This is a genomic window from Dasania marina DSM 21967 (assembly GCF_000373485.1).
Taxonomy (GTDB): domain Bacteria; phylum Pseudomonadota; class Gammaproteobacteria; order Pseudomonadales; family Dasaniaceae; genus Dasania; species Dasania marina.
Genome location: NZ_KB891589.1, coordinates 1907 through 59577, shown reverse-complemented (window position 1 = coordinate 59577; position 57671 = coordinate 1907). Strand labels below are relative to the sequence as shown.

Sequence of the window (57671 nt, the reverse complement as noted above, 5' to 3'; positions counted from 1 at the left end):
AAGGAGTATCACTCATCGCCTTTTAATGAGTCGTCCTCTTTACTTTCTGCTTCTTCATATTTAGCAATTAATGCCTCGGCTGCCGCAAGCGCAGGCTTTCGCCATTGCTGCTCAATACTCGATATTTCAAACTGCCGTTCATCTTTTGCACCAGACCAATTTTTTCTATCTTCTTCCTTGGGCACGGCATCGCTGGCGTCTTTAATCGCTATAAACACCATAAAGTCTGTATCACTCTCGGCACGCAGCCAAAACACCAGTTTGACCATTTCTTGTGCGCAAGCGATAACACTCAGCTTGCCAGCTATTAAATCGTTGCCACGAGCAACCACTCTTCGGCAATGTTTTTTCCAATTCGACTCATTGGTAACCCAGTCGGGACGAATCATAATATATTCACTCTAGCGATGACTCAGAAGCGAGCCACAAAAATGTAAGATGGAAACTAGGCCGTAAGCCATAAGCCATAAGCCATAAGCCATAAGCCCATGAATTATAGCGACCTTGTCCCTACTTCGGCTAGCACAGTCGCGGTTGTTAGCGCTTCTTGTATTGAAAGCAGTGCTGGGTCGCCCATAAATCAATAACAAGGAAATGGGATTAAGGGATTAAAGGATTAAAGTTTAACCAACCACATAAACAGGGATCAGATTAGACTTTAAACCTTTATTTAAAAGTCTTATCTGACCCCACTAAATGTATCTCCCGCTCAACCTCACGCTTACCTTCTGCACGAACTATCCGGATTTTCCGGATAGTTGCCCCCTCAGTAAGCTCTTGTTCTTTATAGATATTTCTTAAATGTTCATTAATGGTACGTACATCCCTGCCGAAGAGCTCAGCCATCTGTTTCTGCGTTAGCCACAGGGTTTCATGAGCACCATCCAATTGCACTTCAATGGCGTTGTTGTCATTTTCATAAATCAGTATTTGATTATTCATAGCACGTTCCTTGTTGCTGATCGAATATGTATAGCGGTGAGATCCGCCATATAACCCACCTTATTTAAACCCACTAGCAAGGAGTAATTGGGCATAGTTTTTCCCATTTCTAACACACAACCAGCCAAAACAACCCTGCCATAAGCGGGGTCAGATAAGACTTTAAACCTTTATTTAAAAAGTCTTATCTGATCTGACCCCACCAAATGCACTTCGGCTAGCACTGTCGCGGCTTGGGAAGTGGCGTCAGGAGAAAGGAGGAGAAAGCAGCGTCAGGTTTTGCCTTTTGCATCACCTACAATTCTACAATTCTACAACTACAGCTCATCAGCTTCAAAACCCTCAACTTGCTCACGTTCAAGCCTGACCTTGTTCTTTTTTTCGATAACGCTGAAATGATGATAATCTTCATGGTCGATAAGCGATATGGCTAAGCCCACTTCACCGGCACGGCCACTTCTACCAATACGGTGCATGTAATCTGCTGGGCTTCTAGGTAAGTCAAAATTAATCACCACAGGCAGTTTTTCAATGTCTATACCACGGGCAGCAATATCCGTTGCAATTAATACTTCAACCTCACCTGACTTAAAGTTATTAAGCACGCGGGTACGTGCACCTTGGCTTTGATCGCCATGAAACACTTTTGCGGTAATGCCACGTTTAGCGAGTTTTTCAGCTATGTGCACACAACGGTATTTGGCGTTAACGAATACCAGCGCTTGTTGCCATTGGTTTTGCTTTATTAAATGCGCTAATACGGCGGTTTTTTCACCCTTGTTAACGGTAAAAACACGTTGTACTAAGGTGCTAGTGTCGGCACTTTGTACTTGTATTTCGATGGGGTTGTTAAGCAATTGCTGGGTTAAAGCCTGTACCTTGTCAGGAAAGGTCGCTGAAAATAACAAAATCTGTTTTTGCTTTTTCCCAGGCCTATTAGGCATAAGCGCCAACAGCTCAGCGAGCTCGTCAGCAAATCCTAGGCTTAACATGCGGTCGGCTTCATCAAGCACTAGGGTTTTTACCCTATCAAGCTTAATGGCATTACTTGCAATCAAATCGAGTAAGCGGCCAGGGGTAGCCACTAAAATGTCGGTGCCGCCGCGTAATGCCAGCATTTGCGTATTGGCTGATACACCACCAAACACGGCAACGGTTTTAACCTCGCCGTTAAGGTGCGCCGCATAAGAGCGAATACTGTCAGCAACTTGCTTGGCCAGCTCACGGGTGGGCACCAAAATAAGCCCAGTCACAAAATTACCCTGCTTACTGCCGCGAGTTGAGGGCAATTCAAGGCTTAATTGTTGTAATAGTGGCAGCGCAAAGGTAGCTGTTTTACCCGAACCGGTATTGGCCCCTGCTATTAGGTCACGGCCTGCTAATACACTAGGGATGGCTTGCGCTTGAATGGGCGTAGGTTGCGTATATTCCAGCTCAGTTAATCGAGCCAGCAAGGGTGCTATAAGGCCAAGCTCTTTAAAGCTGGTTGCTGTTGTAACAGTAGTCATTGATATAAAGGGCTCGGGCTAAGGTAATGGCTAGTGATTTTAGCCTATTTACGGCCCATTAAGTTAGTGGAAGCTATGATTAGCAGGCGTAAGGCCCGAACACAGTCACTAGCCTAGCTAGAGCGAATAAGGGCTCTGGCCCACCGATTGATTTAGCGACTCTCCCCCGTTAAATTAATCAATAGGATTTAAGGACTCTAAACCCATAAATCTCACACGACTTTAAGACCAACCTCTTCTAGATATCGATAGGTATCATCGTAATAACTCCGAGGCCTGGTTAAATCGTTATCATCACCTTCCGGTACAACCACAACCATGCCTTGTCGTGCCCGGGTTAACAAAACGCGGTAGGCGTTCTTTTGGTATATCTGGCGTTCTTCTTTTTTTATACGTTGCCACTTATTGCCTCTGAATGAAAAGTTGTTCCACCCTTCTGGCGTATATCTGAAATCCGCATCCCAAACCAAGCACGCCCAATCCAACTCCAAACCCTGAACATGAAATTCAGTCGCCACATCCTCTAAATAATAAGACGAACGCACATGATCTTTGCCATCCAAAAACCAATTAACAGGATTAACAGGCGCTTTAACGTGCACACCCAATGGTCGCAGACGCTCAGCTTGGGAAGAAACAACTATGCCATAGCGCTCAGACCCCCTTGCCTGCTCACGCAACCACTCCCGCCCAGTCTCTAGATTACGTGTTAAAACGATGGGGTAGTTTTCGGATATTTCTTTAAAAGTATCTTGAGCCTGCGACAACTCCAGATCAAGAAGCTGTTTGACGAAAAGTGAAACATTCTCGCTTCGAAATGAACGCATAGACGACTTTAAATGCAATTGAGGAATGAACGTTGACCCTTTAATAGAACGTAAATCTTCAATAGTAGTTTCGCCACCATACTCACTATCAGATAACTGATCAGACGCATAAATTTTCCAGTCAGGAAAAGACTCTTTAACCGCTTGCGACCAACCAAAGATACCAGCTTCTCCCTTATTGATCTCCTGACCACCACCCACCAAACAAACTACAACAGCCCAATCCCTATGCCTATCCATGCAGGAAATTAAAAACTCAGGCTCCGACTGGTTGAAGTTGGGTTGCCCTTTTTTCATCCTCATAAAGTCGACAGTCTGCTTTTTATCCCAAGCCCGCTGAGCCTCATCAAACAGTGCAACATGTTCTATTGGTGCTTGTTCAAGATTAGCCAAACCATCATCCCGAAAGTGATGCACATTTTGGATAAAGGCTTTGACTTCGCTCCTCGCTTCTCCAATTCGTATCTTTTCACCCTTATCTTTGCTACGTTCGACTTTATCTCTAGCTAGCGCTTCTTGAAGAATAGATACCAAGGGGCCATTACCCGATAAAAACACACTGTACAACTCATCATCTTTGTCGATGTGCGCGGTAGCCACGTTTAAACCCACCAATGTTTTTCCCGCGCCCGGAACCCCGGTGACAAAAATAATCGCCTTCTCATTATTTGCACGTGAATATTTAATAATTTTTGCAACTGACTCAGAGGTTTTACTTAAGTTGATTGCACCAGCATCACTACGGGATATATCCACCACTGAATGCCCATTGTATAGCGCTAGTGTCGCCTCAATGATCGTGGGTGTAGGCTTATAGCCACTAGATTCCCAGTAAGCCGTATCAAGAGATGTACCAGTGATTAAGGCTAAAACACGAGAAATAACCTGCTCTAATTTAGCCCCATTACAGCAGATGGGTGAAAACAACTTATCTCTCGGTTGAGTGAGATCAGTACCAGGGTCACCTTTAAAATCAGTAGAGACTAATATAGGTGCAATGTATGCGTCATGACTACCTTCATGGAAATTACGTAAATCGAGAGCATAGTCAGTGACTTGATCAAGATCAGCCCCTAAAAAAGAAGAAGCCCCAACCTTAAATTCAACCACAAAGATAACACCACCGATAATTAATAAAACATCGATGCGCTTACCCATCCTCGGAATTGAATATTCGAAATAGATATGACCAGAAAACGTACTCAGTATTGATTGCAGCAATAAAATCTGTTCAACCCAGGCATCGCGTTGAGTGCCTAGTAGCGCAAAATGATGTTCAACCACCATCTTACCCATAATATGATCTTGGTCATCCGTACAGAAACTAGCAATAGTATTTTTATAGTAAGCTCTATTCATTAGCTTATGTTTTCTCTATTAGGGATTTAGTCATAATTACATACTTTTTTACCAAGGGAATATCGGCCGGCGCCCACTGAACGCTACTCATTTCATCCAAAGCCAGCCAACGCATTTCATCGTGATCAATCAATTCAAAGTCACCAGCCAAGTACTCAACCTGATAAGCCATTAAACGTACAACCTTAGTGCCATAGTCATAAATGCTTTCACCGACAAAGGCACCAACGTGGGTAGTGATATTAAGTTCTTCTTTTAACTCATGGGCTAAGCAGCCCTCAGGGGTTTCGCCTTCTTCTAATCTGCCACCGGGAATTCCCAATAGCCCGCCAGATGAATTCCAACCTTACGGCAGGCAGCGAAGACTTTATTGTTTTTGACTATTATCGCCGCAGTGACATCGAGTTGTTTTTTCATAATATCATTATTTTTTATATTCAATTATCAGTGAACGGCCTTGTAATCACACATTTATTTTAGTCTCTGCAAAATGTAAGAACTGGCCCAATCTTTTGAAATTATTATTACTTTATTATTACGAAATAATATCTTTTATTTCCTGCTTACATAGGGCGGGCATATTTATCGCATCTACGTTCATTGTTTGCATTTTCTCAAGATATGCCTCTGCTTCAACATCGCTAGGAAGATCAAATCTATTTTCTAAATGTAACGCTGTAAATCTCGATATTCCAAGAGCCATAAGGTTTAGCGCGTGCCGATTACATGATCCAAATTCTAAGTAGATATGATATGGCTCGACACTTTCCATCTCATCTTCAACTCCGTTTTCTGTAGCTACGTGTTTTAATATTTCAATATATGCAGAGAAGTATTTAACTAACCTGAAGCGAATCGCTTCTTCCAAAACGCCGAGACAGCCTCGAATAACCGAAGAAACACTAATATTGGGATCCTTCTCTTTTTTATACGCAACACGATCAGACAAAATTCTTCCAATGGACTCACCCCATACCCACTTATATGCTAAAAAACTAACCCATGACATGTAGGTATCACTAACGTTCCATTCAAAGCAACTTGCTAAAACTACAAATATTTCCTCCATTCTTCCTTTTGCCCCCTCCGTATATGGAGACATGGGCATCGCATCAGCTATGTTTGTATCATTTTTTAAATATTCATATAGGTCTTGAAGGTGATCGGGTCTCAAAGACTGGTTATTTTCGAGTATAGTTAGAGGGAGTGATACTTTTACCCCTTGTAATGCATTAATGGTTTTATCAAGAGCATCTGAGTTGTATTCATTGCGATAGTTTTCAATAAAATTTAGCTCTGGATCGACTAAATAATCATGATATAGCTTACCAAAAGCTGCTTCGGCTTCGGAGTCGTCCACATCATTTTTTGCCGTGACTGTATCGTCTAGCAGTCCTTGCACTGATAACCCTCCGTCTGCCATTACATTGCTAATGGCGGAGGATATCTCTTGTAGCCGTTCACCGCTATAACAATCGCTATTCCATTCACTTGGTCTAATGCACCAGATATTGCCATGAAACTCATGTAGCAAGCGACCAGCCCTTCCTGCCAGATTTAAAAAATCTGCCCTAGTCATGGGAGAGTCGCCAGACATCGGATTTTCAATAATAATGTGTTTAGCTGGAAGGTTTACGCCTTGAAGAAGTGTGCTTGTGCAACAAATAATTTTAATGTGGCCATTTTTAAATAAACTTTCCACGCCGGATCTAACGAGGGATGGCATGTTACCGTAATGAAAGGCAACGCCGCTCATTATGCACTTAGCCAACGGGTACTCTTCATGAACTTCACGTTTCAGGAAGTCAACAAATGCTATTATTTCTTCGGATGGCTGAAAATCAGGTGATAGATCGGAGACGTCGCAGGCAACATTTTCGGCTTGCGCGGGTCCATTAGAGAATGATATTACGGATTCTTTTTTCGAGCTAATGGCAAGTGCCAAATTTGCCCGCTGCATAGACTTTTTGTTTCTGAACTTAAATTTTATATCGACTTGGCCAACAGGTATTATTTCATTTCTGCTTAATAGAGATATCTCAAGTTTTTTAGGCTTTAGCTTAACCTCATAAACTAAAATTAGGTTTTGTGAAACTGGAGATACCTGTTCGACAAAATACTTCCCGTTAGAAACCCTCCCGAATAGGGATAAAAAATATGCGGGGTTTTTAATCAGCGGGCTTGCGAACAGTATTTTTACTGAGTTAAATCGAGAGAGTGCAATGTCGATAGCATTTTGTAGAATAATCCCTCTTTTTCCATTTTGTATTTCATGCGCCTCATCAACAATTAACGATGAAATAAATGGCTTGCCATCTTGAGAGTTGAGGAAGCTCATTAAACGCTCTTGAGTTAAAACATAGACAACAGCTTTTTTAATTTTTTCCTTGGCCACCGGGAACGGAGCCGTTCTGACAATGACATCACCCAGCCCCTCATTTCTGAGGGTTGTTCGGATCCTGTATGAAACTTCCGATATTAACGCTCTAGTAGGAACCACATAGACAATGCTTTGTCCAGAATCAGCTTTTATTTTTCTAACGAGATCTAAATTAAGAACAAATGACTTTCCTGCAGAGGTTGGAGCAGAAACGCTAAGCGATTCCTCATTATCAAGAGATCTAAGAAATTTATACTGAAAATCAGTTAACAAAGTGCTTCTTTCTTCATCCATGTAAATAGTATTTTCTGCTTCCCTGGCGATAGATTCTAGCTTTAATGCAGGCGACATCGCCCCTGAATTTGAACTTACATGTCTGTCTCGAAGTAATGACCGGCTAGGGAAATTACCTATTCGTGAAAGAATAAGGTCGGCAGCGGAAATTACCTTACTGCATTCCCCGTTGGTATATTCAATTAACCTTGTAATTATTTCATAAGACAAGGAGATTTCATTTGGGTTATCTGAAAGGGACAGAATGGATGAGTAGCCGGCTAAGCTATTGATCTCTCTATCATCGAAAGTAATTTTTTTATCTGATTGTAAGTCGGCTGGAAACTGCTTACAAATACTTGCAATTTCTAGATTTCGTATTAGTGCGTCTATATTTTCAGTTACAGAAGTGTTCACAGATCAACCTTAATCAAGCGCCGCGTTAAATGCATTTCTAAATTCTACTACAGAAGGGAAAGGCAGGAAAAAAACATCAAATTTAATATGCTTGTTGTCAAATTCATTAAATCTTTTCTGGATTAATTTGGTTAGCCTGCTTCCATCTTTTAAGAAGGCATCAAGAAATTCTTTGAGAACTTCATCAGGTGCTCCCTTGTTTGTCAGGCTGTCAAACCCTTTAAAGTCATAGCCAATTAAACAGGCATGGTTAATACAAACATCGGGGCCAGGCTCTCCGTGAATAATTAAGTCAGAAATCGCACCCCGTATTTTCTCATCCGCATATTTAAAATGCTTAGTTACCATTGTGAATTCGTGTTGATACATCTCAATATCGTGAAATTGATCAATACTTTTTATAGCATCAGCTATTGCTGAAGATGACTCCTTATAAATTTTTGATTCACCAAAGAAAAAATCGACTAACCCTGTGTCTTGATTGAAACGAGCATGAATTCCGTCGGAGCCTTTTACTTCATCCTTATGATTGGTTTTTAGCTCCATTTTTGATACTACCTGTGGAGCATTCAATACCGCCTCTATTAAGAAATAGAGAAGTAGCTCACCAGCCTCACCAGTTTTGTCGGGAGATTCATCGGTAATATCTGGGTGCCGAAAAAGGTCTCTAGCTTGCTTTATTAACTTAGCTGATTGTTGGGCGGTAAGGAGTTCCGGCCTATTTCTGGCGGCAATACAGTAGTCGATAATATAGGTGTAAAGCATCTTTGCCAGCGCTTTAACCATGGGGCGACCATTTCCATCGAGCTTAATATAATGCATTCTAATTTGTGCGCTTAAGCCGTCAACAGTGTGCTCGTGCTCTAATACACCCAAACAGTTATTGTAATCATCCAAATTAACAGATGTGTATTTGTTGATATCCTCTTGTGAACTCATTTATTCTTTTCCTAGCGCATACCTGAAAATATATTAGATCAGACTTGCAGTATCATAAATAATATTATCAATGGTTAGAATTGTGTTTTTTACCACTGAAATCAGTCTTAAGATGGGCTTAACTTAGTGCAATTCTGGCCAGAGTAATATAAGCCAAAGGGCCAGTGACTTTTTATTCAAATACAATCTACTTCGCATCACAAAACCGCCACAAACTCACCAACCACCCCAAAACTCTCAACCTGCTCACCCACCAACACAACATCTCCAAACACACCCACACTACTCATCGGCGACAACACAATCTTACTGTGCTCCCACCCTCCTGCATCATTGCTCACTTTCTCACTGTGATAACTTTTTACCGTATAACTACTGCCAGTCTCCGTATCCTGAATATGCGAAGATTCCACCAATACAATCTTGCCATTGCGCGAACCACCTTGATCCGGCTTAAACAAACACCAAGCACCATTAGGTATACGCCGGTTCATGGATTCACCCACCACCTGCGCTACAAAATAACCGGGCTTATGTTCAAAGGGCTCTGGCAAACGCACCCAGTCACACACCTCAAGGTGTTGCTCCATACTAAAACCACCGGCAGCAGCTTTAATATTAAGCAAGGGTATTGCGGTGACGTAACGCTCTTCATCTGGGACATCAACCACTTCTAACTGCAAACCGGCATATTTTTCAGTTGGTATTAAGGGCCTTGCCAGTGAGACTGCCTCAGCACGCTCTTTAAAGTAGGCATTGGTTTCGGGGTCAACACTAAAAAAGTAGCAGCCTTTTTGGCCTCGGGTCATCAATGTGCGGTAGGTATTTTTAATAATCGTATCGGCTTTTTCTTTTGCCGCATCGGGATTTTCTTTTAACAATTTTTTAAAACCGCGAATGGAGGCGTCCATATTTGAGCGTTTGTGGGCATCGGTTATTACTTCGCCATCACGCACGATAAGGTCTTCGCCCACGATCACACCGATATAATCCAATTCCAAGCCTTGGCAGGTATGGATACATCCCACTTCATTGACCGAGTTACCCGCCATAATCCATAAGCTGCCATCGTTGGCTAGGTTCCATTGCGCTTCAAACCCGTATTGGGGAATGACGATATCCATCGCCGCTGCGTCATTGGCTTGCTTGCGGGAATCACTCACCCAATCCCAGCAATACCCCGCCACCATTCTGGCTTTATTCGCTTCTAGGTTTTTATCGCGGATCGCCTGCCTTAATGCGCAAGGGTCATCAAAGACTTTGAATTCATAATCGATACCTTCAAGCGTTGGGTTTGCCGTACCCCGTAACTGTACCGCGTCATCCACCCAAGCTAGATAGCCGTCGGAGCCATTACAGCGAAACTGGGATTGCAATTGCATCTCCTGCACATCAGCGCCCAGTTCGGCGGCCCATTGATGAATTTCAGCTTTGGTGCCGATATCACTCCAGGTCACCATTTGTGCTTCATCGATAAAGAACACAGCCAGTTTTGAGGCTGCGATCAACTCCTTCACCTGGTTTTCGCTATCTTTGTTGTAGCGGTTCTTGGCGATAAGACGATGTGCCTCATCAATAATCAACGCATCGAAGAAACCGGATTCAACACCTGTATAGGAAGCGGAACCTTTAAATAGATTATCAATACGCCCTTTAGTGATAGACCCTTTTAGGCGGGCGCTATACACCATCCTCGGCGCCTGATTTTTGGAGACGTACTGAGTAACCTTTTCACGCTTAGTCATTTCAACCAGCAGGTTAATGGCCACTACCGATTTACCTGTACCCGGCCCACCCTCAACAATCAATACCTGCTTTTTATCAGCAGTCTTATTGACCGCTAAATCAATTGCCGTTTCATATACCAGCTTTTGATCATCGATCATTAAAAACTCGGTATTACCCTGAATCATAGACACTAAGCTATCAGCAAGATTTTTGGAGGGTTTAATCTTGCCATGCTCGATACGGTACATAATGTCTGTCGTATCGCCGTGTTTAACAAATTGCTTTAGAAAGGCATTGAGCTTTTTGACATCTTTTGAAATAAATACCGGGGCTTTGTTGATATGCTCTTGATAGCAAGGGTCATTAATCGCCTCTGCGGAATCAAGATTATGTAAATAGGCACAGGGCCTAAGCGCTATGGATTCCAGCCGTACAGTTTCGTTGTAATCTTCTATTAACGCCGCATAGGACCAGGCTTGGTAAGAAGGGTGATTTGTTTCACGCACACCACCGCCCAGCGCGGTTCTTACAATGGCGTCTTTGCTTGTAGTCTCAACTTTTGACCATTGCTTTAATTCAACAATCACCGCCGTATCAACGTTATTATGATCTTTACCCGTCAGGATAAAATCAACGCGGTTATTGGTTAGCGGAATATTGTATTCAATCGATACCCCCGCATCCGCAGGGATCTCGGGGTCATTCACAACAGACTCCATAAACTGCATAGAGTTACGCCAAGACGCTATTTCATTCTCGGCTACCGTGCGACCAAGACTGCGCTTAAATTCCAACAGGATTTTTTCATGAATGATATTGCCACGCACATCATCTACAAACTGCTGCTTATTCTCCGAATAGACAATCATTAGTTATTAATATCGCCGTCTTTATATTCAGTATATTTTTTCGAGCTCCCCCGTACTTTATCTGCAGGGTATTTAGTGTCGTTCTTTTCAATTTTATTATCTACAGCCTTGAGGATATCTACCCCTAGCTTATCGGCTAACCTGATAAGGTAAAGCTGAACATCTGCAATCTCATCAGCCACTTCATCAAGCGTATCATTGGATAGATTTTTAGAGCCCTCCTCTGACATCCATTGAAAAGGCTCAACCAACTCCGCCACCTCTACACTGAGTGCCATAACTAGGTTTTTAGGCGAATGGAACTGATCCCAGTCTCTATCGCTGGCAAAGTCTCGCAACTTGTTTTTTATTTGTTCAAAATCACTCATATAGACGCCTATTATTCATTACTGACGGCCAAACCATCAAATCCCACCCACAGCAAAAAACTCATAGCAGCAGGCCGCTATAAGCATGATAGAAAGAGAGAGAATTATTTTTTAACGACAAACTCGCAACCACTAACAACTCCTATCTGTTAAGCGAGCTTCCTAATCACACATCCTGTGCTGTTGCTTTAATCCATTCCCTGAGGCCACGCTTACTCCTACGTTGGCACTCAGTTATTCAGGAAACTGATTTTTATTTTTCAGGCGGGTAGTAAAGCATAGATGTGCTACAGGGCCAAGGGATAAGACAAGAGTTCCTAGTTTGTAGTCTCTAGTTCCTAGTAAAAGATTGTGGGCACTGGCTTGGGGGGCGGTGTGACGGGATAAGAGAGGAGCTCTTAGTTTGTAGGCGCTAGTTTCTAGTAAAAGATTATGGACACCGGGTCGGGGCCCGGTGTGACGGGATAAGGAGGGTCGCTGGTTTCTAGTGAAAGATTGTAGGCGCCGGGTCGTGGGGCGGTGTGACGGGATAAGAGAAGAGCTCCTAGTTTGTGGTCGCTGGTTTCTAGTGAAGGTTGTGGGCACCGGGTTGGGGCCCTGTGTGATGGGATTAGTAACGCTGCATGCGGGTTCTATTACTGGGATTCGCTGCCTTTGATGCTATGATAACTGACTAATGGTTACGGCCATCTATGTAATCAAAACAACAATGTAGGTTTCGTTATGGCAAATACACCCGATAATGGCAAGGCTAATAACAGCCCATCTAATTATGAGAAGGTGCGTGCCGAGCAGCTGGAGTACAACTCAAAGCGGGCCAAGGGCTACCGCGAGCAAGCACTAAAGCTATTCCCTTGGATTTGTGGCCGCTGTACCCGCGAGTTCGATCGCCCGGGGCTCTCGGAGTTGACGGTACATCACGTCGATCACAACCACGATAACAACCCCACCGATGGCAGTAACTGGGAGTTGCTGTGTATTTACTGCCACGACGAGGAGCATAGTAAACACGAAAACCTAGTTCGCTATGGTAGCACCACCGAACGCAAGCGCGCCCCTGCTACCCACAACCCTTTTGCCAATTTAAAAGACATGATGAAATAGTTAACGCTGCTCAAAGCTGCCTAGCCTTTTAGATGTATAAGCACAGCATCGCTATTAGGTAATAACTACAGCTCAAAAATTAAACAGCACAAACAAAAAAGCCCGTATCAATTGATGCGGACTTTTTTGTAATCTTGGTGGTGCCTAGCGGGATCGCAGCGCTGGCCTCAACACGGTCAAAGTCACTTATTGCGACTTATGACAACTACATTTGTTTATTGATCAATATGTAACCTGCCACGTTACTGTACACATATTGACCGCGCACTGGCTTTACGCATTAGTCGTAGAGTTTCGCGCAGCACCTCACAACAATTACTTGAGTAGCGCACCTTGCACCAGTTGCTTAGATATTTATTGCAACGGCCTCTTAATCTTAAAGCTATTTGTGCTCAAAATTGCAGGGGCATCGCGGGTCTGCCGGACTCTAGTATCACATTTGAACCGCGATAATAATCATTCAATCCCATAGTACATATCCTTCACCTCGCTATGATCTTTCTTTGGCTATTTGAATTTCTCTTTCTTTTTCTCTCTCTCTTTCTCTAGCCGTTATACCAAAGACAAAAGCCACTGTTATTCCAATAGAACACTTTAAGCTTGTCGCGGCGACGATTACAAAATACAAACAGCGCTGTATCAATGCCAGATTTGCGTCTGCAGGCTGAGCTACTATAGCTAAACGCTAAATAACACGGCTTCGCGTGAACTCTAAGCCATGGACTTAGTGTTAAAGCCCTATAATTTTCCTAGAAATAATTCGCTCAAATTCATATAGTGACCTCATACACTTGAAGCATCTTAATTAAATTTGCCAAACGAGGTTAGCCGCTAGCATGACTGTTGAAATTATGGAAAAAGCACATATTGCCAAAAACAAACCCTTTTACACCGAGCTAAAGAAAGGCAAACGATATTTATGGTGTAGCTGCGGCTTGAGTAAGACACAGCCCTTTTGTGACCAGTCTCATGTTGGAACTTCATTCAAGCCTGTACTTACCGTTGGCCAATATGATGGCGAAGAAGTTTTATTTTGTGGTTGCAAGCAAACCAAAAATGCTCCCTTTTGCGACGGTGCACATAATAATATCGATGATGAATACAGTTCAGATTACCCGAATAGTAGTGAAAATAAAAATGTACTTGAGGTTCTTGCTGATGAAAATGGCTTAGCAATGTTGGACGGCGGTTGCTATGTGTCAATAGTTGCCAGTGTTGCCCGTGAAGAGCACGAAAATATCAGCGTAGGCACTTTAATTTCAGAAAAACAAGGCGCTCAATATCAATCTCAATTTTATCTAGAGTCTTCGCAGGGGCAGTCTTCCGTTCTCAGCTTTTCGGATAGCCATGTAGTTATTTTGGTTACTGAAGGTAAGGGCGTGATCAACATTTCCGGCAAGAATTTCTTTATTGCGCCTGAAATGGGTATTTATGTTCGTCCGAATGAAGCTTTCTGTATTAAAAACACTGAAACTGAAAATATTAAACTCTTTGCCTCCGTCTGCCCAAGCGCTGAGGCACCCAAAATTTTAGATTCTATGCCGAGTAATTTTGCAGAAGACTATCCTGATAGAACTATTAAGGCCAACAGTGACAGTCGCAACCGAATGGCAGACAGATATTGGGAAGTGCTTGTCGACAAGCAAGTTGGCTGTACCATGGCAACTCAGTTTATTGGCGAAATTCCTGAATCTAAGGCCTTACCCCACCGGCACCTTTATGAAGAATCACTGGTGATTCTGAAAGGAAGTGGTTATATGTGGACTGAAGGTCGCAAAGCCAAGGTTACTGCGGGCGACATTATTTTTCTTCCTCGTAAACAGGTTCATTCGCTACAAGCCACGGACCCCGAAGGCTTATATTTGGTTGGCGTTATTTATCCAGGCGACAACCCCTCTATTAATTACTAGCCCAGTTATTCAGGGTTGCGGGTTACTAAAGGTTTGTGTGATTCGCCCCTGACTAACAAGTCGACCCAGAAAAGGTAAGCACACTACTGGTGAGTGCCATTGAGGCTTCGAAATTCACCGAAATTATATATTCTTAGGCAGGGCCTATGTTATTGGTCTGGTTTGGAGAGTAGCTCAAAAGAATCGTCGACCTTGCGTCTGGCGTCGTCTGTTAAGTAGGGCCTAAGTGATTGAACCATGAGCTCGTAACCTTCCTTAATCGTATTCCTGTCGATATTTTTCTCTTCAACATCGATATAACTAAGCCAATAGTCACTGATTATCCAGCCAATAGTAATCAACGCAGAAAAATTGTCCGACTCGTCAAGGCCTACCAGAAATCCCTCGGCGATCAGTGATTTAAAAAATTTTTCTACTTCGACAATACGCCGCTTCCTCAACTCACCGAAGCTTTTTTTCAAACATGGATCATTCTGCAGTAAAGGGGTTAATTCTCGATAGAAAAACCGGTAATTCCATATCATCATCAATTGCCGATAGAACATTTCTGCCATGTGTTCTGCGGTAGGCTGAAGGTAGTCGTCACCCCAATCTGTTTCAATTTCTCTAGCCATACGGTCAAAAATTGATTGGATCAGTGATTCTTTGTTTTTAAAGTGATAGTGGAGGTTACCCCTGCTGAGATTACAGGCCTCTGCAATACGGTTTGTTGAAACATGGCGGGCACCACGTTCATTAAAGAGTTTAATACCTGTATTAACAATCAACGCTTGTGTGTTTTTAGTGCTCATATAAATCGCTAGCAGTTCACTTTTTGGGTTAAATGACCGGCTACAATTACCATATAACTAGCCTTGCGTAAACTCCCTCGCGCAATTTTCTTGAAAATCCAACGTGTAGAACCTTAGCATACCGGGCAAGCACGCCCAAAAAAAGGGCAATCATTGAATGACTGCCCTATGGGCTGAGCGCTATTACTTGAAAGCTATGCCAATAGATTTTTGTGCTTCGTTAGTGCTTGCAACAGCTGCTCAATGTCTGCCTGGTTGTTATAGATGTGCATGGACACACGCAGGTTTCCATCTCGACATGAAGTAACAATCCCTTCCTCTGCTAGTGTGGCAACCAATTTATACATATCGGTAGATTTGATTGCAATCATAGGGCCGTGATAGCGGCCATCAGGATGTGTTGCCAGTTTAAAACCTCGCTGCTTCACCCCTGCCTTCAATGCTTCCGTCAATTCTGCAATGTGCTTTTCAATGTTGTCCACACCAATGGACTGTATCAACTTGACGCCGGCAATAACCGCATAGAGGTTCGGTACATTCGGGGTGCCCCCCTCGAAACGACGCGCCGTCATAGATGGTTGATTGGCGTAGATGTCCATTGCATTAATGTTTTCTTGGCAAAACCAACCGCTGGTAGTGGGTTGCAATTTCTGTATTATCTCGTTGCGCACATACATAAAACCAACACCGGAGGAACCCAACAGATATTTTTGGGCACCACCCAACAATACATCCACTCCCAGCTCAACGACATCAATCGGGATGGTTCCCAATGCTTGGTAACTGTCTAGCACCACCAGCGCCCCTCGACTGCGAGCGAGCTCCACAATGGGCTTAATGTCTAGCTTGGCACCGTTTCGGTAGCAGACGTGGGGGATAGATACCACCGCTGTACGCTCATCGATCATCGCCTCAAAATTCTCAAACGGTATGGTGGTACCGTCCTCAGAGGCTTTTACGTAAACCACCTCGGCACCACGTGCCTCATGCGCTCGCCAAATTTGCCCCGTCGTTGGGAAATCAAAATCTGTACAAACAATTTTATTGCGCTCACCGGTAAAGTCTATGCCACTGGCCAAAGAGCTAACCGCATTGCTAACAGACGGCGTAACGGCCAACTCATCGGGCTGACAACCAATCAGCTCAGCTAAAGTGCTACGAGCCGTTTCAAGTTGCTCTACCCAGAAATCCCAGCGGGCGCCATAGCGGTCGCGGTCATTCAGATAACTTTCGTACGCTTGCCTTACTTGAATAGACAGTGCCCCGTGGGAACAACTGCCCAAATAATTTGTGTGCTGGAAAATCGGAAACTGCTCACGAATAGACATAAATCACCTAATAGAATAAAACCAAAAATAAATTACAAATCACTAAATCATTTGACTGACCACTAGCCGCCATTGACCATGTCATAAACATAGCCAATCAGAACTAAGATCAGTGCAGCGGGAATAACCCACTGAAGCCAGAAAAAGAAAAAGCGGGGCACTATGCCATCGTCCCTGCCAAAAATTTGCATAAGGGTCTTTTTACGCCCCAAACCCCAAGTCAGTGCCAGTAGAGCCATACAACTGCCAAGCACCTGTAGCCCAGACCCGAAAAAAAGATCAAGCGTTGCAATGAGTTCCGGCTTGAAGGCTGTCGGTATCATTAATAACAACTCGATGCAGCCAAACAGTACGACGACCCGATTTCGGGTTAGTTTATGTTTGTCAAAGTCATCACTAACACCACCCACAATCACCTCGATGGCACCAATCGCCGACAGATAAGCCACTAGGCTGAATGCCAACAAAAAGAAACTGCCAACGATTTGCCCAAAGGGCATCTGATTAAATAAATGCGGCAAGGTAACGAATATCAACTGAGGCCCGCTCGCTAGATCCAAACCGAAGACCAAAATTGTCGGGATCACAAATAGAGCCGCCAACAGGGCCGCGCTGGTGTCACTAACACCGGTAAAGATTGCACCTTTCACCAGGGAAGCCTCACTTCTCATATAACTGCCATAAATGAGAATATAGGTACCCCCCAAACCCACAGAGAAAAACGCCTGCCCCATAGCCGCAAAAATACTCTTGAAGGTAAGCCGAGTAAAATCAGGTTTTAAAAATTCAGCCGCGTGTGCCATAGCGCCATCAATGGAGAATACCGCCGAAATCAAGGAGACCATGATGACAAAAAAGAATGGCACAAATATTTTGCTGACTTTTTCTATGCCTTTGTTTAGGCCTCGGTACACAACAAATAGTGCGAGCAATAATAAACTCGCCGCAATTGAATACTGCGTTGCACCATCTGAAAGTAACTCTTTATACGCCGGAATTGTCTCATCACTAAATCCGTATACTACAGAAAAGAAACTAGAGAACACCACATTGGCGATTACAATGAGGTAATAGGAATTGGCAACAAGAACACCAAATATTAGTAAATAACCAATAATCCGTCCCCAGATAGGGCCTACCGCTTTTGCAAAAGAGCCTACCGCACCACTGCGGGTTTCCCGGCCCAGTGCCCACTCACCGGTAATGGCAGGCACGGCGAAGATAAGCATAAAAATTAGGAATACAAATAGAAACGCGCTCCCGCCGTAGGATCCCATCATATAGGGAAAGCGCCACACATTGCCCAAGCCAATGGCCGCTCCAGCCATAGTTAGAAGCGTTGCCGTGTTGGATGAAAATATCTGTCTTCTCGCCATTAAACTTTTACTCGAAAATAAACCATGCGTGAAAAAAAACGCCTGCACTGTGTGCAAGCGTTACAGTTCTGAATAAGATCAGAAGAAAGTGTAGCTGGTTCTCACGCCAAACGTTCTTGGAGTAACGGGAACATAAGACAAGGCATTGTCGAGATTTTCATTGACGTCCACAGGACCCTCTTCATCGGTAGCATTGTTGACAAACAACGTTACTTTCCAATTTTCTGCCATCAGCGTGGCACTAAGATTCGCAGTCATATAGCTGTCAATCTCATGATAGTAAGGATTATCTTGGTTAAGCTCCGTTTGCGTGCTGCCGCGATAGCTAGTCGATGCGTAATAGAAGGTCTCTAAGCCGTTAGACAGCTGCTGAGTGTACTGAGCAAAGGCATAGCCGGTGAATTCTGGCACCATCGGCAATTCATCTCCCGTAAGACCTCGGCCAATGCCTACACTGACTGGCTCATCATCTTGCAACTCAGTATCGACAAAAGCACCACCAAGCCCCAATTCTAAGTTGCCACCCGCTTTCCATGTCAAATCAAATTCCAAACCGTCAATATTAGTTTCACCAATATTATCGGTAAAGCTGAACCCGGAAAGGGAGTCTTCTACTTGCATGTTATCCCAAACGGTACGGTATATTGCACCATTGAGTATCAAGCTCTCGTCTAGCCATGTCGTTTTAAACCCTAGCTCAATATTTGTTAATTCATCCGAATCAAAGCCGTCCGGCAATACCACAGAAGGATCTAGTACAATCGTGGAATTCACACCGCCCTGTCTAAAGCCTTGGCTCCAGGCAAGATAAAACAGCTCGCTTTCTGTTGGTGCCCAAGAAACATTAAACTTGCCGGTAAACTTGGAATCATCAACGCTACGCTTTTGAAACACTCGATCGCGACCTTGGAAACCCACAAAAGGATGTATCTCACGAGAATCTGTGGAGGCTTCACTATCAAACCAGCGCCCACCGATGTCCAACCCCCACTGACTATTTAGATCCACATGCACTTCACCAAACGCGGCGCTGCTAACACTGTCTTCTGTGAAGGTGCGGCCGAAGATACTGTTGCCGCCATTGAGGAAAAAATCATCCGCGTCAGACGCAGTTAGTGGCCCGGTTGCGTCACCATTGCCATCCACCGTTACCACGCCAATTTCGAAGTCAAGATCTTCCTCCTGACGAAAATAACCCGCGACAAAGTTAACTGGGCCCTCAAAATTACTTGCAAACCGCACTTCCATTGAGGTTATCTCTCGATCTTCAGACTGTTCCGATACCGCAGGAACAGGAACACCAAAGGCGATAAGAATAGGGGTGGAGTCGAAAGCGTAGTCAATATCGCGTTTCAGTTGATTGTATGTTGTGGTAAAAGTACCAAAATCTAGATTCCAGTTAGCTGTCAGGCTAACCAGGCCAACATCTTCATTCCAGGGCGTACGTGCATATTCACCATTCTGAAAATCACCGCTTGGAGCAATTTCTGGCATCGGCAAGGAGCCTAGAGGTGACGTGGATCCAGGGTAAGCAGACCCCTGTGGTATAAAACGGCTACGGCCGCCACTTTCGAGATCTTGGGTTGAGTAGGAAAATAACAAATCGAAGCTCTCTGAGGGTTGCCAAGCAAGATGTACTCGACCACCCGAAACGTCTTCAGTGTTGATATCATCATCGCCCAAGCGAATGTTGTCGACATAACCCGACGTATCATGTCTCCAACCAACCGCGCGCAGCCCGAGAACATCTTCAATTATAGGAACATTAACCATACCACTGATCACGGTATTAAGATCACCAGCTTTTTTGGTGCTACTAAGCTCCGCATCCACGGAGGCTTCTGTTTTATTAAGGCTGGGTTTATTGGTGATTTGCCGTATGGTTCCCGACATAGAGTTGGCGCCGTAGAGCGTTCCCTGTGGCCCTTTCAGTACCTCAATTCGCTCCATATCGTGCAGTTTGATGTCTAGCTGATGGCCACCGCCATTTTGGGTGAACTTGCCGGTGACAACCGCTTCGTCAATGTAGACCCCAACGGTACCACCGAGATCTGAGTTAACCCCTCGGATCACATAGTCTTTATCGCCAGGGCCATCGTCTTCAAAGTTGAGCCCTGATATTTGAGTAGCCCACTGATCAAATTGGGTAGCGCCAAGAATATCCAATTTATTGCCGCCCATAGCTTGGATAGCCTGCGGCAGATCCTGAACACGTTGCGCTGCGCCGCGCTTAGAGGCGGTGACCAAAACCTCCTCCAGATTAAGACTTGAGCCGCGGTTATCAGCCAAAGCGCTAGACGCAGAAAGCAGGACCGCAATGGATGTAGTCGTTAATGAATTTGACACTAAAAGAGATTGGATTCCGATTTTTTTCGAGCTTCTATTCATGTATTTACTCTCCCGCAGGTATATTTTTATCAGTAATATTATTAGTTTTATGATGCTTTGCCGTAGATGCCGTAGATCGGGGCAGACTTTATGAACAATAACCTTTTCACTACCAGCCCCAAAAAATTGAATCCCTTAGTAACTGTAGCGCCTGATGTAATTTCGCAATTCCTTCACTGCATGTAAAGTCATAGATTAGGCCTTGCGCCCTATCGACTGATTGCAACCCTGAGCTTAATCCAATTTTCATAGCGAAAGAGCGTCAATATTTTTGGCATTGACATTTCATAATCATCAAGAACGCTAGTAACGATAAGCACTGGCGCAGCTTTCTGACAAATACAGTGATCTGTAGAAACAACTGTTGTAGCGCGTTAATTTAATTTAAATATTGTGAATATTGAATCAACCGTCGTCGCCATGTTCGCGAGCTGAGCTGATAAATTGCAGTGTATCCCAAGCGAGCGTGGAAATATTTGCGGCGAATGCATTAACGTGCCGGTAAACGTGAGGAAAATACTTGATCAAATTTGTCCGCGTGCTGCGATAGCGGCGTTGTTCAAGACAGTCGCCGCTTAAATAGTTAAGCAGCTTCGTTATGTTGCTCTGGATGCTCACTTCTTTTTCGTTGAGACAACGCTTTTCGTTTCGCTAATATATCAACATCAAGCCCTTGATGCCTTTGGCTTGGTGTTAAGAATTTTATTTACTTTTTTAGCCGTATAACTGGCTGGAATTTTATGTACGTTTCTTGTCTTTGCTTTACCACGCTGATGCAACATATTGGCAGCTTTCAATACCCGGTAAAAGCTGGACTTAGAGGCTAGCCCCACGACAGCAATTATAATAACTAAGTGCATTGGGTATCTGCGTCGCTTTGCACCTGGTGAACCGCTGCCCCACGCTGCCAGCGTCATCCGCAACCACAACCACAGCCACAATGACCCTATCAATCAAGCGCTTACAGCCAGTGTAGTGTCGAGAAACGCCTTATTTGCCTACTAGCGCCAGCTAGCGCCTAATTTTTCGCACACTATGTGCACACTATGTGCACACGGATTTAACCACTATATGCCCTAATCACTGCTACTAATTAGAGCTCAAGACTATGCTATTTCTGCATACTTTACATCTACCAACACCCAGTCTATATTAACCAATTATTAGTTTATATAAACCACATTGTAGTCTATGAGATTTGCTATGTTTATTGCCAAAGGGATACTGAAAGCCGAGAGCCAGGAAAAGGCCCTGCTTTATCTTTTTACAAGAAAAGAAGGTTACGCCAAGGCTATTGCTGACTTCTATCAATGCCCGGTAACGCCCATTGTCAATCAGTTGAATGCTATGGAAGACGATGGCATTGTTGTAAGCAAACTGGTTGGTAGATCCAGAGTCTACCAGCTAAATACCCGTGCCCCACTCTATAGCGTACTGGAAGAGTTATTGAGATCGACCCTAGCCCTCTATCCAAAAAATATTGCGCAGAGCCTAATCATGAACCGCATAAAACCCAGGGCCAAACGCAAGCCCATCATTAATGTTAGAGAGAGGGTTAATGACTAATGGATTACTCGGGATATTCCCTACTAGACCTAGCGGCCCTGGTTTCTAAACATCTGAAAACAAATAACGTGCGAGCCGTTTTAGTGGGTGGCTTAGCTGTAGAGGTTTATACCGAAAACCTTTACCTCACCAACGATATCGATATGGTCGACACCGGTTACGAAAGCGCCGACCAGCTAAAAAATATCATGGCTGAAATCGGTTTTCAAAAAGATGGCAGAATATTTGTCAATGAAACCACAGATATCAGCGTCGAATTTCCACCGGCACCACTTTATGTTGGTGATGAGCTAATCACGGAAATAAGCTCTTATACACATAACAATGTGCAAATCCCCATTTTGAAAGTTGAAGATGTTATCAAAGACAGGCTCAGCGCGTTTCTTCACTGGGGCGACAATCCCTCTCTAGCGCAGGCCATTACCTTACTGATGGTTAAGCAGCTGAAATTATCTAGCTTCAAAAAATTCATAGTTGCTGAAGCGGATAATGAAAAGTGGTTATTAATTAATAAACTCTACAACCAGGCAGTAAAGCATAATATAAAAACGATGATAGAGGCTGAGGAGTTGATTTATAAATCTTTACTTAAAAAAAGTTAACAGGGTCAAGTTAAAAGGGTCAGTGCCCTTTTTGAGAGGATAGTCGCTAGCTTGTAGTCGCCAGTTCCTAGTAAAAGATTGTGGATACCGGCTCGCGGGCCGGTAAGACGGGATAAGAGGCTAGTCGCTAGCTTGTAGTCGCTAGTTCCTAGTAAAAGATTGTGGATACCGGGTCGGGGCCCGGTGTGACGGGATAAGAGGATAGTTGCTAGTTTGTAGTCGCTAGTTCCTAGTAAAAGATTGTGGGTACCGGCTTGTGGGCCGGTAAGACGATTTGGATAAAGCATACGTTCAAAAATTAAACAGCAGAAACAAAAAAGCCCACATCAATTGATGCGGGCTTTTTTGTAATCTTGGTGGAGCCTAGCGGGATCGAACCGCTGACCTCAACACTGCCAGTGCCCTATTTCACCACCTGTTTCTATATAAATCAATAACTTACAATAGTTCCAGTGTGCAAAAAACAGCCTATATTGCCCAGTATTGCCAGTTTTTGCCTCCTGTTTCGCACACTATTCGCACACTGTTTTGCGGCCCTCAAGCCAAAACTATCCATGTAAAGCATTGAGGGTAAAATTACCCCCCTTATTCTTCATTAGGATCGTTAGTTGAAAAATGTATCGAACGAACAAATCGTCTGCGTCCTAACTTGCACTCATGTATATCTATATAGACCTCACTAACTGAAGTTAGCAACTGCTGAATTGAACCCGATACAGTCAGTGGAACCCACACAGCAGTAAACCAAAAGTTTTCACCACGCACCTTGTCGATATAGCCAATGGAATCAGGAGGATTGTAAACAGGCGTATATTTATCACCTCGTTTGCGAGATTTTGGAGCGCCATGCTTATCTAGCTCACGAAAGTCTTTTAATTGCACATTAAAATCTGTATTCCTATCATCACCGTATAAGGTTATTATATACGTTGAACCTTCACGATCATTAGGCCAAAGACAAACGCCCTCAATTTCTATACGCTGATCAAACTCAAATACCCGTGTAGAGTCTTCTGCATATCTATTATCGTAAATTTGACAATTTATACCTCCCCCCACACAGATATCGAATATCCTTAGGGACAGAACAATATGTTCATGCTCAATTAAAGGCTTTTTCTTTGTGGCCATTAGACCTCAATCCCTAGATCTAGCTGAAGAACAAAATCAAACCCAACTACACTATTCAGAGTCTTTTCGCATCAAAATATGCATAGTCTCCACCTCTAACAATAAATGCTTATTAGGGCATTCCAATTTATTAAAATTCCAGCCAGGATTACCAGAGGTATCATTTTTAACCAACGTCTTTATATCAATGGACATCTCGCACTCAACACATCGTACGCTACCCATACCAGCTCTTAACAACTCATCAGCCAAAAGTGAAAATCTAGACCATAGCCGAGGAGCCTCACAAACGGTATTATTGCTTTTATCCCGTCTATTAAGCCAAAAAGCAATCGCACCTTCGTCATTAGAATAGAGATGTTTGTTTTTTACTAACTTATTATTTAAAACCTCTTCAACATCATCGGCATCAAATACAAATTCACCATACGTTGTCGAGCATCTCCCTATTCCTTGACGATAAAGAATAGTATTTGTACACAATGGTACATTTTCAAAAAGTTTATCTTTGTTACGAGTAATCGCCGCCATATCAAAAAACTCAGGCTTAAATAGATCTTCAGGAGAAAACAATAGCCTTGGTTTACGCAAAAACAGTGGCCATAAAACATTAGATAAAATGAACACCACTGCTATATCAACGCGATTGTACCTGTAATCATAACGATCTAAATTAAACAGCATGACATACAAAAGCCTCAGAGACACCGCTAACATTCCAAGCAAGTAGACATCACATAAAATAGCCATATAATTTATCCCTATGTATTACTAGGCCGCTCGCCTCTTATTTCAGCCAATATTTTTTAACGTAAGCGTACAGATCAACATTCACTATTCCCACATAATCGGTAGTGGCACCTTATCACCTGAGCCTCCCTTATAAGCCACGAATGCTTTTGAACTTCATAGTAATTTACTCCACTGACTTTTGACACAGCTTGTAATACCTTACTGCTGAGCCATCAGTTGCTTGCAACTCATCCAATTACATAGGGCAACAAAAATACCAATGTGATTTTTCTCCAGCTATTAATAGCTGGTTATTTTTATAATTCATTAGAACCTTCCGATATCCATTTAACCCTCTATCCTCAAGGTTAAAATAGCTCCGCCAACTTTAAATATGTAATGTGATATTAGCCGTTAGTTCCACATCTCGGCATACATTGGTAATAGCAACATCGGTAATAAAAACAGATGCGGCGCAAAAATCAAAATCAGTATTACGCCAATTACAGAACCGAAGATAAAGCCGAACCAAAGCAAAAAACAGTATAAAATTAATACCGTTACAAAAACATTCCAAGCCACACGAAATGGCAACAGTAATAAATTAATGATCAGATACACAGCTAGTTTTCAACATAACTAAAATGATGACTTACCAGCTTATGTTCACCATCCCAGCGATACGCCACTAACTTACCCTCTTTCGCAATAGAATAATCCAAGCATGCCACATTAGGTGCGAGCGGAGCGGGCTCGCCTTTCAGCCAGTAATGGCCAATAAAGCATGGCGGAGCATCGGAGCAGTATTGTCGTACATGTTCTGGTATGGGTAGATCGGCTGCGTCACCAATATCAATATCCGTAGGTGCAGTTATATCTCCTAGCTTAGTGCCGCCGTTATTCCACCATTGCACTCTTACCGCTGTGCGCTCATGGCCGCCTTTATCTTTAAAAATAATCCCTTCAGGCAATTCAACTTCTATCCCTTTTAGTAGCACTTCTAAAGCTTCATAGGCAGCAGTACCTTCCGTTGAAGCTTCAACCAATATCTCGTGGGTCAACTTACGCTTGGGCGCAATATCCTTCATTGTTTTAATATGCTCATCATGCCAACAAGCATGAATGACCCTCAAGCCATCGAGTTCCAACCAAATAGGCAGCTCCCAAAAGAAGTCGAGAACGGTTTGTTTTAAGGCTGGCTCATCCTGATACTCATTAAGGAAAGCTTGGTGCTGCTCAATATTTTTAACAGTGTGTGACCTTAAAGGCTCACCTTCATGCTTGGTATGAAAAGCCAGCGCGTTAAACTCATGATTTCCCATTACCGCTAAAGCATGGCCGTTATTAACCATAGGCATAACAACATTTAATAACCTCTGATGTTGCCTAAGTTGCTCCCCTCTATCAATAAAATCACCTAGAAAGATAACTTTACGGTTTGGATGACAGTAACCACTCTCACTAAGCTGATAACCCATATGCTCAAGTAATTTTATCAACTCATCACCATGGCCATGAATATCGCCAATAATATCGTATTGCTCGCTTTCATTTTTAATCATATCTATCCTTAATATTTTTTTATCCAGTTAACATCAGCTAACTATTCAACATCAACCATAAATGCGCTTACCTTTATCGATAATCTAACCTTTAATCATCTTTATCTGGAAAAACAGTTGCGCTGGCATATTGATTATTCTTCACATAATAACTAGAACCAGGCTTCTCAAATGCCATTTCAAAACCTATCCATGACTCCAGCGCGCCATTAACAAAAACAAACGTTAAGCTAATGGCTTCACTAATTGTCAACCCCATCATATTAACCCCTTCAAAGCTATTAGTCTCCCACGCCCCCACATAGGGAATGATTCGATCAAAAGTTAGAGAATTTATAGCTCGGGAAATCAATGCTTGCTCATTACTTTGTAGCCTAAAACTATTAACACTCAACAATTCGGTTACAGTATGGATGGGATACTGGGCTACTTCTTCTTGATTGACGGTATCTATAACCGTCACTTTATCCGGGCCAAATACCACTAAAGCGCCAAAGACATCCAAAAAGCTTTTCTTCTCGCCCCATACGACCCTAGGATCGGCATTATCATCATTGTTATATTGCTCATTATTCATCGCATACTCCTTTTGCAGCTAAAATTTCCACCCAATACAGCCATAATAAGTCGACGTACTTAGATTCCAGCGGCTTTAAGTTCAATTAACAGCTCCATGCTTAGCACTGGCCTACCCCCTTGTTTTCGCTCTGTAAGCACTTTATTGAGGGTATAGCGCAAACTCGATCCATCAATTGACATACCGTTCTCGCTTAAAGGGCTGACGCCCAAGGCCAAACGCTTTTCAGCAACCCTCTCTATATATTCTTCGCTCATAGGGTTCACGCCCTGACCCCGGCGATTACAATCAGCATGGTCATCAAAGGTATGGTCAAACTCTTCACTAAACAACTTGCTATGCTCTGCATCCACTTCAGCCCATATATGTTTTGCGGTGGCGATATTGCTGTCTAGTACAGCCTTTTCATTTTCAGACAAGCCTTGATACAACGCTTGTCGCTTGGTCTTTTGTATCTTTTTTAGCTTATTCATAACAACTCCCTATCGAGCAGGTATTGCCAGAACACTTCCCTTAGAAACATGGTTGGCTTATCGACAATAGAAAAGAAATAAATTTAGCCAACCGTGTAGATTGCAACACTATATGGGTTTAATCAATCACTGTATAAATCGATATGTCGTGTTTTCAGGCACATCGCATCCAGCGAATACTTGAAGGGCTCGTAAAATACCGGTAGCCTGTTGCCTCTCGCGCTGATTTAACAACCCAATTGCAGGCGCTTTATAAAATTTGCTAAACAGGACATCAATATGTACGCCACTTCAGAACTACTCTACAAAACCTTTTACCACAGTAAATGCGCACGCCATCACTATGTTGAGGTTACAGCTAGCCAACGCCCTACCCACGCCTTAAACAAGCTAGCCAAGCTTATTGATACAGGCGAAATCACACAAACGGCTATTATCGCGCTACTTAACGCAGGCATAACCATGCACGCCATATCGGCAGCCATTAGTCATAGCCAACAAAGAAAAACGCTGGAAGAACAAGAGAAACACTCACCCAAGCTAACAGCAGCATTTAACACTGTGCCACCTGCACTACGAGGCGTTAACGTGCCCTATTTTGCAAGAGGTGCCGCTACTAGCCTCAAACTCCCCCAGGACATTGAGCAACTAAATTGGCCAGAGCAAAAACAGCTAATAACGCAATTAATAGCTGCGCATCGCGAACACTTTTATAGTGATGACATGCGTTCACGCAGAGAGAATTATTTTGGCACCATTGATGGCTATCATTTCAACCCAGCCCCACATCTAAACTTTGCGTTTAATCGTATAGGCGAGCTCACCTAATAGTTTAAGAAGCCGAATTTTCAATGCGGAAGAAGTTAAGGATCAATTAATAACTTCAGAGGAGGCTTATGTGCTTGTACTAACCAAACATATAAGCCCTAATAACATCAGCGCCCCTGCTCATAGCAAAAAAGCTAATTATCCTAGGTAACGCGTCATAAGATCATCAGTAATACTTGATGCCACAGCCCTCAAGTCATCAGCAACTTGAGTAATAACCTCTCGCAACTCCAAACGCTGTAACCAATTGCAGGGGATAGCCTGCTCTCCCCAGAGAGCCCCCAGGATATTGCCCGTAATCGAACCGGTACTATCGCTATCACCACTATGGTTCACCGCTAGCAACAGGCCATGCCGCATATCTTTTGCCATCAACGCGCAGTAAACGCTAATGGCCAATGCCTCTTCGGCAATCCAGCCCGCCCCTAATGTTTCTACGAGCTCGGGGCAAGGTGCTTTACCCGTTACTGCCAATGCCACTGCTTTACCCACGGCAGCAATAAGCTCTGCGCTGTCATTATCTTGCCCAACCCGCCCCATAGCTATTTCAATTGCATGCTGCAAATTATTGCCAGCAACAATCGCCTCAACCATCATTGCCAAGGCACCTGCGGCCAGGTAGCCACTTGCGTGAGCATGGGTTAACCGTGCAGCATCACAGGCAACCTTAAATTTGCCTTCTAAGCTAGGTACCAAGCCTAATGGCGCCATACGCATAACAGCGCCGCAACCTTTGCTATCATTCGACGCCAACTGACCTAAATAAGTACTGGTTTGCAACGCATCTAAACATGTCATTCCCGGTGCTCGCTGATGCCATAAACCTTGTTCAGCAATTAACCAACCATCACGACAAATATTTATCGATGGCCCCCTTCCCTGTGTGTGTAACCAACGTAAATAGGCCTGATGTAGCACCGATACAATATCTGACTTATTATCCAACTGAGACAACACAAGGTATCGCAATAGGCCTTCCGCGGTAAACAACGTCATTTGGGTGTCGTCGGTTATCGCCACAGGCACACCATAGCAGGGTATAAAATCCGTTATGCCTTCAATGCCATACTCTTCGCGAATGCCATCAATAGCCATAAATTCAATGCCCGCACCGAGGGCATCGCCAATAGCCCCAGCGAGCAAACAACCACGCACACGATCAATTAATTCCATAAACTATTCATTACCAGTGCCCGTTTATTGTAAAAACGCACATCTAGCCTCCAGAATATATTGTCTATTATTAGTATGACTCTGCTTGCTCGGTTACATCCAAGCAGGCATAGCGTATAGCCGCCGCCAAATTAAACAGCTGTTTTCCACCAAGCATTTTATTAATGAACAACTGCATGCGTAATAAAGCAGTAAACTCCAGTTGCACACCGCCACCCGATTCGCCGCGATTACAGATATTACTATCACCATAGCCGCTAAGCTTTGGATGAAAGTCACAACGATAGCCCAACGCAGTTAACGCTTCGGTTATTGTCTCCTTAAGCGCTTCGTTGTATCCACCAACATAAATTCGCCTATTTGGAATGACGCAACCATGCACAGTTACCACAGCCTGGCTACTCTCAGCCATAGCCACAGCTTTAGGCTCATCAAAATTTGTACTGGTAATATGCAAGTGGCTAAAATTCTTACACCATCGACGCCCTTCAAAAAGATAATAGGAAAGCTCTTCTCCGGCTATGGCTCTAGTAATGCCAGAGGTGCCGGGCTCTATTCTACCGGCATGAGGGGCGATAATTGCAACCTTTGAATATAGATTAGCTTGGCGAACCTGAAAATCGATCCCCTCCCGCTGCTGCGCTGATAGCTCTCCATAATTTGCGTACTTATCCCGCCTTAAAGATCGCAGCCCAACACCACCCTTCTTCGCCATAATGTTTCGTAAGGGGTTAAATTTTTTTAATAATCCACTCAGACTCAATAGCATGGCTCAGTTCCTTTTAAATACTGCATCCAATCCCCTGAAACTATTTTTCGATCTAACGTATTAGATTGCTGATACAGATACATCCATGCATCACCCCAGCAGGTTGATATCAACTCTCGGCAATAGATCACAGGGTGCCCCTCCAACATATCTAACGATGCCAGTGCCTCATCATCTACGGCATAAACTTCACCTGTAATAACGCTATCACCCTGGCCTACTACACCAGGGCAAAACCCTAAATCCACCATGGCATATTCCGCAGTGGTTTTATGTTCACCTAAATAGACCGAATCGCTCATAAACATATTATTGGCGCCGCTATTACGTAAGGTGCCATAGACAAATACTCTATGCATTCTCCGTTCTCACAAGCGCTTTAATCCGATCAGTCACATCCACTTCGCCCCGCATAGATATCATTCCTATCATAGGGCTACTGGCGGAAAGGCATATCGGCTCAGGCTGCTGCGACTGGGTGCGAAATTGTTCTAAAATATTGCACCACATCGTATTAAATCGGATACAGCGGCGTGAGTCGCCATGCTGTTTTAAGTACTCTTCCACTCCTGCGGCCCGTAATAACTCAACAGACTCTAAAGTGAAAATATCGCCATGCCTCCTACTCACCAACTTCCAGCTATCCAACTTGGATAAGCCGTTATCGATAATTAAAGCCAGTTTTTCTTGCTTGAATGATGCTTGCCTACGACGATTTGCAGGCATCTTTACTATATCGCCAACATAGATATCGTCATTTACCACACCCTCTATCCACTCCGGTTTACTTGTATACAAATACACTAACCACGCTATTGCCATAACCGTGTTGTAGTGCACTAGCACATGCCATTCATAGGAGGGTATCTCGTCGGTAAAAAACAAACACCACACATTATCCCGACGTGTAGGCGTGCGTGCTGGCAAATCGATACGGCGCTCTTGCAACAAACTAGCAAGTAAGGCTTGTTGTTCATTGGCAGCAAACGCCTCATCAATATTATCGAGCCGTTTTAATAATGCAGACGTTTTACTAAACGCTTGAGATAACTCAAAAGCTAACTCCATATCAGCGCAGGGTAGCCATTCCAACAAATAACCTGCGTTATTAATTGGCTTTGCAGTCAGCCCCAATACATCTTCTTGGTCTTCAATAGTTTCTGACTTTAAAAAAGCTGGCTTACCCTGCTTATAGCGCGATAACACCCCTTGCTGAATATCCGGCACTAAATGCCTTAGTCCCTCTTGTGCTGCCTGGTTATTCATTTGACCCAACACGGCAATCGCACGCCATCTATAGGCACCGCGGTGGGCATAACTGATTTGTGCCACCTCTATATAACCCTGGATATTTTCCGGCACTTGGAAATTAACATGAAACAGAGCCTCTGCTACCGGCGAAGGCCGGCTTAAAGCCGCACCGCGATCAACGCCGCACTCTTTTTTAAAAGCCTGCAGTAAATACCCAAACGCTAATTCACTGGCTTCCGCTATTAACGGCTGCACCAATTCATCTAAGCTATCCCGATCTTCTCGGCTAATGCCAGTAGCGATAAACCCCAATAACTTTTGGCCGAGCTGGCTTATACATTCAGCCGAATATTTTTGATCAGCAAGTTGTTCTGCATCTAACATAGTCAATTCCTTATTATTGAATGATTCCATTGTTTGCCCCAGTAACTCACACATAGCAGCCCTAACTCGGCGCGAACTCTTTTTGGCATAATACTGGGCGTTATTGCCCCGCTTATCTCTCACATGCATGTCTGCACCTAGCTTTAACAGCAAGCGCACCAGCTCTACGCTGGGCTTATCAACCCTCAATGCAAAATCTAACGGCCAACCAGCCCCTTCCGGCAAGGGCTCATTGATACTCGCCCCTAGTTTCACCAACAAATACACCATACCTATTTGCTGCTCGGCGATTGCCGCCATAAGGCCGTCGGCGGGGTTCACTTCATATTGCTGCACCAAGTATTCAACTGCCGCCGAATTACCGTAAACAACAGCCAAATTTAATAGACCCTGCGGCCAAGTCTCAGGCTGTAGGATGTACTCTGGTTGATCTAGGTATAAAGACTGTTGAGCCAAACAATCCAGCGCCTCATTACGCCTGATCGCCAGCTCTGCTCGTCTTAAAGGTATAAAGGCTGAATGTTTTCTGAAGGATTCGATCACCTCGGCAGCAAAGATACTGCCGGTGACACTCCCCTGCATAAAGGGAAAATGAAGATCCTCATTATTCATTAAGGACCAATAGGGCACATAACAACGGCCACTAAAATTATCTAAACTGGTCTGGATGACCCCTGCTGGAATTGAACGATATTGTAAAGCCAAGTTAGTCTGATTCATCACATCTCCATTTAATGTCAGGATGACAGTATATTGGCGACTTGATTAAATGTCAACGTGTCACTATTATGTAAATACAAGCCTCCTGTAAGCAAATAACATGAATACACAGCACACCCCGCATAACACTGTCCTGCCTATGGTCGATGTCATCAGCTTGGCCGTCAAATTCAAATCGGCAAAAGAGGCAAAAGATGCAAGGCTACTGGTACTCTTAGCTATACCCGAAAACAGTACAAACGAAGATTGCTGGGTACTACCCAACCGCTGCTTGGGTGATAAGCAAACTGCAAAACAGACAGCCCAAGCGTTACTCAATGAGGCGGGCATTAAATACAATAGTTTGGCCGTGCTTCCCCACTTTAGCGCCCCCAACAAATCCACTGCCGATGGCCAGCGAGTACTCTCCCTGCCCTATTTATGCCTAACCGGCGATATGGCCGCGCAGCAATATCAAGCGGCCAGCCAGCAACTCGAATGGTTTGGCAGCGACGACAGCCCCACTGGCAACCCGAGCCAAACAAACACAGCCATAGCCATAAAAAAGATAAAAGGATTTAATCAGTTGGCCTGGCACGACATCAGTAAGCTGCCATCCTTAGAAAAAAGCTACGGCCACGATGAAATCATTCAATCTATTATTAACACCCTTGCCGAAAGGCGAGGTGTAGAGCTGGTAGAAACAGCACTTCACCTATTACCCAAAGAATTTATTGTGCGTAATGCCCGCCTCGTGTGTGAAATACTATCCGAGCGTAAACACGAATTCACTGTGTTCAAGCGCTACCTGGAAAAAACCGACAAAATTATCGTCATCGATGGAGAGCCAGAAAAAACTAAAGGTAAGGGGCGCCCGGCTAAGCGATATAGGAAGCTATAATTTAAATCAATAAATAAATAAATAAATAACGACTTTGTCTTTCTAATAACAGCCGCATACAAGAACAAATACTCCATTTTTAATTTAACTCTTGTTATTTCAAACGCTAAGGCAAGCTAACTTCCGCAGATATAAAACACTTAACTAACATCCTAAAAATTCATAACCTTGTCTTCAAGATACTGAACGAGGTACTGTAAATCCTCTATATTATTCCCTTTACTCCGGTTACAGGACGGATGGGTTATTTGTAAATTACTACGTTCATTACCTCCCCCCCAATGCCAAGGAATAATGTGGTCAACGTCAAACTGATCTAAAGTTAATTTGTTTCCGCATAAAGGGCAGACCCCTTGCTGCTCAGCATGTAACTCTTGCACAACATGGGAGAGAAAAAGCTTGCGTTTTCTAGGGGCTAATTCTCTAAATAACGCAGAGCACTCCTCAAGTAAGTGAATAAGATCGGCTTGTTTTTGGTATGTAATCCTCTGCAACTTTCTTTCTGAGTTAATTGCCCGCTCATGCAACGCATGTAAACTATCTGGCATACTTTAGCTCCTTACAATATTTAATGCGTTGTTAATTTTAGTTTTATTGTATCTTAGCTTCCTAAGCGTAGATTTAACTTTTATTTCATCCCGATCTAACTCAGCGTGTTTACCAAGTTCCTCAAATTGATTCAACAAAGATTCGACAACACCTTTCATCTGAAGTAATTCATCTCTAGTACGATTATTATAATTGCCCAGACTTTTAGACTGAGAATCGACAACATCAACTAACGCATCGACACGGCCAGTCAATTCATTAACTCGGCTCTCCATCTCATTTATTCCCAACCAACCTCTAAGAAACTCTCTCACAGCTTTACCTCAAATAATAAAACAGCGTACTTTATACACGAAACCAGGAACCAACCACAACATCTTAAAAAGGATAATATTCACACTTTACTTTTCATAAACCATCAAATTGACTGGAGCTAACAGCAATCATATTTATTATTTAAAATAACAATCTAATGAACATCTGGCTCTTGTAACAAATATTCCAGTCTATCCGCAGAAACCGCCAAGGTATACGCGCAATAGAAAAATTCCTTATATGATAAGTCTTCTATTGGATGCACAGCCCTACCAACAATATTCCTGTCTTCGTCTAACATAAACTCAACAATATCTATAAGCGCGTTACGCTGCCATGTGTACTTAATAAATTGCTCTATACTAAAACAACTTATATCAGAATAGTTAGCTGCTCTGGCCATAAAAACACAATGCCCATGAGACTCGTATATTTTTATTCGATGTTTTCTGCATCCGCCTTGGCTAGCAAAAATAAAGTTCAGCTGTAAACAATCACCTTCCTCTTGCAGCTCAACAGTTATTGACCACTGGCCAAACTGTGGCAACTTATGCTTCGCTGATTTTTCCCAAAACCCCCTAATATGAGCAGAGCTAGGTTTTAGGTATCCCGCCGGATCATGGCTAGAACTAAAACGATCAAAAAAATGTTCAACCTCTGAATATATAGTGGTGTGCTGATCACCTATTAACATTTCAGCTTCATGGTAAAGGTCATAACGACCTCTTGCCGTTTCCTTGGCATAGGTCCGATGGAAGGTCTGCCGGGACATCTCGCGCATCATGGTATCGAACTGTGCCTCTTCCAAACCAGACAAAGACAGCTCACCCGTCTTATAGGAAGCCTTGAGTAACATTTCACCACTGGCCCTAGCGGATGTCAGGCTGACGGTGATCGGCTGATCGCCTCTGCCAGTAGTATTTAAAACTATACCCTCCTGCCCTAACACCGATCTACCGAAATATTTTCTTAGCAACTGTTCTATATGCTGTGTAACTATTTTGGCATGGTTCGCTTGGTCGCTTACCCATTGCTTACGATTATACTTATCAGACTTGCGGGTGACCTTGGGAACATAAGGCGAGCGCAACGGTGTACGTATTTGATCAGGGATAGACGAGCGATCCTGTAGCGCTCTAGCGGTGTCGATAATATCGTTGGCATTGAAGCTGTCTTCACCAACTTCATGTAATGACTTAATAAAGTCATTGATGTTATGGCACAGCTGCCTGACTTGAAGCACCTCAATGCTTTCTTTAACAAAGGGGAAGCTAACTTGGATAAACTTATCATCGGTGAGCTGTGACGCATCGTTTATTTGTAGCAAGCGACGCTGTGCCTGTGAGCCCACCCTATCGACCCGCCCTGTCTTTTGCTCTATACCCACAGGGGAAGGTGCCAGGCCATAGTGCATAACGCTGTCACAAAAGGTATGCAGGTCTTCCCCTTCTTGGAATACATCAGTGGAGATCAATGCCAACGGATAGCCTGGCATCCGAAACTTTCTAGCTTGGGCTGAACGGCTACCGAGGGTAGCGCCGTTGGCGCCAATTATCGGGGTGACTGGATTAAGCATTTGGCTGAAATAGCTACGGTATTCGCTGATTGATTTATCGTACGCATCAGGCAGATTGGTCTTAATAATCAAGTCTAAATGATCGGATAGATTCTGCAATTCATAGTAGCTGCTGAACTGCTCACTGCGAGCCTGTTGCTGCAATAGCGTAGCCAATTCATCCATCCAAGCGCCACGCGATTCTGCCGTTAAGTTTTGAGGGCCCAATCGCAGCCTGCTAATGAACATATCGATAATGCCATGGCCTGTTCGCAAACATAGCGATAGGATAAACCGATGAATGTCCAGAGCCTGTAATTGCTCGGTATCCGGATTACCTTTTTCTAATAGGCTCAGCAGTACACTGTTTAACCGCGGAAATAATACCGAACTCAAGCCCTTATCTTCCAAGGCATCAAACAGGGTACGGGATAACAAAAAGTCTTTAAGCCTGGCAGGGGTAATTTCCAAACGCTTTACTTGAGGGGAGTCTGGCCGCAGGTGATCAACTAGGCGCTTAATACCTGGGATATTTTTGTGCTTACGATACCACTGCAGAAACCCCAACTGGCAGGCCAAATATAGATCCTGCTGATCATTGTCTAACTCACCAACAATAAAACGCGAAGCGAGCCGTATAATTTCATTGCTGTACTGCTCACATAACTGTTCAAGATTATCACCTTGTGAACGGCACAGCGCCCTAGCCCAGTTAATGTCAAACAAAGTCGACACAATTTGATTTCGGGCAGACAGGCCAATTCGAATTAGCTCCGGGGTAGTAAATTGATCATCCGCTGTTGCTAAAAGGTCAGCAACCTCCTTGCTCAACTTCCCACGAAAGAACCAGGTAAAAATATTATCATTCTTAGGTGGCTGGATATCGTCAACATCCCCCTCCTCACCTGGTACAAACTCACCGCCGGTCAAATCATTTTCTTTATAGCGACTAACTTGCTGATAGGCAGCAAAGACTTTATTCATGGCTAGCAGTGCTTCAGGGTAGTCATTTAACTGTTGCTGAATATACGTTGTCACCCACTGGCTGTAATGGTCGTCAAGCTTGTTCTTAATCTCGTCGACACTCTTGACCCGCCTAACAAAAACAATCTGCTTACGGCCATAATTAAACATCTGTTGGGCCAACTGCTTGGTGGTAGCATCCATTTTTGGGTGAGGCAGCGAATTACCCAGCCCCTGTTGTTTATACGTGTCACTGATCGCTGCCACCACATGCCGATCCTGAGCATCGGCACTTTCCTTATCGGCATGCTCACCATCAAATTCAACAATAGGTGAACGAGAAGATTCGGCGAAGCTTTCAAAGGAGGCTAACAAGCCCGTCTGGAATGATGGGCTGCCTCCCTTGCTATCCAGCATTTCGCCGACCTTTTTTTGCACCAGCGCCGTGATCAGCTTTTGCTCATCTTTTTCAAGGGAAATTTCTGCGCCAGGGCCGCTACGCCATTCTTTGCGGTACATATTGCGGGTATGGGTTTTACCCGCGATAGTCAGCTCATTTAACCGCCGCACCATAAAGCGTGAGAGGCAACTCTGGATACGGCCCTTGTCATCATCTTCAATATCTTCAGGGAGTAATTGGCTTTTACCCACCATGTTTAGCTGGTTACGCAACTGGCCTAGGCGTCGATCATAGGGCGTGGCAGACAGCAGTAAGGCATTTTTCACCCTAGGTACAAAACCCTCTTCATCGCGAAATCCTAGCACACCCGATAACACTTTGTTTCGGTCACTACTTTCAAAGCCATGCTTGAATTTATGTGCCTCATCTATCACCACCAAATCAAAGGTCGGCAATATATAATTCAACGCTCGTGCATATTGCTCTTTAACCGATGCCTTATCTTTAATCATGCCTCGTCGCCGGTATGCAGGTAACGATTGCTCCAGTCGGTGAAGCTCCTGTTCCCATTGCGCGGGGTCATCAGTGAGGCTCATACTGAACGAATTCATACCCACAAAAAAATCGGCGTAATAACCTGTTGAGCTGGTAGCGATAAGCTCCCGCACATTGCGACAACTAGTACGAGGCACTGCCGACTTGCCGTCGGCGGTTCTAATCCTGTACTGCGCCACCTTCACATTGTGCTTAGTAAAGCTGCGGTACTCACGTGCAAACCACTTCTCTTGCACATTATTACTCGGGCAAATGTAAAGCACGCGCAACGCGGGATTAAAGTAACGCATTAACGCGACCACACCCAGCGCCATGTAGGTCTTACCCATACCCACTTCATCTGCTAGGTAGGCCATGCCGATTTTCGGGTCGGCAATCATATTATGTAGGGCCACAGTGCCTTCTAACTGCAGCTTACCTAAATTTTTTAGTGCTGGGTCACCACCAGAAAAATCCAAAATAGCATTGGCGGTATCTAGGTCCAGTGGCTTTAAGGTCATAGTGATGCCTCACTGGCGGCACGGTATTGCTTAAAAAACTGCTGCTCAAACCAAACAAAAAACGTCTTGCGCCTGGCTGATGAGTTATCTTCCAACTGTATCCGTGACGAAGCCTTAATCGCGCGAATACTATTATCCAATGCGGTAAGCTTCTGCTTAATCAAAGGACGCTTAGATAAGGGCTTATATTGGTAAATCTCTCTAGCACTTAGTAACAATAAATAAGCCGTAACCGGTTTAACACTGGCAGCCTCTTCATCACTAGCACGCGCAACTAACGTCGGTAAACTGTCCATACCTTGGCCCGTGAGGTAGTAATCAAGCAAGGCCATATTTTCTGCATCTAGCGCCTCCTGTAAGCGCTGCTTTAAACGCCGAAAAGCATGAAAAATTTCTGCATACTCGCTAAAAAATTCCTCACTGGCTAACTCGTCATCCAGCAAAGTGATTTCACCGGCCTCCTGTGCAAGCACTAGTTTTTTAAACATGGCATTCATCATCAACATTTGTCGGCGATCAGGTGACATGTCTGCGTAGATAGCCAGTATTTGCTCGGCACTGAGGTCGGGCATCTCTATCGGCTTATGGGACCAGCTGGTTTGTTGTAGCATCACGGTATGAGGAGTAAAGGCTACCCCTGTTCGGGTATTCACCCCTACCAACGTAACCAGAGAACCGTTTTTCAACAGATGCTCAAGCTGCTCAAGCTTGCCCTCATAAATATTAGCGCTGCCACTAATCAGCCAGTCAGCAATGGCAGGTTTGCCTTCAGGTGTCAGAATATCTACCTGATAAGATTCACTCGCCTCAGTGTTAGCGGCCAGCGACCTCGACAACCAATCATACTGCAGGTGAATAGCAGGCAAAGCTTCATCAGTAGCCGCTTCCGTGCCCGGTACAGCTTCGGAAGGGGGATTAAAGCCACTGAGCTCAGTTTGCTTGAGTACACGTAATAACGGCGCTGGACGACCGAGTTTTACAAAAAAACCTGCCTCGACATTGTCGTGCATAGCTTTATGGGTAAAGTTCACCGACCCAACAAAGACCCAAGATTGCTTCTTATTATAAAAGTGATAGACCTTGGCATGCAGGCGACGGTAATTATTTGAGGCTAGGCTCAAATTCTTCAAGGCCTCCGGTGCCCATTCAGCCCACTCAATCCCCTCTTGGTCTTCAATATGGTTAAAATATTTTTGCTGACACAGCGCCCTGCCGTCCTGATCCTTGGGCAGTAACAAATGAATCCGTTCAACCCCCAGCTTATGAAAGAATTCGTGCTCTTTATTATGAGCATCATCGGCAAAAAACGGCGAGATAATTTCTAAAGTCCAGTTAGTATAAGCCCAGCGTTTATTAGTAATGCTGCGCAAGAAGGGTTTAAAACGCGGAGACTCACTCAAACCAAAATACGCGGCCGCCTTATCATTCGTGCTACCGGTGCAGGTCGCTAAAAATTGCGTAACTTTGCCCAGTGCCGTGGCGCCACCCGCACCACTAAGCTGCTGCCAGCTGGCCAGCAACGCCACATCAACACGTAATTGTTTAAGAAACGTGCGCTCAACTTCATCGGGCCACACTACTTCCCAATGTTGGCACTCGATATTGTCCCACCAGCCCGCTTGGCTCAGGTTATTCGACCCTGCGCCCACCAAGAGGTATTCACTCTCATAGTCTTCACTGTAAGCCAATATAAAGTTCAGCTTAGGGTGAAAAGCGGCATTGCCAGCATGCACACCGTGGCATAAGTACTCCATAGATGGGGATACTTGCCCCTCCTTACGGAACATTTGTAAATCATAAAATACGTCTAAAGGTAGGGAGGCTTGCCGTAAAGCATCGCGCACCTGAAATTCTTTGACTCGGCTATCGGAAGAAAACGGCGTATCACCCGGCAATAACAAAGGGATTACTTCAAGCTCAAAAAAATCCGGCTCAAAGGTATAAGTCGTAAAAACCCCAGCCCTAACCTCAGAGCCGTCAATTAACTCTTTAAGCCGATCAGAGACTACAGCGCTTTCCATTGTACCCCCTGGGCCTGGCTGGCTATCCGCAAGAAAGAGCTTATAAAATATTCATAATCCCATTCCGTTTCTAGCGCTTGCTGGCTACGTAACGCATAGGTTTCTGTTGGCACACGAACCCTCAGTTTACGAGAAGGCTCTACCTCAACCCAGGGCGCACCACTGCGCTGCGCCATCACCACTTTATTAAGCTCGAGTATATGCCCGATAGCAGCAGCAGTATCATTATTGCGTAAAGCAACGTTGATAGACTGCAGCATAGCGCCTCGTGGCACCGAGCTTAGATCAAGATCAGCAGGTAAATGTGCATAGTGGTAGCGATCACCAATTTCATTCAACACGCTGCGTAATGATTCACCCTCTTGCTGGCGGCAGTAATTAAAAAGATTATTCGCCGCCACCAAAATTCGCTCTACCGCTTCAATAGCTTGCAGCCGCTGGATTAGCACTTGATTACCGGACTCTCGCTTTACCAGCGCAATGAAGTCGGTCAATGAGTCCACCTTAGCCTGCTTATCGGCTAAACCCTCTGTAATGGCCCATAAGTCACTCTGTACCGCATGGCGGTCACCACCATTCATTAGCGCCTGTAGCAGGTGACTGCGGATGGACTTCTTATTAATAGCCTTCACAAAAGGCTTGGCATGCACAGCTAGCTGGTTGCTGCTCATATTATGATCACCGGTAAACAAAGCAATAATCGCCTGCTTATCCACAGCGCGCTCAATCTGCTCAGCCAACTCCAGGCCCAAAGCGGTAGGCATGCGAATATCGCCACTGATTAGCCCACTTTCTGCCGACGCCGTGGAATACAAGCCCCACAAACCATAACTGGCCTGATCACTGAGTATCTGTTGCTCGGCACCCAAACCAAAAGAGACTAATAAAGCATCATTCTCCATCCGTGCCGAGACCCGGGTAATCCCCATTAGCTCTTTATCATTAGCAAGGTAACGCAAGTAGCCTGCAAGCTGCTCATAACGCAGGAATGTTTCTCGAACCCTGCGTGGCTTTTCATCGGGCGATACATTGGCATTAATTTCATTAGCCCAACGAAACCCTAATAAAGCGACAGCGAAGTTACTCAATGAGGAAGTGACTGTAGTCAGATTACCAATCACCTGCCTTCCATAGTGTGTCCATACAAGCTCAAAGCCTAACGGATCGCGTGACCCTTTGGGCTTAGCCCGATCATCCAGTAATGATAAAAAAGCGATTTTTAATCTCCCTGCAGAATCCACTGCAACTTTATTAGTAGAGTGCATTACTAACCAAAACCCTCGAATGACATATAGGGCTGGTCCAGCAATAATTAGGCAAATGTCTTTATTAGGCAATCACTATATGAATATAACCTGTCGTATTTTCAATCGGGATAGGATATCTAAATATTTGGCCTAGTCCAAAGGAGCTCTTTTATAAATTATCGCCCCCCACGCTATTTATATAACCTTGCTCACCATGCATTCATGATACCTAAAATGAATAGGGGCTACCCCGATGATAATGCTCTAAGTCGTCAAACTTAAGGCTTCACCTTAATCTATAGCAAAGACTAAAGTGATTTGAAGGACAATTATACCGTTTTATATTTCTCTTCACCTAAATACTCACCCTCAGGCGAATATACTCTTACGTTATCAAACCGCATATGTAATCGCATACCGGTGCTGCGGCAATGAATTACTCCTCCACAACCAGGGTGTATCATTTTAGTCGCATAATCACTAAAGTCTCCACTTTCATGTTCACGCTTTGACTTATCCCGGAAAGGTTGTACTTCACAACTGCCACAAGCCAAACAACGCACCTTGTCTTGCCGTTTTGATAGCAAGTACATGGAATAATAGCGTTCCTTTATCTTGTCAAGATCGTTCTTGATAAGCCATAACCTTCCCGTTAGTCTTAAGAATAAATAACGCCAAAAGTTAGGCAATACCGTTTTATGTAAGTTATCTATACCTTGCCACAACGGTTCTTCTTCTGTAGGAATAGCAAAATATTCAATTGCTTTGAAACTCTTGCAATCATTACACCACCCCTTTTCTCGATTAACGTGCAGGCGATAATCATCGAATGCATAATCAAATCTCCCCCACATAAACGTATCATTCACACAGTAATCACAGCTATCGCAGTAAATCTCAATAGTAGACATAGACATAAATAGAGCACTCCTTGTGATCTCATGAATTATATGTAGCATTTGAATAAACAGGTAGAATCATCCGATAAAGCGCATCACCGTATACATAGCCAAGAACACTAATATTTACCTCTTTGGCACTAACACTGTACGCTGGGAAAGCTTCTAAGTATTTTTTGCTTACATCTACATTTAGATCAGTTCCAGATTTCTGTAAACGCCTGTCTTTAAAGTAGCCCATGGCTCTAGTGAGGGGTTAATGGAAACGGATACTTATCCATGCTTAACGGCAACCTAACGAGCCCAAAATCCACCAAGTGAAGCAGCTACAAAGCCTAGGATGTTTGCGGGCCCAATTTAGTCGACAGTATCAGCAATGGCTTTGGCTGCCTCTATCGGCTTATGTGGGTTATAAGTGTTTTTCTCTTGGTCGGGAGAAGTGCTGACTCTACCAGCTAGCCTCTCTCTTACCAATTACACTTATTATCCGAAACCGCCCAAGATATATTCCGACTTATCATCCAGATACTCTGACCGGCGCTAGTCGTAAACCGATACATAATGGGTCAACTAATTTAAGCCGCAATCGTTGCAATATGACTCCCAGCTCGCCCACTCTCCACATCTATCCGCAATGCCATCTGCTCTTTAAGCTCGCTCACGTGGGAGATAATACCAATCATCCTACCGCTGGTTTGCAAATCAATTAATGTTCTAACGGCTAAATCGAGTGACTCAGGATCTAGGCTACCAAAACCTTCATCGATAAAGAGTGTATCCAGCTTTATACCACCGGCATAAGACTGCACAACGTCTGACAGACCTAGAGCAAGAGATAATGCCGCCATAAAAGATTCACCACCCGATAATGTGGCGACGGAGCGGGTCTTGCCGCTGTAGCCATCCTCTACTTCCAGTTCAAGACCGGAAGCTTTATTACCCTTGGCGCGGTCTTCCTTGCGAACGAGTTGGTAGCGTCCCTTGCTCATTTTTACTAAACGTTGTGACGCCTGTATCAACACATCATCGAGCAGCACACTAAGGACAAATCGTTGTAAACTTATTTTATTACCGGTCTGGCCGTTAGCAACATCACTCAGCGTACCGATGACCTTGTATTCAGCTTCCAATGTTGCATTTTTTTTGTGAGCTTGGTCGAGCTTTTTCTGAATTTCTTTAAGCTGGTTATTACGCGCGTCCAGCTGCCTCCAGGTTTCATCCGCTAGCGTGTAAACCTCTATCGTTTCGGCCAGCCTCACTTTAATCACGTCCAGATCAGGCTTAACCTTATCAGCCACATCGGATTGTATTTGTTTGATCGCTCCTTTTAGCGCAGCAAGCTCTGATCGGTAGCTTTCAATATCGGCCTGAATAGTTTTTTGTTCTGTTTCTGGCAGCAGAGCCACATTAAAGGTTTCAACACTGGTAAACAGACTGCTAGCTAACGCATTGCTCCATACCGCGCTAGTGCCTTCGGTTTTGTTTAGCTGGTCTTTGCACTGCTTGCCTAATGCCGAATGATGGCTGCTTGCCTTATCGGATTCGGAACGCGCGGTCGCTTGTTCTTTTTCTGCATGGTCTAACGCCACCGCTAAGCGGGTGATACCTGCTTTTATCACTAACAACTTTTCCGCCAAGGCATTCGCTTGCCGAAACTCCACCGGTACCGCCGCCATTAACTGATCCACACCGGCACCTATTCTGACAGCCTGTTCGTTCGCCTCAGTAGCCTGCTGGGTCAACTCATCGAGCGCCGTTTTCAACGTAGCCTGCTCAGATTTAATTGTTTCGATGCGGGCCTGCATTTTTTTCTGATCGATTTGTTGGCTTAGTAGACTACTGACTTCATCGCTGGTCTTTATAAAACGGCTATCAAGCGCTGCCAATAAATGATCTGCGACTGGCCCCAGCTTCTGCACCAGTTTCTGGCTCTCCTTCAGCGCTTGTGCCAAGGTAGCTGACGCCTTATCCCGAGCCTTAATACTGGCATCCATAGAGAGCCTGGCTTTATCCTCTAAGGCTCGGGCATGATCTACCGTGGATTTCTCGATCAACTCGCCACCCTCTTCCACTGAAGCGAGTGCAGGGTGCTCCTTGCTACCACAAACAGGGCAAGGCTCATCAACGTTAAGCTCTCGGGCCAGTAAGGCGGCCTGCCCTGCATGCCAGCCCATCTCGAGCTCCTTCGTGGCCGTTTCAGCCTGTTTAAAAGTACCCTCGTCTATCTGAAGCTGTTGCTGACACTCCGCTTCAGCTTCCCTATCACGATCTACCTGTGCTTGGAGCACTTCCAGCTCCCGTCGTTGCTCCAGTTGTATCCTCAGTTTTTCCAAGGTGATTTGTAGTGGCGCCAGTGTTTCCAATACCAATAACAACGCCTTACTGTTTTTCTCACTGCTATTTAGCTCGTCGCTTAAGCTTTTTTCTTGTTGCTGATATACCTTGAGTGCTTCGTTGCTGGTCGCTAGGGCTGCTTCGGCAAGGGTCAATTGCTGCTGTGCCTGCTCTAGCTCGGTATTTTGTTTTTCCAGCTGCTCTAGCTCCAGCTGTTGCTTGGTCATGGCAGGCACATTAACCGCATTCTCTTTTGCCTGGGTCAACGCCTCGTTAGTCGCCACCAGCCGCTGATCTGCTGCCTTAACCGAGGCATCACTGGCCTCCAATGTTTGTTGGAGCTGTTTAAATGCGTCGGTTTCAGCCTGACTTTGGGTAAACAATGGCAGAATTTTTTGGGCTTTTATCGCTTCATCAAGCTTCAGCTGCATGGCTTGGATCTCTGGCTCCTGTTTCAGTCGCTCTTGGAGGTGCATTTCCTTGCCACTGAGATCAGCAAACCGTTTGATTAACTGATCCGCCTGCTCCTTGATCGTCTCATGGTTTTTTTTATTCTGCTCCGCTTTGGTTTTACTCTCTTTAGATTGCATCAACTCTGGCGCGAGTGATTTCAACTGCTCTGTCACTTCCGCTTCGGTGTTAACTTCGGCCACTTGCAATATTCCGCGAATTTGATTCTGGTGATTTTCGACGGCCTGCTTAATACCCGAGGCCTGGCTCCTCAGCTGCTCTTCTATCCGTTTGTAGATGCTGGTTTGAAATAATTGGCTGAAAATCTTTTCCCTGTCTTTTGAATCAGCCAGCAGTAGATCTCTGAACTTGCCCTGTGGTAATACCATCACCTGACGAAACTGATCGATATCCAAACCGATCAACTCTTTGATTGTATTATTGGCATCATTAACACTTTTCGACACCAGTAGCTTACCGTCCTCACTGCCGTCCAACTCCCAGAGCTGTGCCTCAGCAGCTTGCAGGGTAAAACCTTCAGCGTGTTTTTTTGGCTTTTCCTGAGCGGGCACTCTACGAACGCGGTACTGCTTAATACCAAGAGAAAATGTAAGGCTCACTTCTGTGATCAATGCCAGCTCGGCAAAGTCACAACGCATCTGTGCAGGCTCGCGTTCATTGCCAGTGGTGTGGCCATAGAGCGCAAAACAGATGGCATCGAGAATAGAGCTTTTACCGGCCCCGGTAGGCCCATTAATCAAAAACAGTGGGTTATTGCCCAACAAGGTAAAGTCGACCTGCTCAGTACCCGCGAAAGGGCCAAAGGCCTGTAAAGTAAGCTTAAGTGGTTTCATACAGCATCTACCTCACGTTTGTGAATCTGGGTTAGCGTGTGTTGAATGGCTTGGTCCTGTTCAGCGCTGATTGCCTGCCCGGTTATCTGCGCAAAGAAATCGCGAAACATCTCAAGCTCACCGCGCTTCAGAGTTTCACGATTCATTTCTTGGTCGCCGGTTATCAACATACCCGGCTTTTCAAGATGTAGAACGTTGGGATAGACCGCTCGCAATTTACCCATAGGATCCAAAATGGCATGACGATCGGTCAAGCGCACCAACAGGTAATCGTCAGCATTCGGGTCAACCTTGCCCTGCTCGAGAATGGTCTGGATTTTGCCTTCGACAATGCGCATGTCTCGCAGAGGCTCTAACGGAAGATGTTTACTGTCTACCAAGCCATTGGCATCAAACTCTACCAAGGTGACGCCCTTTTTCTGGTTCTGCTCAGAGAAACTGTATTTAAGAATCGAACCCGAATAGCGAATATGTGGCTCGCCTTTACTCTGCGGGCTATGCAAATGCCCAAGTGCCACATAGTCAAAATCGATACAGGGCTGGTAACTAACTCTGTCAGCACCACCTATCGACAGCGGCCGTTCAGACTCAGACTCCAGTGCGCCATCAAGAAAACAATGGCTGATTAATACATTGGGGATGTCATCACTTTTAACGCACTTGATCTGCTCCACCAAATAAGTATGGGCTTCGTCATAACTGGACACATCAGCTGCAAACAGATTACGTACCGTTTCTGGATCGTTATAGGGAATACCATAAAACGCCACATCACCTGACTCACACTGTAGGATCACTGGCTCAGCCACTTGTTTCAGATCACCCAAAATATGTAAGCCTGCCGATCTCAATTGCCTAGAGGCAAAGCGCAAGCGCTCAGCACCATCATGGTTACCGGGTATCATAATCACCGGCACCTTTATGTCTGAACAGATTTTACTGATGAACTCATCCAGTAATTCAACCGCTTTAGAGGGTGGCACCGAACGATCGTAGATATCACCGGCAATCACCAGTGCATCAACAGATTCCTTATCAATATAATCCACCAACTGATTTAGCACATGCCGCTGATCGTCGAGTAGAGAGACATTGTGAAACTGGCGACCGATGTGCCAATCTGATGTGTGGATAAACTTCATTGTGAATTATAACTCCCTGTTACTTTACGAAATCATTAATGGCTTGAAGAAACGCCAACAAGCTATATTAAACTATTTACTACATGTAGCAATTGTGTACATATACACATGTCGATATTTCAAGCACATATGCATCAACAAGCTGCTGCCGATTATCCGCGCTTTGGCAAGTTACCCCTCTAGGTATAAGCTGGTTACGCAATATACGAACCATTCAGCTCACCCCTTAACCGCTCATGAGCACGCTGCACCCTCTGACAACCTATATGCCTAAAGAAAAATATGTTGAAGGGAAGGCGGCCGGATAGGACACACAGAAAACTAAATCAATATGCAGCTGATGCCGATAGTAATTCATTTTAAATACAGTTAGCGCTATAAACACATCTAAAGGCCTTTCTATTTAGAGCTGATGTGTTTTAATCATTATTAAAATAATAAGGAAGCTACATGGCTAAGCTGATTGGATCAGAAGCATTTTTACGTGAGAACGATCACCGAGGTGAACGCAGCACCTTTGAATGGCTAAAAGAAGCCCTCCCCGACACCATAACACTGATGCCTAGCGTTGATTTTTTGTCAGTTGACATACACAACGCAAACCTCGGCGAAGTTGATTTCTGCCTGATCGGCCCTGATGGATCGCTCTTACTGATTGAACAGAAAAATGGTTTTATAACAGAAAACGATAATGGCGAATTGACAAAAGTTTACGCCAGCGGCCAGAGTAAAAATCCTTTAAAACAGATACTGCGTGCGAAAGCCAATCTAGCTAAATTGTGGAGTAGAAGCACCAATAAAAATAGACTCTTCATAAAAACACTGGTGTACCTACCCGACTATAACCTCAACAAAAAACAACCCACCGCTATTGATTCAAACTTAGTCGTAGATAAGGCCCGTGCCGATCAACTGCCCAGCATCATCACAGAGCTGTTAAATATTGCGCAAGCCACAGCCAATGAAACACAGCGAACTCTGGTCGAAAACTTTCTAGCCAGCCATTTACAACTAGAACTCGATATTGGTGCCTGGCAAGAACACCAACAACGGCTTTTTATACATAGGGAGGACCAGCTAGGTTATTTTTTGAACACCATGGAAATCTCTCCCTATCGCTTACTGATTGAAGGTAATGCGGGCTCCGGTAAAACACAGGCCCTGTTAGCTCTCTACCAACAAGCCCTTGCTAATGGTGAACGCCCTTTACTCATTTGTTTTAACCGACCATTAGCCAATAGCCTAGCTGAAACAGGAGAAGGAAACGGATTAATCATTAATATTGACCGCTTTACTGACCTCTATCAAAAAGATAATGTTTGCTACGATTTTTCTGAAAAAGAAATTCCCATGCACGAGCTCTTTAAAAGGCTCAGAGCCATCGCATTAAAAGAGCCTGTGCCCGTTAACTGGCAATTCAGCACTATCTTGATCGACGAGGCCCAGGATTTTGACAATGAGCAATTGACGTTTATCGAACACTTCCTCAGCGAGAATGGCCGCCTATCCATGGCGACCGATAGTCACCAAAGCCTGTACGGTAAACAACCCTCCATCAACCCCACTGTAAAATTAACCCTAGCTAAAAACTACCGCTGCAGTAAAGAAATATGGGATTTAACCCGCTTTCTATGCGGTATAGACACAGGCGATTCAAATGGCTTAGTGCGAGGCAAAGATACCTCAGCTCTACTCAGCTATGCCGACTTTAGTGATATGTGTGAACAACTTATCAACTTAGTTAATGATTATCTAAACCAAGGTTACACGCTAAACGACATCGTTGTATTAAGCGCCCACGGCATCAACAGCTCATCACTGTGCCACTTAGACACCATTGGCCCTTGGCACACCCACCGCTTTACCGGCAACTACACCGATGATGGCCAACAAATTTACAGTGAGGGTGAATTACGCGTTGAAAGTGTTTACCGTTTTAAAGGAGATCAACGCACTGTGGTTATCTTTACTGAGTTAGACTTTAAAAAATGGAATGACAGAGCAAAAAATCTGCTTTACACCGGTATGACGAGGGCTAAATTAGAATTAAGCTTATTGTTTGAAGATAGCACTATTGAAATGCTATATAGTGAAATCAATAATCGGTAGCCACAGCCTTCAAAAGAATATGTCTTGAACTTAAAGGCTTTTAGCCATTTTATCAAACTAGAAAAACCAAGAAATATTATGAGTAAATGATAATTAAAACAGTGCTATCCTAATTACACGCAATCACCTAGCATAATTGTTCTTTAGATGCATAATCATACATACTTAAAACTAATTTAGCGAAACACGCATAATTAAACAAAGGACTACCATGGCAAAATCAGCACAAGAATTGCGTAGCACCGTAACGGCAATTCTAAATAGCGAAAACCTACATGGTCATCAGCGAGAAGCTGCACAAAAAACATTCGAAGCCTTTGATGGAAACACTCGTGCGGTAGTTATGGCTGCAGAAATGCAAGCCGGAAAATCAGGTATTGCAATGGCGCTTTGCTGTCAACAACGCCTCAGCCTTTCCGATGAAGACATTAGTACCAGAAAAAAACTAAGAGACACACTTTACCTCGTTACAATGGTAGATACCGCCTTGTTAGACCAAGCCAAAGATGATTTAAAAGACGCTAAGAATGTAGTGGTCAGTAATTTTAATCGCTTTGAAAACGATCTTGAAAGTGAATTTAAAGGAAACCCACCAAAACTTATCATTATCGATGAATGCCACTACGGCTCGAACATAGCAGCCGTGCGCTACAACAGCGTTTTTGATTACCTCGAAAAAGAAAATGACACCTGCAAAGTAATATTTATCTCGGCCACACCCTTTGGTGCACTATACGCAGCCGAAACAGCTTATGAATTAGCTAAAGAGGTAGAGGAAGAGGCCATTGCAGAAGATGATATCAGCGCCGCGCAACAAGCAGCCTCACTAGCTGCAGATGCTGTTAAAAACTCATTACTAAGGCGAAATTTTGGTACAAAATTAGTTTTCCATCGTACCAGTAATGAATATTACGGCGTACGTGAGATGATCAATGCAGGCAAGGTAATCGACCTTGATCACGAATACCGAAGCTTTTTGGTTCAATCCGAACAAAGACAGCAGTTCATCGACCATTTCAATAATACTGAAGGGCCAGGCTGGTCATTAGTACGCGTACCAGCGGGTACAGCAATGGATGCCAAGGAATATTTCCTAAGCCAAGGATTGTCAGAAGATAACCTCTTTATTCTCGGCCAATCATTAACCGGCGTACCTGAAGACGAACAAACCAATATCGATAAATTCAAAAAGGAGTTCAATGACTCTATCGATTTTGGCGAAAAGTTAATCGCAATCACAGTAGCAGGCTGCCGTGCCGGTATTAATTTTGGCCCACTAATGAAAAACAACCTGATCTCTACCTGGGATAGTACAGTAGCCAGCGTTGCCGCCGTCGTACAGGCCAATATCGGCCGCGCCTGTGGTTACCATGACAACAATTCTTCCATCCACTTCACCAACATAGATGCCGCCGAGGCCTATGGTGCCACTTTGGATTATCTTGAACAAAACACTAATCCCGATGCGGCTTCAGATTTTGAAGGTTTGAAAACCTTCTTTGAAGAAATTTGTGACGAATACAATGTACAGGGCCTCGATGTAGGCCTTTCGGTCAAACGAAAGAAGCGAAAGCCAATTGGAGATGTAGAGACCTACTCCACCGATAGTTATGTTGCTGTACCCGGTAAGCTTTTTGAGCCTGACTGGAATTACTCTCAATACACTAACGATAAAGAACTTTTGAAGGCTATTGATATCATCCGCAGTGAATACCTGCGCGACTACGGACCAAAAGTCAAAGGTCACCGGGCAATGCGTGGAGCCAAGAAAAATTGGATTAAAGCTCAATGGGTCAACGGCGACACCTATAACAACAAGGAGAAGGCATTAAAACTAGGAACAATGAAGGAGCGAACCTTACTCTTCACCGGCATTCTCGATCGCGGTGAACACCTAGAATACAACTCAGTCGTCATGCCAGGCAGCGGCGAGTTATCAGAAAACAAACGAGTCACTGCGACTATTTTCAGTAGCTACAATATGTCACGCCGACGCGTTAGTAAAAAAGTCATGACTGAAGCCGATATGGCTGAAATTTGTGACCATTTTTCAATCGAACACGACGACACACTACTGGTGCTTTATAAACGTGGTATATATGACATCGAAACTTCATACGCGAAAAAAGAAGCCAATCGAGGTCCCGATGAAACCGGCACTATTAATAATGAAACGCAATTTAGTGGTGTACCTGACCTTATCTACGAACTCGAGGATGTTTAGTAGCAATACTAAGCTCGCCCTATTCTCAGTATGAATAATTCAGCAAAGAAACATCGTGATAAAATTAACGCCGTGCTCGATAATAATACATTCGAGCACCAACAGCTGGCGGCACAAAAAGCCTTTGATGCGTTGACTGGCAGTACACGCGCCGTAGTAATCGCTGCCGAAATGCAATCCGGCAAGTCTGGCGTCGCCTTGGCACTAGCCTGCTTGCAACGCCAAAATCTCGACGACCAGGATATCTGTGATCGCAAACAACTCAAGGACACGCTATACCTGGTCACCTTGGCCGACACCGCCCTGCTCGATCAAGCTAAGGCCGATTTGACTCAAGCCCCAAATGTAGTCGTGAGTAACTTCAATCATTATCGAACCGCTCTCAATATCAATTTTAAGTCACAGCCCCCCAAGCTGATTATTATTGATGAGTGTCACTATGGCTCCGCTGCCGATGCGGTGCGTTACGGTAAGGTGTTTGATTATTTAGAGAGTGTCAACACTGACTGTAAAATTGCTTTTATCTCGGCCACCCCCTTCGGCGCGCTCTATGCCGCAGGCTCTGATTCCATATTGCGGCACAGCTTTAATACCAAGCTAGTTTTTCACAAAGCCAGTGTGCACTACCACGGCATTCGCCAAATGCATCGCTACCACCAGGTAGTCAAGTTAGACCGTGACCAGCGTAACTTCTGCGACGACTCGTTAATGCGGCGAAGTTTTATTCAACAGTTCAAAGAACATGACGGTGCTGGCTGGGCGCTGATTCGCGTGCCCAATAACTCGGCAAAAAAATCCAAACAGCTGATGATAGCGAATGGTTTTAACGAGGACCAAATTTTTATCATCGGTCAACAGTTGGCCGATGTCCCCGAGGAAGAACTAACCTCACTTAATGATTTTAAAAAAGAATTTGAAACAGCCTGTTTATTTGATGACAAGATCATCGCTATTACCGTGGCTGGCTTTAGGGCTGGTATCAATTTTGGCCCCGCGATGAAAGAAAAGTTGGTCGCCACCTGGGATAGCACCATCGCCAATATCGCTGCCGTGGTACAGGCCAATATAGGCCGCGCCTGTGGCTACCACCACAACACCAGCGCCAAACACTATAGCAACCTCGATGCAATTAGCGCCTACAGCGAATTACTGAATCACTTGGAATCGAACGATTGCACTGATGATTTTGAGAGTTTAAAAAAATTATTTGAAAAAATTTGCGAGCGCTATGATGTCACAGGCTTCGATAGAGGCATCAGTATTCGCCCCGAGAAAACCGCCGTCGTAAGCCGTAAACTCGATGACAGCCAAACTTACACAACAGCAAGTTTTTTAGTTGTCCCTGCCCTTCTACACGAGGCCTCACCTAACTTCAGCGCGTATACCGAAGACGCTGAAATTCTAGCAGCCATAGAATACATCCGTAATGAATTTCTTAGAGATGGCCTCCCTTATCCCAAGCCAAAGCGCGCGCTTCGTGGTGAGGAACAAAACTGGGTCAAGGCCCAGTGGGTCAATGGTGTTAGCTATGATGACTACTCAAACAGCATGAGCTCAGCAAAACACCGAACCCTACAGTTTATACAAAGGTTAGAAAATGGTGAGCCAGTAGAGTTCAACCGTATCGTCAACCCAGGTGGTGGTGAAGCCACCGAGAACAAACGACTAATGGCGACCATTTTCAGTATCTATAACGTGTCTGGCCAAGTGGATCAGTTTAAACGCAGTATGCACCTCGAAGACGTGCATGAAATGTGTGACGAACTCGGCTGCACGCATGACGACACCGTCATCGTGCTCTTTCAACGTGGCCAGCACGACCAAGCTGCCACCGATACCAAACAAGCTATCGATAGCACACGCCTCAAGCATCACTCCGTATTTGGTAGCTAAGCCTTGGGCTGAATATTCAACACTGGGGTTAAACACTCTTGCAGAGTTAGGCCGCCATGGTTGTAATAATCACCGGCAGTAAACCCACTAATACCCGGCGCCATGGCCACCCGCACCTGAGAGTTCCAATACCAGGGCTGGCTTAAGCGATCGGTCGCGACGTTACTTTTTAGAATCGCACAGCGTGAGAAGCGTTTAGCCGTTGTATCTTTCGGCAATTCAGTCTTAGGCAGTTTATCCGGCACCCATAACCAACCATGGTCTGTGACGATACGAATACGCGGCCAACCAGCGTCCAGCAATCCGTGAATGCGTGCCTCTACCTCATCGAGAATGTCACTAATTCTGCTAGGCAAACGTAACTGCTCATCATGGCCGGCATGGTCCAGGTCACCTGTCTGCACCCAAGCTTGTCCAGTAGGATCTCCTGTTTCTACCCCCTCCAAAAACTGCCAACCTGCTTCTGCGAGTAAACGCTTTAAATGATAGCTGCCGAAATTCTGCTGCGTATCACGCAGCATCGGATTAAAGTCATCATTATCTAAATGCCCAGTTAACTGATTTTGCACAGGCGTCAACGCCGCCTTTGCTGTAGCGGTCAAAGAGGGTAAAGCTGACCAATGAGTAGTTAACACTACCCGCGCTTTTGCCTCTAGCCGTACCAGCAATTGTTGGGCGACATCGAAGCGTAAACCATCTACAAAGAACAGTAACTGGCCACCGCTAGCATAACCGCCTGTGGCTTCATTCACTTCATTATTGGGCGCACCAGGGTAACCAAACTTCTGCACCAATTGCTGAAAGTTCTCCGCCACACGGGTCAGCCAGGGCGTATAAATAATGGATAGTACATCAGCCACCAATTTACGCTGCGTGTCGTCACCAGCTGCTGCCATAGCACTTATTGCTGCCGCGTCAGCCTGCCAATGCTGCCTCTGATAAGCTGCAGCCATGGTTTCTACATCCGGGCCAGCAAAGTCAGATTTTGTGTACAGAGCCACATCTTTAAGTGCCACCAACATATCTAAGTATGGCGATAACCTCAGTTCGGCCCATAACCACTCTTGCCGTGCCTGGTGCTTTTTATATAACTTCGCCAAGCTTCCACGCACTTGCTCATCATCAGCACCGGCCAGTGATAACAGTGCTTGCTGTAAAGCTAACTCATCATCCTGATTAACTGCTAGGTAAGCACTTGCATCTGAAGCCAAGTCCTTCGGCCTGATGGCCGTTAACAACTCAAGTAAGCCCGGTAAACGGTTAGCGATATCGCTAAAGCGTGCCCAGAGCGCGGCCCATTCCCCCTGTTGCTCACACATGGACTGGGCAAAACTTTCACGGTTACCCGGTGTTGCCGCCAAACCAAAGCTATCAAGGCAATACCGCTCAAAAATGTTTAGCTTAACCGCCTCCCAATCATTGATTACGTCAGGGTTATCTAACCACTGCAGCAGATCGCGCAGCGGGTCATCCGCCACCAGGCGATTTAAATCATCGGCATCAAGGCGTTGCCCCTCCAGGCTGGCAGCTTCTTCATTCAACAGAGCACTCAGCACGTTTTTCAATGCTGCCTGGGTTTTAGCGTCCTTAGCAACATCCAACTCAAGCCCAATGTCCTTATTAGCGAGAAAACCTGACACCGTCCAGTCACGCCCGGTGTTCGGTGTCGCCCACCAAAAACCCCGATACTGCAATTCGGCCAAGGGCTGTAGGTATTCCGGGCAAAGCTCAATGGCCCGCATTTCTTTGCGGGCAATTCCCGGTAGGTAAATAATCGGGGTGCGGTCCAGTGGCAAATCCGCCACCTTGCGAGCAATCGCGCACTTGATCCACACAGCTGGGCCTATGCGTTGCTCTGGGGCGTAGTCGCCCAGTTCAATAAGCTCGGGCAGATGCTGTTTTATCAATGGCATGGCCGTTTGCCACTGGCACTCTTTATCTGTCCACAGCACCGCTGCCGGAGCAGCCTGGGTCTGCTCATTAAAGCTGCTTGCCTGGCGTACAACCTCTACTAAGCGATCAATCAGGGTCATTGGGCGCACTCCGGCAACGAGAACAACTTAATAGCCAACTCCACTAATTCATTAGTGCGCTTATCGATAGCTTCAACTGACCAATCGTTGGCATCTTTCAATTTTTCATTCAAGTACAAGCCATTGTTGTAGCCTACCGGCCGCTTTTTGTTATCCAGTCGGTCCCGTTTTTCAATAAAACCTTTAACACCCAATTTGCTGTTATAACCGGATATAGTCAGATTGCCGAGCTTATGCACATGGCTATCGCGATACAGATTGGCTTGCGCGACATTGCCAGCGGCCATCATATTTACCCAATCTTGTGGGATATTTTTACCCTGAGGAAAGATATGCTCGATGGTCCAGATAAGCTGCTTACCATTCATTTCCCATAAGTCACTCTTACTCTCACGGGTCATTCGACTCTCTTCGATGGAGCAGAGTACGTAACGGCAAACTCCTTTGTTGTCGTCGTATAAATTACCTGACAAATGCTTTTTAAAGATTTCATTATCTGCACTTACATGCAGTAACTGCTGCAATAAACTCTGATAGACCGCATCACCCTGTAAGTTTGTTACCTTCTCAATTACCGTCATAAAAAGTGGCGTTAAATCGCGAGTAGCTGGTGTATCTGTGGTATTTCTTCGCACGAAGAAGCGAATTAGTAGGCCTGTAATTCTTTCAAGCAAATCTTCATCTAACTCCAATTCCTCTGCACGGCTGAACACAAACAGTAAAAATACATAGGCAGGTGCTGCCTGAGCACGCTCTAACTGTAATAACAACTGACTCAACTTTGGTTTATTGGGTATCAACTCACGCGCGGTAATCTGACGATAAAGCGCCGAACTTGCTAGGGCGTTATTTAAAAACTCCCCTGCATTGTGGTTAATTAACTTTTCATATACTTGCATCAAATTCGATTTGGTAGCGACAGGCACACTAACAATGCTTTTCAGTTCCAACTTAAAAGCATTGTAATACTGACGAAAATAACGCTCCTGCAGTGCATAGTCATCACTCAAGGCTTTTATAACTTTACCCCATTGATTAAAGTGCCTTTCAATATTACCCGGTTCAGCATATTCCAGCTTTGCCAGTAATTTATTTTTAATTAGGTCCACGGCTGTTAAGGGTACACCTCTGTTATTTAAAGATTCAAACAACGTATAAGCATCGGAGTGACTGGCCACTTCAATTTTTACCAGCGTTGCTGAATTAACTTTTTCAACCAGCCTTACTAGTGCCTGCAATGGATCAGGCTGAGGGTTTATGTACTCACGAATACGATCTTTAAAATGGCGATAGGCTTTAAATACTCGGCGATTACCTGCGTTACTAACCGTATCTGCGATCGAAATAATCCCAGCCATTTTCAAAACCGCAAAGTAATCCTGCTGATTTTCGTTTTGTACCTGCGGAATTAACCTAGGCTTAGTCGCATCTTTCTTAAGCACTAAACGGTGCTTGAGGTTATGGCGTTCTATCTGAGCCTCAAAAGGCAAGTTATTGGCCGTAGGTAAATCGTCATAGGCCTGATAAATAGCAGCCAATAAAATTGACAGGGTTGTCATACGCTGCTGGCCATCAACCAATTCCAACTGCTGAATCGCTAAAGCATCCTCAGTCTGGTTGATACAAATGATCGAACCCAAAAAATAATTGGGGTCGTTCTCCAGCAAATCATCAAACAAATTATCCCAACTGCCTTTGCCCCACTTGTACTCACGTTGATAGCGAGGGATCGCATACACAACCACAGATTCAATATCCAGCAATGTCGACACGGGATAATTATTGACCGATTTAATCACAATAACTTCTCCGTTGTAGTTTCATCATCCCGTGTTTGTTCTATCATTTTATTGGCTGTTTCCCTAGCCGCCTCTCGCGCCGCTTTTTTTTCAGCTAAAGTCAGGTGGTGGTCGTTGATGCGGGCGCCTGCTTTTTCGCCGTACCGCTCACCCAGGGTATACCAGGGGGNGGATGCTACGTCGTTGCCGCGGTCTTTTTTCCAGTGNATATTGGGNTTGGCGCGCAGTATACCGGCGCCTTTTTTACCCATGTCGGCAGCGGTCATAAAGGGGCGGATGTTAAGGCGCACGCCGTCGTTGAGGTCGGGCTGCCAACCTATAGGCTGCTCCTCAATNGGNTTCCAGCGNACGAAGATATCGTAGCCGGTTTTGCCATCGGCACTGGCCTCNCCCTCTTTAATNGCTTCCAGTTCGCGCTTGAGGTTTTGTGCGGCGGCCAGGCGAATGTCGGCGCCGTCAACACTGTTTTTTACACCGTGTTCCTGGGTGCGTATCCAATCGCCTAGGTAGGTGTAAATCAAACGGTCGAGGTTGTCGTGGTTTAGCTGGTGGTAGTTAACCAGGGCACTNAANCCATCTTTAAGGCCATCCCAAATCTGCCAAATAAACGGGCGATTTTGGAACAGCTTGCAGTGCTGAACGAAGAACTTATCGCGCAACCAAGCGTCCAGGCT

General features: G+C 44.6%; 42 protein-coding genes. 9 read left to right on the top strand and 33 right to left on the bottom strand.

Annotated features, from left to right (window positions below; translation table 11 throughout):
• Positions 1–8 precede the first annotated feature (8 nt).
• From B067_RS20830 to B067_RS0117080, 9 genes are all read right to left on the bottom strand, one after another.
• Entirely contained in the window at positions 9–389 is a 381-nt protein-coding gene (locus B067_RS20830; RefSeq protein WP_156820881.1) for a hypothetical protein, read from the bottom strand.
• A gap of 277 nt (positions 390–666) precedes the next feature.
• Positions 667–942: a virulence RhuM family protein gene (locus B067_RS0117115; RefSeq protein WP_019531315.1), complete on the bottom strand. Its 276-nt coding sequence runs from the start codon at positions 940–942 to the stop codon at positions 667–669.
• A gap of 317 nt (positions 943–1259) precedes the next feature.
• On the bottom strand, positions 1260–2450 hold the full coding sequence (locus tag B067_RS20825) for a DEAD/DEAH box helicase (protein WP_019531314.1): 1191 nt from the start codon (positions 2448–2450) through the stop codon (positions 1260–1262).
• Between the two features lie 212 nt (positions 2451–2662).
• On the bottom strand, positions 2663–4636 hold the full coding sequence (locus tag B067_RS0117105; RefSeq protein ID WP_019531313.1) for a DUF2075 domain-containing protein: 1974 nt from the start codon (positions 4634–4636) through the stop codon (positions 2663–2665).
• A 4-nt stretch (positions 4637–4640) separates the two neighbouring features.
• A complete protein-coding gene (locus tag B067_RS20820; RefSeq protein WP_019531312.1) occupies positions 4641–4958 on the bottom strand; it encodes a (deoxy)nucleoside triphosphate pyrophosphohydrolase in 318 nt (105 codons plus the stop codon).
• A gap of 213 nt (positions 4959–5171) precedes the next feature.
• Positions 5172–7706, bottom strand: a complete 2535-nt coding sequence (locus B067_RS0117095) for a DEAD/DEAH box helicase (protein ID WP_019531310.1) — start codon at positions 7704–7706, stop codon at positions 5172–5174.
• 9 nt (positions 7707–7715) lie between these two features.
• Complete coding sequence (locus tag B067_RS0117090) at positions 7716–8645, bottom strand: HamA C-terminal domain-containing protein (protein WP_019531309.1); 930 nt, start codon at positions 8643–8645, stop codon at positions 7716–7718.
• A gap of 197 nt (positions 8646–8842) precedes the next feature.
• Positions 8843–11242, bottom strand: a complete 2400-nt coding sequence (locus B067_RS0117085) for a DNA/RNA helicase domain-containing protein (protein ID WP_019531308.1) — start codon at positions 11240–11242, stop codon at positions 8843–8845.
• The gene (locus tag B067_RS0117080) at positions 11242–11610 is read right to left on the bottom strand and encodes a nucleotide pyrophosphohydrolase (protein ID WP_019531307.1); all 369 of its coding nucleotides are present in this window, start codon (positions 11608–11610) and stop codon (positions 11242–11244) included. Before B067_RS0117080 ends, B067_RS0117085 begins: the two co-directional genes overlap by 1 nt.
• Positions 11611–12333: 723 nt before the next feature.
• Here B067_RS0117080 and B067_RS0117075 point away from each other — a divergent pair.
• Positions 12334–12714 (top strand): YajD family HNH nuclease, encoded by a 381-nt coding sequence (locus B067_RS0117075; protein ID WP_019531306.1) that lies wholly within the window; start codon positions 12334–12336, stop codon positions 12712–12714.
• Between the two features lie 545 nt (positions 12715–13259).
• Here the strand turns inward: B067_RS0117075 and tnpB are convergent.
• On the bottom strand, positions 13260–13358 hold the full coding sequence (tnpB, locus tag B067_RS22375; protein WP_083921459.1) for an IS66 family insertion sequence element accessory protein TnpB: 99 nt from the start codon (positions 13356–13358) through the stop codon (positions 13260–13262).
• A 192-nt stretch (positions 13359–13550) separates the two neighbouring features.
• On the opposite strand from tnpB, the gene B067_RS21705 reads away from it, so the two are divergent.
• On the top strand, positions 13551–14624 hold the full coding sequence (locus tag B067_RS21705; RefSeq protein ID WP_019531305.1) for a CDGSH iron-sulfur domain-containing protein: 1074 nt from the start codon (positions 13551–13553) through the stop codon (positions 14622–14624).
• A 149-nt stretch (positions 14625–14773) separates the two neighbouring features.
• Here B067_RS21705 and B067_RS21470 read toward each other — a convergent pair whose 3' ends face one another.
• From B067_RS21470 to B067_RS0117050, 4 genes are all read right to left on the bottom strand, one after another.
• Positions 14774–15415, bottom strand: a complete 642-nt coding sequence (locus B067_RS21470) for a TetR/AcrR family transcriptional regulator (RefSeq protein ID WP_019531304.1) — start codon at positions 15413–15415, stop codon at positions 14774–14776.
• A gap of 194 nt (positions 15416–15609) precedes the next feature.
• Positions 15610–16743, bottom strand: coding sequence for an aminotransferase class V-fold PLP-dependent enzyme (locus B067_RS0117060; protein ID WP_019531303.1), 1134 nt, complete (start codon positions 16741–16743; stop codon positions 15610–15612).
• A 62-nt stretch (positions 16744–16805) separates the two neighbouring features.
• Positions 16806–18119: a sodium-dependent transporter gene (locus B067_RS0117055; protein WP_156820880.1), complete on the bottom strand. Its 1314-nt coding sequence runs from the start codon at positions 18117–18119 to the stop codon at positions 16806–16808.
• A gap of 78 nt (positions 18120–18197) precedes the next feature.
• Entirely contained in the window at positions 18198–20507 is a 2310-nt protein-coding gene (locus tag B067_RS0117050; RefSeq protein WP_019531301.1) for a TonB-dependent receptor, read from the bottom strand.
• A 1203-nt stretch (positions 20508–21710) separates the two neighbouring features.
• Between B067_RS0117050 and B067_RS0117040 the strand changes: the two genes are divergently transcribed.
• Together B067_RS0117040 and B067_RS0117035 are read left to right on the top strand one after the other, a co-directional pair.
• Positions 21711–22073, top strand: coding sequence for a helix-turn-helix domain-containing protein (locus B067_RS0117040; RefSeq protein ID WP_156820879.1), 363 nt, complete (start codon positions 21711–21713; stop codon positions 22071–22073).
• 68 nt (positions 22074–22141) lie between these two features.
• Positions 22142–22675 (top strand): hypothetical protein, encoded by a 534-nt coding sequence (locus B067_RS0117035; RefSeq protein ID WP_156820878.1) that lies wholly within the window; start codon positions 22142–22144, stop codon positions 22673–22675.
• A 585-nt stretch (positions 22676–23260) separates the two neighbouring features.
• Here the strand turns inward: B067_RS0117035 and B067_RS0117030 are convergent.
• The 5 genes from B067_RS0117030 to B067_RS0117005 form a co-directional block, all read right to left on the bottom strand.
• Positions 23261–23806 carry a hypothetical protein gene (locus B067_RS0117030; RefSeq protein ID WP_019531297.1) on the bottom strand — a complete coding sequence of 182 codons (546 nt, stop codon included), beginning with the start codon at positions 23804–23806 and terminating at the stop codon, positions 23261–23263.
• Positions 23807–23857: 51 nt separating this feature from the next.
• On the bottom strand, positions 23858–24556 hold the full coding sequence (locus B067_RS0117025) for a hypothetical protein (protein WP_019531296.1): 699 nt from the start codon (positions 24554–24556) through the stop codon (positions 23858–23860).
• Positions 24557–25161: 605 nt separating this feature from the next.
• Positions 25162–26100 (bottom strand): metallophosphoesterase, encoded by a 939-nt coding sequence (locus tag B067_RS0117015; RefSeq protein ID WP_019531295.1) that lies wholly within the window; start codon positions 26098–26100, stop codon positions 25162–25164.
• 91 nt (positions 26101–26191) lie between these two features.
• On the bottom strand, positions 26192–26677 hold the full coding sequence (locus tag B067_RS0117010) for a hypothetical protein (protein ID WP_019531294.1): 486 nt from the start codon (positions 26675–26677) through the stop codon (positions 26192–26194).
• Between the two features lie 59 nt (positions 26678–26736).
• Positions 26737–27150, bottom strand: coding sequence for a hypothetical protein (locus B067_RS0117005; RefSeq protein ID WP_019531293.1), 414 nt, complete (start codon positions 27148–27150; stop codon positions 26737–26739).
• 279 nt (positions 27151–27429) lie between these two features.
• On the opposite strand from B067_RS0117005, the gene B067_RS0117000 reads away from it, so the two are divergent.
• Complete coding sequence (locus B067_RS0117000) at positions 27430–27978, top strand: hypothetical protein (protein ID WP_019531292.1); 549 nt, start codon at positions 27430–27432, stop codon at positions 27976–27978.
• Between the two features lie 138 nt (positions 27979–28116).
• Here the strand turns inward: B067_RS0117000 and B067_RS20810 are convergent, their stop codons facing one another.
• From B067_RS20810 to B067_RS0116980, 4 genes are all read right to left on the bottom strand, one after another.
• The gene (locus B067_RS20810) at positions 28117–29151 is read right to left on the bottom strand and encodes an ADP-ribosylglycohydrolase family protein (RefSeq protein WP_019531291.1); all 1035 of its coding nucleotides are present in this window, start codon (positions 29149–29151) and stop codon (positions 28117–28119) included.
• Between the two features lie 70 nt (positions 29152–29221).
• Positions 29222–29920 (bottom strand): poly-gamma-glutamate hydrolase family protein, encoded by a 699-nt coding sequence (locus B067_RS0116990; RefSeq protein ID WP_019531290.1) that lies wholly within the window; start codon positions 29918–29920, stop codon positions 29222–29224.
• Positions 29911–30279: a gamma-glutamylcyclotransferase family protein gene (locus tag B067_RS0116985; RefSeq protein WP_019531289.1), complete on the bottom strand. Its 369-nt coding sequence runs from the start codon at positions 30277–30279 to the stop codon at positions 29911–29913. Before B067_RS0116985 ends, B067_RS0116990 begins: the two co-directional genes overlap by 10 nt.
• Entirely contained in the window at positions 30272–32275 is a 2004-nt protein-coding gene (locus B067_RS0116980; RefSeq protein ID WP_019531288.1) for an ankyrin repeat domain-containing protein, read from the bottom strand. Before B067_RS0116980 ends, B067_RS0116985 begins: the two co-directional genes overlap by 8 nt.
• A 100-nt stretch (positions 32276–32375) precedes the next feature.
• On the opposite strand from B067_RS0116980, the gene B067_RS0116975 reads away from it, so the two are divergent.
• On the top strand, positions 32376–33155 hold the full coding sequence (locus B067_RS0116975; protein ID WP_019531287.1) for a hypothetical protein: 780 nt from the start codon (positions 32376–32378) through the stop codon (positions 33153–33155).
• Between the two features lie 152 nt (positions 33156–33307).
• On the opposite strand, the gene B067_RS20805 is transcribed toward B067_RS0116975, so the two are convergent.
• The 8 genes from B067_RS20805 to B067_RS0116930 form a co-directional block, all read right to left on the bottom strand.
• Complete coding sequence (locus B067_RS20805; RefSeq protein ID WP_019531286.1) at positions 33308–33703, bottom strand: HNH endonuclease; 396 nt, start codon at positions 33701–33703, stop codon at positions 33308–33310.
• A gap of 3 nt (positions 33704–33706) precedes the next feature.
• Positions 33707–34018, bottom strand: coding sequence for a hypothetical protein (locus B067_RS0116965; protein ID WP_019531285.1), 312 nt, complete (start codon positions 34016–34018; stop codon positions 33707–33709).
• Positions 34019–34173: 155 nt separating this feature from the next.
• Positions 34174–37992 carry a DEAD/DEAH box helicase family protein gene (locus B067_RS0116960; RefSeq protein ID WP_019531284.1) on the bottom strand — a complete coding sequence of 1273 codons (3819 nt, stop codon included), beginning with the start codon at positions 37990–37992 and terminating at the stop codon, positions 34174–34176.
• Entirely contained in the window at positions 37989–40013 is a 2025-nt protein-coding gene (locus tag B067_RS0116955) for a phospholipase D family protein (protein ID WP_019531283.1), read from the bottom strand. The genes B067_RS0116960 and B067_RS0116955 overlap by 4 nt, the downstream gene beginning before the upstream one ends.
• Positions 39998–41134, bottom strand: coding sequence for a hypothetical protein (locus B067_RS0116950; RefSeq protein WP_205619994.1), 1137 nt, complete (start codon positions 41132–41134; stop codon positions 39998–40000). Before B067_RS0116950 ends, B067_RS0116955 begins: the two co-directional genes overlap by 16 nt.
• Positions 41135–41589: 455 nt before the next feature.
• A complete protein-coding gene (locus tag B067_RS0116945) occupies positions 41590–42177 on the bottom strand; it encodes a hypothetical protein (protein ID WP_156820877.1) in 588 nt (195 codons plus the stop codon).
• Positions 42178–42734: 557 nt separating this feature from the next.
• Entirely contained in the window at positions 42735–45797 is a 3063-nt protein-coding gene (locus B067_RS0116935; protein ID WP_019531279.1) for an AAA family ATPase, read from the bottom strand.
• Positions 45794–46939 carry an exonuclease SbcCD subunit D gene (locus B067_RS0116930; RefSeq protein ID WP_019531278.1) on the bottom strand — a complete coding sequence of 382 codons (1146 nt, stop codon included), beginning with the start codon at positions 46937–46939 and terminating at the stop codon, positions 45794–45796. Before B067_RS0116930 ends, B067_RS0116935 begins: the two co-directional genes overlap by 4 nt.
• Positions 46940–47389: 450 nt before the next feature.
• Here B067_RS0116930 and B067_RS0116925 point away from each other — a divergent pair, with 450 nt between their 5' ends.
• From B067_RS0116925 to B067_RS0116915, 3 genes are all read left to right on the top strand, one after another.
• The gene (locus tag B067_RS0116925) at positions 47390–49048 is read left to right on the top strand and encodes a nuclease-related domain-containing DEAD/DEAH box helicase (protein WP_019531277.1); all 1659 of its coding nucleotides are present in this window, start codon (positions 47390–47392) and stop codon (positions 49046–49048) included.
• Between the two features lie 211 nt (positions 49049–49259).
• Positions 49260–51272 carry a DEAD/DEAH box helicase family protein gene (locus B067_RS0116920; RefSeq protein ID WP_019531276.1) on the top strand — a complete coding sequence of 671 codons (2013 nt, stop codon included), beginning with the start codon at positions 49260–49262 and terminating at the stop codon, positions 51270–51272.
• A 30-nt stretch (positions 51273–51302) separates the two neighbouring features.
• The gene (locus B067_RS0116915) at positions 51303–53165 is read left to right on the top strand and encodes a DEAD/DEAH box helicase (protein WP_019531275.1); all 1863 of its coding nucleotides are present in this window, start codon (positions 51303–51305) and stop codon (positions 53163–53165) included.
• Here the strand turns inward: B067_RS0116915 and pglZ are convergent.
• Positions 53162–55198: a BREX-1 system phosphatase PglZ type B gene (gene pglZ, locus B067_RS0116910; protein WP_019531274.1), complete on the bottom strand. Its 2037-nt coding sequence runs from the start codon at positions 55196–55198 to the stop codon at positions 53162–53164. The two genes, B067_RS0116915 and pglZ, sit on opposite strands and share 4 nt — an antisense overlap.
• Positions 55195–56997: a DUF262 domain-containing protein gene (locus B067_RS0116905; protein WP_019531273.1), complete on the bottom strand. Its 1803-nt coding sequence runs from the start codon at positions 56995–56997 to the stop codon at positions 55195–55197. Before B067_RS0116905 ends, pglZ begins: the two co-directional genes overlap by 4 nt.
• Positions 56998–57671 lie beyond the last annotated feature (674 nt).

Coding starts and splice junctions, on each gene's coding strand:
- B067_RS20830 (WP_156820881.1), bottom strand. CDS start 389: ATGATTCGTCCCGACTGGGTTACCAATGAGTCGAATTGGAAAAAACAT.
- B067_RS0117115 (WP_019531315.1), bottom strand. CDS start 942: ATGAATAATCAAATACTGATTTATGAAAATGACAACAACGCCATTGAA.
- B067_RS20825 (WP_019531314.1), bottom strand. CDS start 2,450: ATGACTACTGTTACAACAGCAACCAGCTTTAAAGAGCTTGGCCTTATA.
- B067_RS0117105 (WP_019531313.1), bottom strand. CDS start 4,636: ATGAATAGAGCTTACTATAAAAATACTATTGCTAGTTTCTGTACGGAT.
- B067_RS0117090 (WP_019531309.1), bottom strand. CDS start 8,645: ATGAGTTCACAAGAGGATATCAACAAATACACATCTGTTAATTTGGAT.
- B067_RS0117085 (WP_019531308.1), bottom strand. CDS start 11,242: ATGATTGTCTATTCGGAGAATAAGCAGCAGTTTGTAGATGATGTGCGT.
- B067_RS0117080 (WP_019531307.1), bottom strand. CDS start 11,610: ATGAGTGATTTTGAACAAATAAAAAACAAGTTGCGAGACTTTGCCAGC.
- B067_RS0117075 (WP_019531306.1), top strand. CDS start 12,334: ATGGCAAATACACCCGATAATGGCAAGGCTAATAACAGCCCATCTAAT.
- B067_RS21705 (WP_019531305.1), top strand. CDS start 13,551: ATGACTGTTGAAATTATGGAAAAAGCACATATTGCCAAAAACAAACCC.
- B067_RS21470 (WP_019531304.1), bottom strand. CDS start 15,415: ATGAGCACTAAAAACACACAAGCGTTGATTGTTAATACAGGTATTAAA.
- B067_RS0117060 (WP_019531303.1), bottom strand. CDS start 16,743: ATGTCTATTCGTGAGCAGTTTCCGATTTTCCAGCACACAAATTATTTG.
- B067_RS0117055 (WP_156820880.1), bottom strand. CDS start 18,119: ATGGCGAGAAGACAGATATTTTCATCCAACACGGCAACGCTTCTAACT.
- B067_RS0117050 (WP_019531301.1), bottom strand. CDS start 20,507: ATGAATAGAAGCTCGAAAAAAATCGGAATCCAATCTCTTTTAGTGTCA.
- B067_RS0117040 (WP_156820879.1), top strand. CDS start 21,711: ATGTTTATTGCCAAAGGGATACTGAAAGCCGAGAGCCAGGAAAAGGCC.
- B067_RS0117030 (WP_019531297.1), bottom strand. CDS start 23,806: ATGGCCACAAAGAAAAAGCCTTTAATTGAGCATGAACATATTGTTCTG.
- B067_RS0117025 (WP_019531296.1), bottom strand. CDS start 24,556: ATGGCTATTTTATGTGATGTCTACTTGCTTGGAATGTTAGCGGTGTCT.
- B067_RS0117015 (WP_019531295.1), bottom strand. CDS start 26,100: ATGATTAAAAATGAAAGCGAGCAATACGATATTATTGGCGATATTCAT.
- B067_RS0117010 (WP_019531294.1), bottom strand. CDS start 26,677: ATGAATAATGAGCAATATAACAATGATGATAATGCCGATCCTAGGGTC.
- B067_RS0117005 (WP_019531293.1), bottom strand. CDS start 27,150: ATGAATAAGCTAAAAAAGATACAAAAGACCAAGCGACAAGCGTTGTAT.
- B067_RS0117000 (WP_019531292.1), top strand. CDS start 27,430: ATGTACGCCACTTCAGAACTACTCTACAAAACCTTTTACCACAGTAAA.
- B067_RS20810 (WP_019531291.1), bottom strand. CDS start 29,151: ATGGAATTAATTGATCGTGTGCGTGGTTGTTTGCTCGCTGGGGCTATT.
- B067_RS0116990 (WP_019531290.1), bottom strand. CDS start 29,920: ATGCTATTGAGTCTGAGTGGATTATTAAAAAAATTTAACCCCTTACGA.
- B067_RS0116985 (WP_019531289.1), bottom strand. CDS start 30,279: ATGCATAGAGTATTTGTCTATGGCACCTTACGTAATAGCGGCGCCAAT.
- B067_RS0116980 (WP_019531288.1), bottom strand. CDS start 32,275: ATGAATCAGACTAACTTGGCTTTACAATATCGTTCAATTCCAGCAGGG.
- B067_RS0116975 (WP_019531287.1), top strand. CDS start 32,376: ATGAATACACAGCACACCCCGCATAACACTGTCCTGCCTATGGTCGAT.
- B067_RS20805 (WP_019531286.1), bottom strand. CDS start 33,703: ATGCCAGATAGTTTACATGCGTTGCATGAGCGGGCAATTAACTCAGAA.
- B067_RS0116960 (WP_019531284.1), bottom strand. CDS start 37,992: ATGACCTTAAAGCCACTGGACCTAGATACCGCCAATGCTATTTTGGAT.
- B067_RS0116955 (WP_019531283.1), bottom strand. CDS start 40,013: ATGGAAAGCGCTGTAGTCTCTGATCGGCTTAAAGAGTTAATTGACGGC.
- B067_RS0116945 (WP_156820877.1), bottom strand. CDS start 42,177: ATGTCTATGTCTACTATTGAGATTTACTGCGATAGCTGTGATTACTGT.
- B067_RS0116935 (WP_019531279.1), bottom strand. CDS start 45,797: ATGAAACCACTTAAGCTTACTTTACAGGCCTTTGGCCCTTTCGCGGGT.
- B067_RS0116930 (WP_019531278.1), bottom strand. CDS start 46,939: ATGAAGTTTATCCACACATCAGATTGGCACATCGGTCGCCAGTTTCAC.
- B067_RS0116925 (WP_019531277.1), top strand. CDS start 47,390: ATGGCTAAGCTGATTGGATCAGAAGCATTTTTACGTGAGAACGATCAC.
- B067_RS0116920 (WP_019531276.1), top strand. CDS start 49,260: ATGGCAAAATCAGCACAAGAATTGCGTAGCACCGTAACGGCAATTCTA.
- B067_RS0116915 (WP_019531275.1), top strand. CDS start 51,303: ATGAATAATTCAGCAAAGAAACATCGTGATAAAATTAACGCCGTGCTC.
- pglZ (WP_019531274.1), bottom strand. CDS start 55,198: ATGACCCTGATTGATCGCTTAGTAGAGGTTGTACGCCAGGCAAGCAGC.